Origin of the sequence: Micromonospora trifolii (assembly GCF_022229005.1) — a bacterium.
GTDB classification, from domain to species: Bacteria; Actinomycetota; Actinomycetes; order Mycobacteriales; family Micromonosporaceae; genus Micromonospora; species Micromonospora trifolii.
Map to the genome: position 1 here is coordinate 56905 of NZ_JAKKFD010000044.1, position 57671 is coordinate 114575.

Sequence of the window (57671 nt, forward strand, 5' to 3'; positions counted from 1 at the left end):
ACGGCAACGGCGACGATCCCGGCCACCATGAGTACGTGCGCGAGGAAAGCCTCCCGGATGAGGTGCGCGGGCTCGGCGGCGGCTCTGATGGCCTCGGGCAACAGTTGGCCCGCCCTGAAGATGTAGACGCGAAACAGCAGCACAGTGGTGATGAACGAGACCGCGAAGGCAGCCGCGGCTCCGCCGTGACGAAACGATGTGTCGCTGTAGGCCGAGCCGGTCGTCAGAATCAGTTCACCCAGAGCGATGATGAAGAATTGTCGGTAGCGCTCAGACAGATATTCGGCCAGAACGGGCCACTGCCGTTGGGTGGGGCGGGACCACGGCGCGGGATAGAACAGCAGCAGTGCCGCGCCGTCGATGGCGATCGCGATCGTCCACAGCAGGGTGCGGGCCAGATCCGTCACGATCGCGCCGGCGATCCACGGCACCGCCGACAACGTGAACCAGAAGAACACCCCGGCCGCCCGGCGCTGCGCTTCGTGGCCACGCAGCAGCGGCACGATGACCAGGCCGCGAATGATGTGGACGGCGACGTACGCGCCAGCGAAGGCCAGACTCCTGTCCCCGAACGCGTCCGGCACCGCGACTGCCATCACCAGCGCGCCGAGCATGGCCGTGTAGACCAGCACCTGAAGCTGGGGCCGCTGCGGGTCGTAAAGGTCGGTGACCCACGCCGTGACGAACCACAGCACGATGAAGGCCAGCAGCAACAGGAGCGTCTCGCCGACGTCGATGAGGACGACCCGCTGATCGGTCAGCTCCTCGACCAGCCGCTGTGAGACCCGATTCAGGGCAAAGATGAAGACCAGGTCGAAGAAGAGTTCCAGAAGGCTCGGTCGCTGGGGTTGCCCGGGTTTTCGAAGCAGCGCTGCTGCCCTTGTCGACATGGGCCGCCCATTCCTGCCGGCTTCGCCTATCCGGGTATTGGTACCACGCCGGGTGGGTCGTCGAGTCGATACCCGGAGAATGCCGCACCGGGTTGCATCTCCCTTTGTGGGGTACGCCCGTTGCGCCACGCGGGCGCCGTCGGATCAGCCGAGCGGGCCGGTGTGCGCCGCGTACACGCCGGGGGGCCGGTACCGGATGGATCAGCGAGACGCGGGCGGGCGCCCTGGACCTGACGGCTTCGTGGAACTGCGGGTGCACGGGGTGTCCGCCACCGGCCCGGATGACCTCCTGGATCGACCGCACGTACAGCAGGTGGCGGGTGACCACCGGGGCGGCTTCTACCGACCCCGGCCGGGAAACCACGAGGGCGGCAAGGCTGACGGAGTGACGCTGGAGGCCTATCGCTGGAACAATCTGCCCGCTGGCAACGCGGTGCGAACGCTGTCGATGGTGATCCTGTTGCCCTTCATGCTGATCAACCTCGCCATCTGGATGCGTCCGGCCGGAGCCGGCTCCGACCCGGTGATCAAGGCCCTGTGCCGGTTGTTGGCGCTCAGCCTGACCGGGATGTACGTGCTGAGCATGGTGGGGATCGCGCTGGATGTGATTGCGTGGAAGTGCATGTCCTCACCGGAGTGCCTGGCGGGACGCAGTTGGCTCTCCTGGCTCGGGGGGCGTCCGGCCGGACTGCGTCTGGCGGTACTCGCGCTGGTGCCAGCTGCGGCCATCGGCCTGGTGTGGGGGCTCAGCGCTCGCCCGGCACTCCCGTCTCACGTCTTCCGCGCGGCCAACCAGCCCCTTGCGGCGAACCGGCTCACCGCCGTCGGCCGGTGGGACAATGAGCCGCTGGTCGGTCGACTGCGCTCGATTCACGTCGCGGCGGCGTTTGCCACGCTGGACCTCAGCCTGCTCGGCGCCCGGGCCGCGCAGGGCCTGTCGATCGGCACCGTCGCGCTGGCGGCAACGTCCGGACTCTTGCTGATCATGTGTGCGGTTCTGCTCTGCACCCCACCTCTGACCACGCCCACGGAGTGGCGCCTCGACCGGTTGGTCAGCGTGCTGCGCACGATCGCCCTCGGTCTGACCGTGCTGGTCTGGATCCACGTCCTGACCAGTTCGGCCTCCTGGCCGGAGCGCAACGGGCTGCCCGGCTACAACCTGACCGTCGTCGGGCTGTTCATCGGTCAGGCGGTGCTGCTTGCTGCCCTGGGGGTGGCGCTCTTCTGGCACCGGCGTCGAGAGCCGGATGTCGCGCCCGCGCTCGGGTTCGGCGCCCTGGCGACCTCCGTAGCCGCGATCAGTCTGGCGCTCACGTTCTCCGCTGAATTGGTCTATCGGGTGTCCGACGTCCTGAACAGGGGCGCGCCGACCGCGGAGGCCTTGATCACCAGCCCACCGCGTGCCTGCATCTGGGCGATCCTCGGCTTTTCGCTGGCGGTGCTGGTGACGCTGGCCGTCGCCGGCGTGGTGTCGGTGGCGTCACGGCCGGGACGGATCCGGGCCGCGTCGGCGATCGTTGCTCGTGACTTCCCTGACGCGCCGACCGATGCCACGCCGCGGCTGCGGCAGGTGCGCAAGAGCATCGCCCATGCCGGGTTCACCGAGCGGCTGGTGCCGCTCGCGGTGCTCTACGCCTGCCTGGCCGGAATCGGGATGACGATGGTCGCGCTCGGCCTACTGCCGACGCCTCCCGGCGAACTGATCCAGCGGTACGTGGGGCTGCCGGTCGGCTTCGTCGACTTCAGCATCGGTGTCGGCAGCTATCTGATCGCCGCCCTCATCGTCGGCCTGATCGTCGGTGGAATCTTCGCCCATCGCACCCCCGGATTCCGCCGGTACGTCGGCGTGCTGTGGGACCTGGGCACCTTCTGGCCCAGAGCCGCGCACCCGTTCGCGCCGCCGTGCTACGCCGAGCGGGCCGTTCCCGAACTGACCTGCCGGATCACCCACCTCGTCGACTCCGGCAACACGGTGGTGCTCACCGGACACAGCCACGGCTCCGTCCTGCTCGCCGCGACAGTGCTCCAACTGCCGCCACGGGTCACCGACCGGGTCGCGCTGCTGACCCACGGTTCGCCGCTTCGACGGTTGTACGCCCGGCTCTTTCCCGCGTACGTCAGCGACGAGGTGATTCACGAGATCGCCAACCGGGTGGACTGGCGGTGGGTGAATCTGTGGCGAGACACCGATCCCCTCGGCGGCCGCGTCTTTCCGCCGCAATCACCCGACGAGGCACCCGCCGCATCCGACCGCGAGACGGTGGACCGACGGCTCCGCGACCCGTCCGCCGTCACAGCTCCGGCCGGCGACATCTTTCCGCCACCGATCAAGGGGCACCGGCCCTGCGAATCCGACGAGGCGTTCGATGAGGCGGTGCGTAACCTCGCCGACCACCTCCGCTGAGCTGCGGTCGCAGACTCGAGGCGCCCCCATGTGCGCCGTGCACCGCGCAGGAATTCGACCACGAGTAGCGGACAGCCGACACCGCAGCACGAGGTAGCCGACTGTGACCATGGAATCACTGCGCGCACACTCCTCTCCGACATGTTCCCGTCGACTGGAGGACAGATGCGTCTCCGATCGTTCGTCACCGCAACACTGGCCGCCGTCCTGGCCGCCGGCGCACTCGCGCCGCCGACGCCGGCCGCGGCGGCCACCGCCGATCGCTGGGGTTTCGCGTACGTCAAGGACCCCACAGTGCCGGTCTGGACCGTGCTGGAAACCAGCCGGCAGTGGGGTAGCTGGAAGACCGCGTTCCCCGCCGCCTGGGCCGACGGCATCAAGCTCGCACCCGGCCGGTTCCAGGTCCGCTTTCCGCAGATAGGTGCCGGCTCACGGGGTGTGCCGCACGTGACCCCGGTGAACCGGACCGGGCACTACTGCGAGGTGGTCCGCTGGTTCCAGTCCGGCGCCGACGAGATCGTCGACGTGCAGTGCCACAAGCCGGGTGGCACGCGCGATGACACCCCGTTCACAGTGCTCTGGACGACCAGCTCGGGCGTGCTGCCGGCCGGGACCTCCCATGCGTACGTGCAGTGGAGCAGCGGCCTGGTAGCGCAGTCGTACAACTCCACGGGCGCGGTGAACACGGTCGGGCCGCTGGGCGTCGGACAGTATCTGGTGCGGCTGCCCGGCGTGGGGCTGGCCGGGGTCCTCGCCGGCAACGTGCAGGTCACCGCCGTGCAGCCGAACGCCGGTCCGCGTCGCTGCAAGGTCTACACCTGGAGCGCGGTCGGCAGCGGCGTGCAGGTGTACGTCTTCTGCTACGACCAGGCCGGCGCGTTCATCAACACCGACTTCGTCCTCTCGTACCACCGTCGGCGGCCGGTGGTCGGCTCGCTCGGACCGCCGTCGCACTTCGGCTATCTGGGCACCGCTGTCGGCGGGCCGACCAATGACAACTCGGTGCTCGGTGTGGGTGTGAACACCGTGGCACCGCTGGCACCTGCCGGCCGCTACCTGGCGACCTTCCCGCAGGTCGGCCTGAAGGAGACGCACGCCCAGGTGGTGGCGCAGGGCACTGGCAGCAACTACTGCCACCTCACCCAGCCCTGGACGTACACCACCAACGCCGACGTCGACGTCATCTGCTTCGACAACACCGGCGCAGTCACCCCACACCGCTTCCTGGCCACCTTCACCTCCCGACTCTGACGCCGCGCCGCGCCGCGCCGGCGGTCTCCATCGCCGCCGGCCCGGTAGGGGCCTCTGACGTCATCGCAGGAGCGGGGCGAGGCCGTCGAGGAGGCGCTGGAGGCCGAACTCGAAGAGCGTGTCCAGGCTCCAGACCATGTCGTCGGCGGTGATGAAGCGGGCCATCAGCGGGTGCCGCCCGTCGGCCAGGACCGTGCCGATCCGTTCTCCGTGCGCCGCCATCCACTGGGTGTCGGTCAGGCCGCTGTCCTGCTCGGCCTGCGCCTCCTCGGCCAGGTTCACCGCCGTGCCGCGCACGTAGTTGGCCACCGTCACCGCCGCCGTGAACTGTGCGTTCAGGTCGAGCCCGCGCCCGTCCAGGGCCCGCATCGCCCACTCGGTGTGGGCCATGGCGTGCGGGGCCGGCAGTGGCCGGGTGAAGGAGAGTGCCTGGGCCAGCCAGGTGTGCCGACGGTACATCGCCCACTGCAACTGGGCGACGGCCTCCAGGCAGGCCCGCCAGCCGTCGTGGTCCGGGGTGAGGGCCGGGGGCGGGTTGTCGGCCATTACCGTGTCGATCATGAACAGCACCAGCTCTTCCCGGTCGGCCACGTACCGGTAGATCGCCATCGTCGGAATGCCGAGCTGGCCGGCGAGTCGGCGCATCGACAGACCGTGCAGCCCCTCGGAGTCGGCGATGGCCACGGCGGCGGCGACCACCTGCTCGCGGTCGGGGTCGGGTGCTCTACCCACGCCGGCCGTGGCGACCACTGTGCCGACGCCGCGCAGGGGCTCAACGAGACCCCGTTCGCGCAGGGTCGCCAGGACCTTCGTCGCGGTCGCCATCGCGATCCCGTACTCGGCAGTGAGCTGCCGGGTCGACGGGATCCTCGCCCCGCGTGCGAACTCGCCTGACGCGATCCGGTCCGCGAGATCGGCGGCGATCCGGCGGTACGGCGGTTCCTCCACAGCAGCCTCCCGTGCACTAGTGCAGTCACGGTACCGGTAGACGAATACGGGGGACAGCCTGACTATTGTCGGGCGCTAGTGCACTCATACGCTGTACGACATGACTGATTTCGTTCCGCTGAAGTCGCTTCGCAGGACCTACGACGGCCCGGTGCTCGACGCCTCTAGAGGAGCGATGTCATGAGCCTGCTCCGACCTGGCCAGCCGGGCCACGCACTGGATGGGGCCGCGGCGAACATCGACGGCGCCCGGATCAACGTTGTGGACGCGTTACGCGGGATTGCGCTGCTGCTCATCCTGCTGGTCAACGTGTGGTACTTCAGCTCCGGATACGCGTTCCAACTGATCAGCGATCCGGCCTACGGCGCGCTCGACCGGCTGGTCGCCGGTGCGGTTGAGCTGCTGTTCGCGATGAAGGCCTACCTGCTGTTCTCATTCCTGTTCGGCTACAGCTTCACCCTGCAACTCGACTCAGCGGCCCGGCGTGGGACGGCCTTCGGCCGAACATTCCTGCGCCGGCTGTCCGGGTTGTTCGTGCTCGGGGCGCTCCACGCGGTGCTGCTGTTCCACGGCGACATCCTCACCACGTACGCGTTGCTCGGTCTCGTGCTGCTCGCCGTTCGGCGGATCGAGCCGCGCTCCGCCCTGCGTACAGCGGCGATCATCGTGGGCGTCACCGCGTTCGTTGTCGGTCTGGCCGCGGTTCTCGGCGCCGCGGTGGTCCCGGACCAGGCCGCCGCGGTCACCGCCGGTGCGCGTTCGACGGAGGCTCTACGCGGCGGGTTCGGTGATGTCATCCTGGAGCACCTGCGCTCGTTGCCGGCGATGCTCGGCGCACTTGCCGTGCAGGGACCGTTGGCCTTCGCCGCGTTCCTCGTCGGTCTGGCCGCTGGCAAGCACCGGATGCTCGCCGCCGCGCACGCCCACGAGGACCTGCTGCGCCGATGCGAGCGGATCGGCTATCCGGTCGGCCTGGCCGGCGCCGCCGTGTTCGCGATCGGCGGCGGCACGGCGAACATGACCGGACTGATGGTCAGCATCGTCACCGCGCCGTTCCTCGCGGCGGCCTACGCCGCGACTCTGCTGCGTCTGTTCACGCGGCGTCCACGCGTCGCGGACGCGTTGGCGCCTGCGGGGCGCATGGCGCTGACGAACTATCTGGGCCAGTCGCTCATCTGCGTGCTCGTCTTCACCGGCGTCGGGCTGGGCCTGGCCGGCCACACCTCGCCGGCGCAGACGCTGCTCATCGCACTGACGATCTTTGTGGTCCAGGTGGCAGCCAGTTACTGGTGGATGCGGCGGTTCCGGTACGGCCCCCTGGAATGGGCGTTGCGCGCGTGGACCCACGGCAGACGACCCGCCATGCGCTGGTAGGCCCGACAACTCACTACCAGCCTTGCGCAGCCGGACGGCGACCATCATCGACCGGCCGGCTGCGCGGCGGCGTTCAGGGGTGCGGCTGTGCCCGGCCGGCGACCTGGCCTGCGTACCCGGACCATCCGAACCTGAATGGCGACCACCCGCGAGCCCCGGTCAGATCCCGCCACACACGGGCCCTAGTTACAGGCGAGGTTGTTCCTGGGGGCCTTACCTGCACCGCGGGACACCGAGAGGAGCCCACGGTAGACGACTTTTTGGGCGCCGATGACTTTGGACCGGACGTCGTCCACGACGATCCTGACCCAGCCTCCGGCCGACTCCGGTAGCACGAGCGACTGGCCGACCGTCGCGGCGCTGACCATGCAACTGCGCTCATCGGTCACCACCGAAAAGCCGATTCGTTGGTCGTTGGTGCTCACCGCATGGACGCCGATGCGGATCGACCCGTCGGGGGTGCTGCCCGTGACGGGCTTGTCGCGGTCGTCGGGGTCCTCCGACAAGACGATCACGACGGGCGGGCCACCCCGCGCGGGTGCGGGCGACACGGTGGCCGCCGACGGACCGGTGACAGGCGGTGTGGGGTCGGATGATGTGGGGCCGGACGGAGTGGTGCGGGACGGAGTGTTGGACGTGCCGGGGCGCTGGGTCGTACTCCGGCCCTCGGGGGAATTCGGTCCGCCCCCCAGCAGGTCCGCCTGCCAACCGATGATCGCGAGGAGCAACAGGAGTGAACCCAGGGCACCCGCCCACACCGACCGGTGACGCGTCCACCGGCGCCCCGGGCCGGAACCACGTCCGGGCGGCGCCACTTCCCCGACCCGCTCGTCGTCCGGCGCGCCGCCCGGCGGGGTCGCAGCGGCGCGGTTGCGGGCGATGGCGATGCGGTGCCCGTCGTTGCGGCTGCGACGCTGCGGCCGTGGGTGGTTCCGCGCGTGCAGGTGCTGGTCGACAGCGGTGAACAGGGTGTCCATGTCCAGCAGCCGGGGCCCGCCCAGTACGCCGTCTCGTAGCGTTTGCACCAGCGCACCGGTGAAGGCGGTGTACTCGGCGCCGACCGCGGCGATCGCCGGCATGTTCTCGGCGGTGGCGGTCATCAGGTAGGCGCCGTCGACGACAGCCTGGTCGGCCAGTTGACCCGGGCCCGACATGAACCCGGACATCGCCCGCCCGCTGTAGCAGCAGTCGAGCAGCACCACCTTCGCCCGGCAGCCCCGGGCGGCGGTGATCATCTCGCGGCGGACGTCGGCGAAGCGGACCGCGCCCCACAGCCGCTCCCGACTGGCCTCGGGCAGCGCGAGGTACAACTCGGCGATGTCGTCGAGCAGGCCGTGACCGGCGAAGTACACCACCAGCGCATCGGTCGCGGCCATGGACGCCTCGTGCACGGCCCTGAGCACCTCCTCGCTGGAGGTGGGGTCGATGACCACGCGGCAGTGCTCGGGCGGCAGGCCCCAGAGGGTCGGGTCGGTCAGCAGGGCGGCCAAGCCGCGCACATTGCGCTCGGCCGCCGGGATGCCGGGCATCGACCGGTACTCGGACACTCCGATCAGGACGGCCCGCGACGCCGCCGGATCGGGCAGGGCAGCTGTCATGGCGATGGCGGGTGGTCGCCCCCGTCGGGAGCGTCGCCGCTGGCCGTGTCGCTCGCCGCGAGAAACGCGCTGATCATCTCGGCGGTGAGCTGAGACGTGTCGTCGACGGTCAGGCGGCTGCCGTCGGCCCGGACGACGGTGATCGAGGGGGGCCTGGGCCGGCTCTGTCGCCAGGCCAGCACCGTCACCGCGAGGCTGGACATCGCTGTCACATGGGTCAGGACCACGTCCACCACGTCGAGGGCGCCCATGCTGCCTGCAGGCGGCGGGGCGGACCGCACGTCGGCCGTTCGTGCCAGTGCCGCGTCGGCCCGCAACCAGCCATACAGGGCGTTGAGCTCGCCGGGACCATCGGTGAGGATCCGTACCCGCAACATCACTCCCCTCAGCGCCCAGCGGCGGACATCGACCACGATATCGGAGAGCACGAAACGGCGGCCGTCAGCCGCCGGCGGGCCGGCGTACAGGCGGCGGTCGATGACGAGGGGCGGAGCCTGACCGTCAGCTCGTCGTTGAAACGGTCAGCCTTGGCGCCACTTCTGGTTGGCGGTGCCGGCGCAGTCCCAGATGATCAGACGCGCGCCGTCGTTGCCGTTCCAGCCGTCGATGTCGACGCACTTGTTGGCCTGCGGATTCACCAGGTCGCCGGCCGCCGACAGGACGAACTGCTGAGCACCGGTGCCGTTGCAGGACCAGAGCTGGACGACCGTCCCGTTGGCGGTGGACCCGCCGGAGACGTCCATGCACTTGTTGTTCTGCGACCGCAACGCCCCGCCGCTGAACGTCCAGGCCTGGGCGGCAGTGCCATTGCATACCCAGGTCTGCAGCGGTACGCCTTCGGAGAAGTTGGACGAGGGCACGTCCATGCACTTGTTGTTCCAGTTACTGATCAAGCGGGTGTTCCCGCCGCCGCCGGAGGTGATCAGACTGAGCCCATAGGTGCTGAGGATCTCGTTGACCGGCTGGAACCACATCGTGGCACCGGAACTGCAGTTACCGGACCCGCCCGAGGTCACACCCTGCGCCTGGTTCCCCGAGATCCACGAGCCGCCGGAGTCCCCGGGCTCGGCACAGGCGTTGCTGCGACTCAGGCCGGAGACGGCGCCCTGGGCATAGTTGATCGTCTCGTTGCGGCCCAGAATCGTGCCGCAGCGCCAACCGGTCGTACGGCCGGACCGGCACACCGAGCTGCCGATCGCGGCGTCCTGCGAACCCGCAACCGTCACGTTACCGCCGGAGTAGTTGTTGACCCACGGCTGAGGTGTCCAGGAACTGTTGGTACGGATCCACGAGTAGTCGTTGCCGGGGAAGGACGAGCCCGCGAAGCTGCCCTGTGCGACGTTGTTGTAGCCGAGGGTGGGGCTACCGACGCCGCCACAGTGTCCGGCGCTGACGAAGCCGCCGACGACAGCGAAGCCGACCGAGCAGAGTGTGTTGCCGTTGATGACGTACTGGTCGCCACCGCGGACGTCGTACAGGGGCCGGGGTGCTTCGGGGGCCTCGACGACGGCGATGGCGTCGACGGCGATGCCGCTCTCCCGGGCGAACGCTCTGGCGGCCGGCTCGCCGCCGGACTGCACCCGCACGACGACACGGTTGGCCTGGACGTCGACGTACCAGCCGTGGACGCTCCTGCCGGCCGCGGCGCCGTGCCGGTCGAGCGCCGCGAGCGTAGCGTCGAGCTGCTTCTCGCTGCGGGAGACGACGCTGACGTCCGCGCCCTGCGCGGTTACAACGGTGGTGGCGGAGGTGTCGGTGACCGCGACGGTCAGGCGATCGCCCCCCTGGGGGATCCAGGCGCCGGCGAACGACGAGCCGAGCCTCTCGCGCAGCCGCCGCTCGACAGCCGGCGCGACGGCCTCGACCCGTACCCGCTTGACGATCTGGGCGTCGGTGAGGCGCAGATCCCGCCGCATGGCGGCGACCATCGCGGGATCCACGTCCAGGGTCGGCGAAGCGGTCGGCGCGTCCGGAGCCGGGCCCCGGTTGGCGAAGCCCACGGTAGGCGTGAGTCCGATCGCGGCGAGCACCACGGCGGCGATGCCGAACATCCTCGGTAGACGGTTCATTGCGATTCCTTCCAGCTCCCGGCCGCGCGTCGACTGCGGACCGGCGGTGGCGGAGGAGGTATCGAACAACCAGAGAGCGCTCTCTCAGTGAAGTGTGACCGAGGCATAAATCTGTGTCAATGCGATGTGGCTACCGGGGCGCAGCCGGGGGGTTGGACCGTCGCGGTGTCGATTTAATGCTCGGCGGCCGCCTCGACGCGGACGGTCCGAGCAGCCCGGCTGTCGTCGAGGGGGTCAGCCCTCGTCGTTTTTCTTCTTGTCGCGGTCCATGGCCAGGTCGAGCGCGAGGACGCTGCCGATGATGAGCAGCGGATCGACGCCGGCAGCGACCTGCACGGCGTAGGTGTCCCGGATCGTCAGCCAGCGCTTGGAGACCGAGGCCACCTCGCTGCCGTCGCGTTCGATCACGTACTCGTGGTCGAGCAGGTCACCCTTCATCTCCAGGTCGCCGGGCCCCGGCACGTCGATGGTGAACTTGTCGCGGAACGGCGTGAGCAGCTTCTTGCGGACCTCTGCGGCCTTCTCGCCGCCGATCCGGATCTCGTAGGTGGGACGCAACGCCACCAGGTGCCGGTGCAGCGTGGCGACCTCCTGACCGGAAGCGTCCTCGATGACGACCTTGTTGCGGACGCTGAGAACCTTGCCGTCGACGTGGAAGACCTTGGTGCCGTGCTCGTCGAGCACGTCGAAGTCGTCGCCGATCGAGAAGAACCGCTCCTTGATGACAAACATGATTCGATTCTCCCCCACAGCAGACCGAAGTGCCGGCCGAGCACGACCGGCACGTACCGCAGCCCTCGTCAGCCGTCCAATGACGACCGAACGGCCCGGCGATCGTCCCTCCGCGGAGGGACGATCGCCGGGCCACCCCGGTGACGAGCCGCGCAGGGCGGCCCGCCGGTCAGCCGGTCAGAGGCCGGCGGCGTGCGCGGCGGCGGTGCCGCCGACCACAGGTAGGACGATGTTGCTGCTCTTCAGCGCGACCTGGAGGTTCGCGGCGGTGGTGTCCGCCTGGCTGGAGTACTGCGGGTAACTGGCCACGATGATCACACCGATCCGGTGGCCGGGCTTGAAGACATAGTCCTCGGGCAGGAGCGGGAAGCTGAAGTTGTACGACTCCCCCTGCACCAGCGGCACTGTGACGCGGATCGACTGCCGGTTCTGGGCGTCCATGATGCCCTTGGTGACCAGCTCGTAGTCGGCAGTGGCCACCCGCTTCGTCGTCTGCTTGTAGCAGCCGTCGTCCGTCGGGCTGCTCTGGCCCCAGCAGTCCTCGGTGGTCAGGGTGATGATGCCCTCGCCGGAGACCCGGTGCGCGACCCGCTCGTCGGTGCCGTAGTCGACCAGGATCGCCCCGAGGTTGGTGTCGGTCTGGTCGGCGGAGGCCCGCAGTTGCACTGTTGGTGTGCCGGAGATGTGCAGCGGCGCGGTGAGTGGCGCGGAGAGGAAGGCCAGCCGGTTGGGCTGCACCACGTCCGGGTTGAGGATCATGGTGTTCTGGCTCTGCGTGCGGTTGTCCTGGAACGCGCCGGTCGCCGGCTTCGCGGTGGGCACCAGCCCGAGACCGCCAGCGCCGGTGGTGCCGGGCTGGAGGAACACCTCCGTGTCGGCCTTGCCGGGGATCGGCCAGTCGGCGTGGGTCTCCCACACGTCGGCGGACCGCTCCAGGTCCACCCGCGGCTCATCCATGATGCCGTTGGCGACGTTCTGCAACCAGAAGTCGAACCACCGGTGCAGCGTCGACACCCACACCGCGCGGCGCGAGTCGAACGGGTCGACGTGGCCCTCCTGCGACAGCCACAGCTTGCGCGGCACGTTGTTCTCCGCCAGGGCGTACCAGAACTTGCTGAAGTGGTCCGGGCGGACGTTGTCGTCGTTGAGGCCGTGGTAGAGCAGCACGCTGGCGGTGACGTTGGGGACCTTCTTGACGTAGCTGCGCTCGTTCCAGAAGGCCGTGTAGTCGCCGTGCTCGTCGCCGTCGGCGGCGCCTATCGCGTCGCGAACCGGCTTGCAGTAATCCCGGCGCTCGGGGTTGGTGACCGTGTTGGCCAGCGAGGACACGTAGCTGTTGCCCCGGGTGACCACGCCGTTGCTGCGCACGTAGTCGTAGTACTCGGTCGGTCCGCTGATGGGCACGACTGTGGTCAGGCCCTTCACGCCGGTCACCGCCGTGGCCATGGCCAGTGACCCGTCGTACGACTTGCCGATCATCCCCGTCTTGCCGTTGTGCCAGTCCGCCTTGACGACCTCGCCGGCGGCGTTGCGGGCGGTGGCCCGGCCGTTGAGCCAGTTGATGGCCTGCTTGGCGCTCAGGTTGTCCTGGTTGGCGTTGGTGGTCGGGCAGCCGGTGGAGTTGTTGGTGCCGACCATGTCCAGCAGGATGACCGCGTAGCCGCGCGGCACGAAGTAGTTGTCGTAGAACAGCGGCCACTTGTCGAGCAGCCCGTCGCCGTCGAGGTCCGCCTTGCATTCGGACTCGTTGCCTCGGCAGACCGTCGAGTAGTAGGGGCTGGCGTCCATCACCACGGGGGCTTTGAGCCCCTGCGCGGTGGCCGCCGGCCGCATCAGGTCGAACGCGATGATGTCGCGCAGACCGTCGTTGTCGCTGTCGAAGGTGGAGTCGATGAACAGGCGTTCCCGGATGGCGTCGGCGTAGCCGAACACCGGCTGGGTGACGCCGTCCTGGACGACGATCGACGGCGGGCTGTCCGCTGCCAGCGCCTGCGGCGCCGCGCCGAGGGCGGCGAGCACAGCCGCGGACAGTACGGCCACGCCTGTGCGCCAGCGCGTTCCCACTGTAGGCATGCAATCTCCTTGATGTGTCCGAGGCTGCGTACGCTACGAGCCGGTGGCCTGTGCCACCACCTGCACGTGTAGGAACTTCACCGAATGTGGTTCGACTACGGCTGGTCGGCCAGCACCAACTCGCGCAGCCGCCGGTCGAGTGTCGGGGCGTCCAGCCCACCCGGCCAGCCGCGGAGCAGGGCGCCCCCCTTGGCCACCAGCACGACGGCCGGCGGCTCCCGCACCGCGTACGACCGCCAGATCGTCTGCTGCTCGTCCAGGACGACCGGGTACTCCACCCGGTGAGCGCGGAGGTAGTCCTGGACCTCGTCGGCCTGGTCCGCGCCGGCCACGCCGACGAAGACCACCCGGTCCCGATAGCTGCGGGCCAGCTCACTGAGGGCGGCCTGGTTGCTGGCGCAGGTGGTGCACCAGGAGCTGAAGAAGGTGAGCACGACGGGCCGCTGCGCCCACAGCTCGGCGGCGGCGAACGGTGTGCCGTCGGTCAACGCTCCGGTGAACGCCGGGGCGGCCGGGGCGGTGCCGGGCGCCGGGCGCAACGACAGGTCGGCGGGAACCGGCCCGGGCAGCGCCGCCGCCCCTCCGGCGGGCGCCGGCGAGGGCGCGGGCTCGGGCGTGCTGCATCCGCCCAACAGCGCCGCCGCCAGCAACAGCGGCAGGAGTGCCCGCCTCATGACGGAACCACCGCCACCAGCGCCGGGCCCTCGCTGGTGTCCGGCGTCAGGTCGAGCGCCGGGCGGCCGTCCACCTCCAGCCGGTAGGAGGTCCGCTGCGGCACGCGCACTCCGACGGCGAACTCGCAGTAGGTGGGCAGGCGCTCGACCCCCAGATCCTCGGCGAAGGCGGCCACCGCGGTCCCCGGCGGCAGCTGCCCGCTGGCCAGCGCCCGCCCGTCCGGGTCGAGCACGCGGAACGGCGCCCGGTTGTGGAAGTGCTGGTACGGACCGGTGCCGGCGCAGTCCACGCCCGCGGCCCGGATGTTGATGTCGCGAACCAGGACCCGGACGGTCATCGGATCGACCGCCTCCTGGGCGGCTCCGACGGCACCGCAGCCGGTCGCGCCGGCCAGCAGCAGGGGCAGCAGAGTCGTGATGCGTCGCCGCACGTCATCCTCCTTCCGTCCGCCTGCCGGGTCCGTGGCGGCCTGCCACCGCGGACCCGGCAGGAACGAGGTCAACCTCGGGCGTCGGTCAGGACTTCTCGACCCGGCACTGCTTGGTCACCGTCTTCGTCGGGTCGCTCTCCGAGGTCGCGGTGAGCTTCACGAAACCGGTGTCCACGGCGGCGGCGGTGGCACCCACCGACACCTTGACAGTGGTGGCCTTGCCGAACTGCGCGGTGGCGAGCTGGTTGGGCAGCCAGGTCCGCCAGCCCTTGCCGGCCACCTCCGCCGACAGGCGGTAGACGTCCGACTTCAGGTACGCGCTGACGTTCTCCGGGTGCTGCTGCCCGCCGGCCGAGTACGAACCGGTGTTGGTCAGCTCGAACGAGCAGGTCACCCCGCGGTTGGTCGGCTTGCCGCCGCCGCTCACCTCACCCTTGCCCAGCAGCACGTCGTGGTTGCTCGGCCCGCCGGTGCCGTCGAGCGAACGCACCGCCACTGTGTAGGAGAGCGAGCCGACCGAGTCCCGCTTGAGGTCGATGATGTAGAAGTGCAGCCGGTTGGCCTCGTCGACGTACTCGTACTGGCTGCCGGTGTCCGCTCCGGCGTGGAACAGCGCGTCGGAGAGCTGCCGGTAGTCACCCATGGTGATCTTCTGCGGGGTGCCGTCGGGCCGGTAGAAGTCGATCATGTCGATGTCCTGCGGGTTGGCGTCCACCACCCACTGGAACGGCGCGCTGTCGGCGTTCTTCGTCTTGCTGAGCAGCACGCCGCTGTCCGGGGTGAAGGAGTCCGCGCCCATCCGGTCGACGACCTCGACCGTGTAGTTGTTGAAGTTGCCACCGTCGCACAACGGGTCGGTGGTGACCCCGCACGTCGGCGACAGGTCCTTGTTCAGCGCGATGTTCACGCCGCTCAGGCCCTTCTGGCCGGCGTCGACCGCGCGGGCCGTGACCTGCGCGACCACCAGGCCCGATGAGGCCAGCGACTCCCGCGACAGCCGCAGCACGTGCTCCTCGCCGAGCAGGCCGATCTTGAGCTTGTCCCGCACCGTGTGCAGCGAGCCCATCGAGCCACCGTTGGTCGGCGGGATCTGCCAGCGGGTGTGCGGACCACCCGGGCCGTTGAACGACCCGCGCGACATCATGCTCCAGATCCCGGTGTACGCCCTGCGCAGCGGCTCGCCGTACGGGTTGTTGTAGTTGTCGCCGATGCCCAGCAGATGGGTCAACTCGTGGGCGTAGACGCCCATGCCGGAGCTCTCCCCCTGCGTCGAGGAGCCGCCGCCGGCGTTCGGCCACAGTGTCGCCGCCGCCTTCCACGAGGTCCAGTCCACGTAGCGGGTCTTCGCCCAGTTCGGCAGGTTGGGGTCCGGCGGGCCCCAGGCGTCCGGCACGTCCTCCTTGTTCTGGAAGATCATCTGCCCGAACTCCTGCCAGGTCGACGACTCGTCCTGGCCGGCGCTGAGGATGAACACCAGCTCGTACTGGTTGGCGACCTCCTCGCCGACGGCCGCCCGCCAGGCGCCCAGGCCATCGGTGCGGATGTTCTTGCTACACACGTCCCCGCTCGGGCAGGCGCCCGGGTTGAACCCGTTGTCCAGCCCGTACTGGTAGGACTTGGACGGCATCTGGTACGGCCCGAACCCGGTGAGGTCGACGCCGTAGCGGCCGTTGGAGTCCTGCATCCAGTACTCGTGCAGGGTGTGGCCCTTGTTGAGGGTGTTCGGGGTGTTCAGGAAGTCCTGGTAGAACTTCGGCACGTCAGCCCGGGGAATGTTGGTCGCGACGGACTGGGGATTGCCGAAGACCGTCGAGCGGGCCCGCTGGGAGACAGCGAACGTCTCGTCCGGATAGTCGAGCGCCACCAGGGCGATCTTGAAGTTGCGGACCGAGCCGGACACGCTCGGGTCGGCCCAGTTCTTGCCGGGCACGGCCTTGTAGTCGTTCCAGGTCATCGTGTCCGGGTTCTGCCAGGCCTGCGGGTCGAGGACCTGGAACGGCGCGGTGCCGCCGGCCGGGTTGGCCGGGGCCGCAGCGGCCTGCGCCGCCCCGGTCGCCACGAGCGTGGTCGCCACGGCTGCGGCCAGCACGGCCCGCCTCAGCCGTGTTCGGTGGGGGGTAGCACGGTGCACGGAACCACCTCTCGTCGGAGGAACGCGGCGCCGGCGTCCCGGTGGGGGTGTCGCGGAACGCCTGTCAGCAGGCCGCGCAGCGAATCTAGGAGTACGGGCCGGTGCCGGTCACTGTGCAGATGTCGGCAGGTGGGCCGGCGACTTCCGACACCTGAATGACCGACGCCCACCGGCGGATCAGCCAGGGCCGGCCCCGGAAGCCGGATCGGCCGTTGCCGCGAGGGCCCGCAGCACGTCGCGGCGCACCAGGTCGGCGGCGGCCCCGGACAGGGCTCCGCGCGGTGGGCGGCACCGCCCGCCGAACCGTCCGGCGCACTCCATGGCGAGCTTGACGGCCTGCACGGCTTCCGGGCGGGAGGCCCAGCCGAGGATCGGGTGCAGCTCGGCGTAGAGCGGCAGCGCCCGGCCCAGGTCGCGGGCGACGCCCAACTCGTACAGGCGCACGGCCTGGCGGGGCAGCGCGTTGGGCAGTGTGGCGACCCATCCGGTGGCGCCGCACAGCACCAGTTCGAGCACCACGTCGTCCGCGCCGACCAGCACGTCGATGTGCGGGCAGAGGTCCCGCAGGCGATGCAACCTGCGTACGTCGCCGGTGACCTCCTTGACCGCGACGATCCCGTCGATCTCGGCGACGGTCGCCAGCAGGTCCGGCGTGAGGTCCAACCGGGTGTCGTACGGGTCGTTGTGGGCGACCACCGGCAGGCCGACCGCCGCCACCTCCCGGTAGTGGGCGACGACGTCGGCGGCGCGGGCGGCGGGCCCGTCGGGTGGCCGCGCGAGCACGCCGTGGGCGCCGGCCTCGGCGGCCTGCTCCGCCCACCGGCGGGCCTGCCTGCTGCCGTAGCCGCCGACGCCGGGCACCACCGCGCAGCCGGACGGCGCGGCCTGCACCGTCGCCCTCACCACGGCGGCCCGCTCGTCGTCGGAGAGCGCCCGGTACTCCCCCATCGACGCGCACGGCGCGACCCCGTGACACCCCTCGGCGGCGAGCCAACGGACGTGTTCCTGGAGCTTGTCGAAGTCGACCGACAGGTCGGCGCGAAACGGCGTGGTGATGGCGACCAGCACGCCCCGCCAGGGCCTACCAGTTCCCACTCGGCAATCCCCTCCCCACCGGCGCCGCTCGTCATCCCACCGCGCGCGGCGGCGCTGGTGCGGTCCGTACCGGAACCCTAGGAACGTCTGTCGCTCCCGGTCTTCGGACAGATGCCGGAACCGTCGCGACGCCGCCCGTCTTTTTGTCGTGACTTCGACAGTGGACCTTGCGCGATGACCCACCGGCACCGGAGGGTAAGGACTGGCGGCCGCGCGATCCCTGTCACGCAGCGCAACCATGGGAGTTACATGCACGGTGAGCTCCAGCGAATCGTCGATGCCGTCGCCGCCCGGGTGGGGCGACCCGCCCTCATCGAGGACCGCCGACAGCGGGTGGTCGCCTACAGCGAGCACGACGGCCCGATGGACGACGTCCGCCGAACGTCGATCCTGCGCCGGCAGACGACGCCGGAGGTGATCGCCTGGTTCCGAGACAAGGGCGTGCTCACGGCGCACACGCCGATCCGGACCCCCGCGTGCGCCGAGCTGGACCTGCTGGCGAGGGTGTGCGTGCCGATCCGGCACGACGACCTGCTGCTCGGGTTCGTCTGGTTCATCGACGCGGACGGTTCGATGACGGACGCCGACATCGCCACCGCGACCGGTCCCTTCACCGACCTGTCGCTTGCCCTGTACCGGGAGAACCTGCTCGGTGAGCTCGCCTCACAGCGGGAGACCGAGGCCACCCGCACCCTGCTGGTGGAGAGCCGGCAGGCGCGCGAGCACGCGGCGCGGGCGCTGCTGGAGGAGGGCGTGGTGGTCGCCGACGGGGCGACCGTCGCGCTCGTCGCCCAGCTCGTGCCGGCCGCCGGGCGGCAGCCCGACGAGGTGGCCCGTATCGCCCTGGAACAGGCACTGGTCACCACCCGCCGGTGGATCGGCGTGCGGGAGACGCTGCACCTGGTCTGGCACGACCACGGGGTGCTGCTGGTCTGCGGTGACCGGGTCGCCGGCCGACCCTCGCCGGAAGCCTCCGCCGGGCACCTCAGCGACGCGCTGGCCACCGCGACCCGGGGCCTGGCCTCCGTCGACCGGACGGTGACCGGGATCGGTCAGCCTCGCGGCGGGCTGTCCAGCGCTGTGGAGTCCTACCAGGAGGCCGCGCAGGCCGCCCGGGTCGGCACGCAACTGCCCGCGCTGGGCGGGGTGGTCTCCTGGGCCGGCCTGGGCATCTACCGGGTTCTCTCGCAACTGGACAGCCAGCACCTCGACGTCGCGGGTGTCCATCCCGGGCTGGAGCGGCTGCTGCGCGACGATGCCCACCAGGTGCTGCTGGAGACCCTGGAGGCCTACCTCGACCTGGCGGGCAACGCGCACGCGACCGCCGAGAAGCTCCGACTGCACCGGACGACCCTCTACTACCGACTGCAACGGGTGGAACAGCTCGCCGGAACCGACCTCAAGGACGGCAACGAACGGCTGTGCCTGCACCTGGCCATGAAGCTCGGGCGGCTCAGCGGCGACTACCGCACGCCGTGACGCCGCCGCCCCGGCCGTGGGAACGGTCCCGCACTGTCCTCGTCACACGAGGCGCGTCATCCAGCCGTACGGGTCGGCGGCCCGGCCGTACTGGATGTCGAGCAGGTGGCGGCGCAGCCGCATGGTCACCGAGTCCTCGGCACCGGCCTTCGGGGCCGTCACCTCGCCGCCGTCCCAGACCAGACGCCCGACCGGCGTGACCACCGCGCCGGTGCCGCACGCGAAGACCTCGGTGATCGCGCCGGAGGCCACGCCCTCCTGCCATTCCCGGATCTCCACCGGACGCTCCTCGACCTCCAGGCCGAGATCCTTGGCGAGGATGAGGATCGATCCCCGGGTCACGCCCTCGAGGATCGTGCCGAGTTCCGGGGTGATGATCCGGCCGTCGGCCGTGATGAAGTAGACGTTCATACCGCCGAGCTCCTCCACGTAGCGGCCCTCGGCGGCGTCCAGGAAACAGACCTGCTCACAACCGTGCTCGGCGGCCTCGACCATCGGCGCCAGGCTGGAGGCGTAGTTGCCGCCACACTTCGCCTCACCCGTGCCGCCCCGCGCCGCCCGGGTGTACTCGGTGGAGAGCCAGATAGAGACCGGCTTGACGCCACCGGAGAAGTACGCGCCGACCGGGCAGGCGATCACCATGTAGGTGATCTCCTTCGCCGGGCGGACCCCCAGGAACGGCTCGGACGCGAACATGAACGGCCGCAGGTAGACGCTGTACTCGTCCTCGTCCGGCACCCACACCTGGTCGGCACGGACCAGCCCCTCGACCGAGGCCATGAAGTCCGGAACCGGCAGTTCGGGCAGTGCCAGCCGCCGGGCGGACCGGGCGAAGCGCTCGCCGTTGGCCTGCGGCCGGAACGACCAGATGGAGCCGTCGTGGTGCCGGTACGCCTTCATCCCCTCGAAGATCTCCTGGGCGTAGTGCAGCACTGCCGCCGCCGGGTGCATGAGGATCGGACCGAAGGGGACGATCTCGGAGTCCTGCCAGCCGCCGTCCGGCCTCCACACCGCCCGTGCCATGTGGTCGGTGAAGTACGTGCCGAACCCCGGATTCGCCATGATCTCGGCTCGCCGCTGCGCGCTCGCCGGGCTCGGATTCTGGTGCAACGGGAACGACAGGCTCATCGCCGGGTCCTCTCAATGGCCGCATCCCTGGGCGCTCAGGTCACCGAGAACGAACACGCCGGGGGGAAGGTTGTCGGATGACCGGTGCAGAATACCGAGCTGTTGTCGCCGGTCGTAGACCGCCGAGCCGCCGCCCCACATCGTCGAGATCACGCATCGCACCGGCATGCAGCTCGACCAGGAGGCCGCCGCCTAATTGAGGAATTCTGCGCCGCGGTGGTCGCACGGCGGGCCTGCGCACCACCACCACAAGGCTCGCCGACATCGACCTGACCCGGCTGCACTATTCGGCCGTGGCCGCCGGGAGTACTCTCACATCTGGTGCGCCGGGAAGTCTGGTCGGCAGTCATGTCGTGCTGCGGCTCTGGAGGCTCCGATGGGCGTTTCTGCCCTGCGCACCGAAAATCTTTCCAAGCGGTACGGGCGCCTACTCGCCCTCGATGGCCTCAGCCTCGACGTCGCGGCGGGCGAGGTGTTCGGTTTTCTCGGGCCCAACGGTGCCGGAAAGTCAACGACGATCCGGCTGCTGCTCGGCCTTGCCCGACCCACCTCCGGACGGGCCTGGATCTTCGACACCGACGCCGCCGACGTTGCCGCGGCCCACCGCAGGCTCGCCTACGTGCCGGCGGATGTGGCGCTGTGGCCACGGATGACCGGCGCCGAGGTGCTGGACCTACTTGCCCGCGTCGGCCCCGGCACGGACACCGCCTACCGGGACGAGCTCATCCAACGATTCGCGCTGGATGTGTCCAAACCGGCCGGCACCTACTCGACGGGCAACCGGCAGAAGGTTGCTCTGGTCGCGGCGTTCGCCACCCGGGCGCCCCTGCTGGTGCTGGACGAGCCGACCAGCGGCCTGGACCCGCTCATGGAACTGCAGTTCCGGCAGGCGGTCGGGGTTGCCCGCGACAACGGGCAGACGGTGTTCCTCAGCTCCCACCAGCTCGCCGAGGTCGAGGCCGTCTGCGATCGCGTCGGCATCCTGCGTGCAGGCGAACTGGTGGAGGTGGCATCTGTCGCGCAGCTGCGCCGACTGCACCACACCGACGTGGCCGCGACGTTCCCCGGCACGCCACCGGACCTCGCCGGCGTCCAGGGCGTCGACGGCCTGCACGAAGACGGTGCCACGTCTGTGCGGTTCACCCTGAGCGGCTCCCCCGCCGCGGCGCTGCGCGCCCTGGCCGATGCTGACGTGACGACGATCGTCGTCCGGGAGCAGAGTCTGGAGGAGATCTTCCTCGCCTACTACGGGCACAACGCCCGATGATCGTGACCACGACGGCAGCAGCCCGCCCGGAGCATGTGCTCAGGGGGCTCGCGGTGCGCCAGGTGCGCCGCGGTGGCCTGGTCGTGACCGCTGTGTGCGCGTGCATGTCCGCCCTGGTGGTGGTCGGCTACCGCAGCGAGGCGCTGGATCCGGCCGCTTTGGCGGCGCTGGCCCGCAACCCCGCGATCCGCACCCTGTTCGGCGAGCCGGTCGCGCTCGACCAGGCGGGCGGGTTCACGGTGTGGCGCACGAGCGTTGTCCTGGCCGTCCTGCTCGGTGTGTGGACGATGCTGACCGCTACTCGGATCACCCGTGGTGAGGAGGACGCTGGCCGGTGGAATCTGCTGCTGTCCGGCCGCATCACCCTTCCCGAGGCTGTCCGCCAACATCTCGGTGTGCTGGCCGTCGTTCCGGTCCTCGTGGGAGCGGCGACGGCGGTGGCGATGATCGCTGCGGGCGTGGACGCCACCGGTTCGTTGTTGCACGGCACCGGCCTCGCTGCCGTCGGGCTCTTCTTCGTCGCCGTCGGGGGCGTGACCGCGCAGTTGTTCGTCAGCCGGTCTGAGTCCAACGGTGTGGCGGCCGCCGTCCTGGTCGTCGGGCTCCTCATGCGGATGGTCGGTGATGGTGTACCCGCGCTGGCCTGGCTCCGGTGGCTGTCCCCGTTCGGGCTCATGGCGCTGACCCGCCCGTTCGACACCAATCGTGGGCTGCCGGTATCGGTGCTGGCGTTCGCCGCGGTGCTGCTGATGGCCCTCGCCGGCCGGCTCGCGGCGCGGCGTGACGTCGGCGCGGCGATTCTTGCTACTCCCGGCAGCCGGCCGGCGCGTACCACGTTGCTCGGGTCGGTACCCGCCTTCGCAGTGCGGCGCACAATGCGGCCGCTGGCCGCATGGTCGGCCGGAATCGGCGCGTATTTCCTGCTCCTGGGTCTGATCGCCCAGTCGATGACCGAATTCCTGGCCGGCAACCCCGAGTTCGCGAGCATGGCGGCCCAGGCCGGCTTCCCGGCGCTCGGCACTGTGGAGGGCTACGCGGCCACCCTGTACGCCCTGCTGGCCGTCCCCGTCGGGGTGTTCGTCGCCGTGCGGCTCGCCGCCACCGCCGCGGACGAGAACGCCCGGCGTCTCACCCTGCTGCTGGCCGCACCGGTGACCCGGGCAAGACTGTTGGGTGCCGAAGCGGCCGCCGCTGGGTGCGCTGCGCTGGTTCTGATCACGGTGGCGGGCATCGCCATGTGGGCCGGCACGGCCACTGTCCATGCCGGTCTTGCGCCCGGCGACGCGCTCGCCGGCGCCTGGAACGTCACGCCGGTCGTGCTGCTCTGTCTGGGAGCTGCTGTCCTGGCGCTCGGATGGGCCCCGCGCGCCGTCGCGGCGATCGGCGCTCTCCCGGCCGCTGGCGGGTTCCTGTGGCAGGTCGTCGCCGACAGCATCGACGCGCCCACGTGGACCCGCGCGCTGTCGCCGTTCACGCACCTGGCCGCGGTACCTTCCACCGCCCCGGCTTGGCCGGCAGCGTCGGTGATGGCCGGCATCGCCGCGGCAGGGGTGATCGTCGGCACGATCGGCTACCGCCGACGCGACCTGTCTGCCTGAGTTCAGGCAACAGCAGCCAGGACCGGGCCTGGAACAGCAGATGGGGCCGCAGCCGGACGTCGGTGAGCACAGCTACCGGGGCACCGGCCGGCTGACCGGGCGCAAGTCCGTGGTCACCGGTGCCGACAGTGGCATGGGCCGAGCCGTGGCCATCGCCTTCGCCGGGAGGGCGCCGACGTCGTCCTTTCCTACCTACCTGAGGAGGAACCGGACGCTCAGCAGGTGGTCCGGCTGATTGAGGCCGCCGGGCAGCGGGCTGTGACCATGCCGGGCGACGTCACCGACGAGGCGTACTGCACCGGGCCCCACCCTGCCAGCGGTCGGCCTGCCGGGTTCGGAAGACGGCGTGACGGGTAGTCCGCCACGTGGCCGCTTCCCGATCCGAGCCCGGTGATGACTCACCGCTGGTGGCGGTGGGTAGCCGCATCCGGACCCTGACGGCCGGTACCCGACGTCGGGGAAGTCGGGCGGGTCGGTTGCGGCGGCGCCAGATGGAGATCATCGGGCTGATCGCGGTGCAGGCCGGGCTCGCGGCGGCGCTCGCCTGGTGGCTGGCGCACGACCTGTTGGGTAATCCGAACCCCGTCTTCGCGCCGACAGCGGCGGTGGGCACCATCGCCGCGGCGATCGGCCAGCGGACACGGCGGACCGTCGAACTGCTGGTCGGCGTGGGGCTCGGCATCGCCATCGGCGACGGGCTGGTCCGCCTCATCGGCACCGGGGCATGGCAGACAGGCATCATCGTCACCCTCGCCATCGCCATCGCTCTCGGCCTCGTGGGCCGAGGCGGCACCGTGGTCAGTCAGGTGGGCGGTACGGCGGTGCTGATCGCCACGCTCTCCTCCAGCCAACGGAATCTGGAACTACCCCGGGTCGTCGACGCGGTCACCGGCAGCGTGGTTGGCTTGGTGGTGGTGGCGCTGCTGCTGCCCCTGCACCCGATGCGCGTCCTGCACCGGGCGGCCGCGCCGGTCTTCGACGCGCTCGCCGCGTATCTGCGTGACATCGAGACGGCGATGCGCACCAACGACTCGGACGGGGCGACGCGCGCACAGCACGGACTACGCGCCATGGGTCCAGACGTGGAGCGGCTCCGCGATGCCCTCAGCGGCGCCGAAGAGGTGGTGACTGTCGCACCAGCGCGCTGGCACTGGCGACGCCACGTCGAACGCTACGACCAAGGTGTCAACTACCTGGTTCGGGTCATCGACGACAGCAGAGCCCTGGCCCGACGGTCGGCCACGATGATCCAGTATCAGGAAAAGCTGCCCCACCACCTTCCCGACGCCGTCGCCGCCCTGGCCGAGGCCATTTGCCAGTTGCACCGGGAGACCCGGGCCGACAAGGCCCACGAGCCGACTCGGCACCACGCCCTGCGGGCCGCGGACGAGGCCGGGCGAGCCATGGCCACCGGTTTGCAGAACTTCGGTGTCACCACCGCGACGCAAGTCCGGGTGACCGCCAGCGACCTGCTCAGGGCAACCGGCTGCTCGCCGGACGAGGCGAACCGGCAGGTTCGACAGACAGCACGTCACGCGGAGCACGCGGCCTCCCCGGAGAGGTGACCATCGAGTTGCAGCCGCGCCCACCCGCCGGGAGCTCCCGGCCACTGTCCTGCAATGCGGCGGTGCCGGCACCCGAGAGGGTGCCGGCACCGCCGCTTTGGTCAACGCTTGGTGTCGTGCTTGGCCATCTGGGGCCGCTCGCCCTTGCCGACCTTGAGCAGCGATGCCGGCGCCGCACGAGGTGGTCGGTGGTTCAGGTGGTGAGAGCGACCTTCAGCCAGCCGGGGTCGCGGTCCTGGAACTGGCGGTACGCCTGCAGCACGTCGGTCATCGGTTCGTGCTCCGTCAGCAGCCGCGCCGGGTCGACGGTGCCGTTGGTCACCAGCCGCAGCAGCTCCGGGATGTACCTGCGGTGGTGGCAGTTACCGCTGCGGATGGTCAGGTTCTTCATCATCGCCTCACCGAACGGCCAGGTCGTGACGGTCTGCGGATAGACGCCGATCACGCCGAGCGCGCCGGCCTTCGCCACCGCCTGAACGGCCCACCGCGCAGCGAGGCTCGGCGCGTCGCCCGGCGCCCAGGCCGGATCGGTCTCCGGTGCGACCTGGTGGACCTCGCTGTCGTACTGCTGGGCCTGCTCGTCGGTCTGTTCGGTGGCGGGGCCCTCGGCGGGGCGTTCGGCGTCCACGCCCACGGCGTCGATGACCTTGTCGACACCGATGCCGCCGGTCATGTCGACGATGGTCTGCACCGGGTCCTCGGCGTTGAAGTTCACCACCTCGGCGTGCTGGCCGCGGGCCATGGCCAGGCGGTCCTCCAGACCGTCGACGGCGATGACCCGTCCGGCGCCCTGCAGGTAGGCCGACAGGACGGCGAGTTGGCCGACCGGTCCGGCGCCGAACACGGCGACCGTCTCGCCGGGGCGGACATCGGCGAGGCGGGCGCCGAACCAGGCGGTGGGCCAGATGTCCGAGAGCATGATCGCCTGGGCGTCGGTGACCTCGGCAGGAATCGGCACCAGGCCCACATTGGCGTAGGGCACCCGCGCGTACTCGGCCTGCAGTCCGTCGAACCCCCCGGCCGCCTCCGGTCCGCCGAAGAAGGCGGTGCCGGCGCGCTTGCCACCGGGGTTGGCGTTGTCGCACTGGGCGAAGTACCCGGCTCGGCAGTACGAGCAGTATCCGCAGGCGATGGTCGACGGCACGATCACTCGGTCACCGGCAGAGAGGTTACGTACGCCGGGCCCGACCTCGACGACCTCGCCGACGGCCTCGTGGCCGAGGACGACGCCGGGACGCAGGCCGGGCATGGTGCCCCGGACCATGTGCAGATCGGTGCCGCAGATCGCGCTGGTGGTGATCTTCACTATCGCGTCGGTGGGTTCCTGGATCTTCGGGTCGGGCAGGTCGGAGAACCGGATGTCCCCGACGCCGTGCCACGTGACGGCCTTCATCAGATGTCCCTTCGTCGGTTCGGTCTACACCGGTGACCTACCCGGTGCCGGCCGACGAAACCGTGCGAGCTAGACCCGCGCGCCTGTGGCGGACGCGATCTGCTGGATCGCTATCTGCTGGCGGGCAGGTGGATGACGAGGATGACGGTGTCGTCGTGAACGTGACCGGCGGTGAAGGTGGTGACGGCGTTGTCGATCGCGTCGACGAGCCGACCGGCGGAGGTGGCGCCGTTGCCAGCGAGGACGCGGTGTAGTCGCTCGATGCCGAACAGGTCGCTGCTGTCGGCGCGGCGGCCTTCGGTGACCCCGTCGGTGTAGAGGATGAGGCTGTCCCCGGGGTGTAACACGGTGCGTTTGTCCCGGAGGACGGGCTGGTCGATGAGGCCGATGGCCACGCCGTGATGGCCGAAGGATTCCACCCGGCCGTCGGCGCGGCGGATCAGGGCGGGCTCGTGTCCGGCGCAGCTGATCTGGGCGCTGACGCCCTTGGGGTGCAGGCGTAGGGCGGCATAGGCGGCGGTGAGGAAACGAGGATCCTTGGTTTGCCAGGCACGCAGTGTGGTGTTGAGGGTGGCGAGGTTGCGGCTCGGGGTGATGAAGCGACCCGCTGTAGCGCGCAGGGTGTAGCGGGCCAGTGCGGTGGTCTTGGCCGCTTGCGGACCCTTGCCGCACACGTCGCCCACGACGACGGCCCAGGTGTCGCGCGCCGATGGGAAGACGTCGTAGAAGTCGCCGAGGACTTCGGCGGTGCCGCCGGCGCCGCGCCGGTAGCGGACGGCGATCTCGACGCCGGGCACCTGTGGCAGGTGTGGGGGCAGCAGGCTTTCCTGCAGCGTGTCGGCCAGTTGTTGCGCCTGGTTGGCGGCGGCGCGCGCGTCGGCGGTCGCCTCGTTGGCCCGAGTCGTCGCGGCCTGCGCGTGGATGGTCGCCGTTTCGGCGTTCTCGACGGCTTCTCGCAGTGCGATCTCGCCGGCTGCCGCCAACGCGAGAGTTTTGAGGACCTCGATGTCGTGGGGGGTCCAGTGCCGTGTCGAGGTGTCGACGGCGCAGAAGGTGCCGAGCACGTGACCGTCCGGGGAGCGCACCGGGAAGCCCGCCCACGCGGCGACTCCCATCAGCTCGATGGAAGGGTTGTCAGCGGTCCGCGGATCCACGCGGGCGTCGTCGACGATGAGTTCGGCGTCGGCCTCGATGACGTATCGGCAGAACGACTGCTGCACGCTGTTCTGCCGGTCGGCGAGGTCGGTGCTGCTGACGCCGATGCAGCTCTTCCAGAATGATCGGGTCTCGTCGACCAATGTCACGAACGCGAATGGGGTACCCAGCAGGGTCGCCGCCAGACCTGTCAGCCGGTCGAACGCCACTTCCGGCCCGGTGTCCAGCAGCCTGGTGCGGTACACCGCGGAGATGCGGACCGGGTCGAGGACACGGGGGTGGTCCTGCGTCGAACGGGTCACCGGCCCGCCTCATTCACCACTGCGAACTGCGTGACCAACGGTGCGGGCAGCGGGCGGTCGCGGCGCTACCGGTGTCAGCATGATCAGCTTCCGGCATGGGGTCATTGTGACCACACCGCCGCCGCAGGTGGTAGCGGCCGATCGGCTCTGCCGGTGAGCGATCTGTCACCGGTGTCGCCGGAAGTTGCCTGATCCGTACCGGCGGCTCAGGCCGCGGGCCGTGTGGCGCACTGTTCGGTGTTCTCAGGCCGCTAGGTGAGGGTTGCTCGCCGGACCACGTCGGGCGCGGCACGTGCGTCTCGTCTCGCCAGTTCTCTGCGCGAGCTGATGCCGAGCTTGCGGAAAATCTTGCGCAGGTGATAATCCACAGTGCTCGGACTGATGAACAGTTGTGCCGCCACCTCGCGGTTGGAGGCGCCGTCCGAGACCCGCCTCGCGATGTCCCGCTCCTGGCTGGTCAGGCAGCAACTCTGGGCGAGATGGTTGGTCGTGTCGTGGACGGCCAGTCTGCTGCGCAGTTCACGGCGGGATGCGACACCCAACCGGTGAAACACTCCGCGTAGGTGATGTTTGACGGTATGGGTGCTGATGACCAGGTTCGTCGCGACCTCGACGTTCGTGGAGCCTGCCGCCACCAGCAGGGCGATCTGTTCCTGTCGTGGGGTCAGCACCGCACGGGGTAGGACTCGGGCAGGCTCGGCTACGGCGCAGCGCATGGTGCTCCTCGGGCGAGGGTTCGGGGTCTCGACGACCATCCGATCGCACCGTTGTGCACGACGAGTGCAGCCTGAGTGCTCGCCCTACCCGCTCACGACGTGCCCCTCATCAAGCTCAGCCGGGCCCGGACGTACGCGACCATCGTCCGGTACGTCTCGGCCTGCTCCATGCCGGAGAACTCGATGAGTTCCCGGAAGCCGTTGTCGGCGATCAGGCTTTCGAACTGCTGGCACCCCCGTTCCGCGCGCACCAGGTCGCCCCGATCGAATGCGGCCCGCGCGAGGATCGCCGCGACGGCACACCGGGGGCCGTCCGACTCACAGACGCCTTCCGTCAGTCCCCACTCGGACACCTCCACCGCTCGTTCGAGCCGGCCGAGCTTCCAGGAGGACCCGGCGATGAGCTGTGCGTAGTAGATCTTCAGGTGATCGAGGTGCTGCGCCACGGAAATGGCCAGCCCTTCGTCCGCGACCCGTGTGCCGGCCTCGATCCGATCGGACCCCAGGAGCGCTCGCGTGAGTGTCAGCAACGAGACGGCGAGCAGTTCCTGGTGCCCCGTCTGCCGGGCAAGGATCACCGAGCGCTCACCGTGCGCGTTGGCGGCGTCGTTGTCGCCGCGCGACGACGACAGCACGGCGAGGTTTCGCAGGACGTCTGCCTGCCCGGCGAGTTCTCCGGCGCCTTCGAAGATGGACAGGGCTCGACGGAGATAGTCGTCGGCCTGTGGCAGCGGGGCGAAGACCTCACCGACGGTACGGAGAAGCTCGGCCTCCATCAGCGGCTCGCCGAGCGCGCCGACCACGTCGAGGATCGCGAGGACGGTAGGTGTCCGGCCCGCGGGTATGGAGTTGCTGCCCGGTGCTGAGGCGGCGAGGACCATGGCCGCCGCGTCGTGCCCGAGGCCGTGTGCGAGGGCCAGGTCGATCGTCGCCCACAGCGCGGCCCGTTCCCGTGCATACCAGGCAGCGGCCTGTGGCACGCTGTCGAACGTTTCAGGCGTCACATCCGACGGCGGTTCGCTGACGGTGCCGGCTGGCTGCCGGTGGTGCCTCGCGTACGCGGCGCGCGCAGAGTGCAGGTAGTGCAGGACGAGACGCCGCTCATACTCCGGTCGCTCGTGATCTTCGTCGAGAAGCTCACCCGCGTAGGCCCGCAACAGGTCGTGCAGCACGTAGCGCCCGGGCTGGGACAGGTCGAGCAGGTTCGCGGTCACCAGTTCCATGAGCTGTACGCGCGCCTGTGCCCGACCGGCTCCGGCGACACTGGCCGCCGACTCCAGCGAGATCCCTGGACCCGGATGGACGGCGAGGGCACGGAACACCCGCGCCGTCGACGGATCGAGGGCCCGGTAGGACCACGAGAACACCGACCGGACGTCGTCGGACGAGTCCGCGCTGGACAGCGCGTCGAGCCTGGCGGATGGCGCCGAGACGTCGCTGGCGACAGCGCTCAACGGCAGGGCCGGGTTGAGGGCCACCCGGGCCGCGACGATCGCCAGTGCGAGCGGCAGCCCGGCACAGAGCGCGATGACCCTGTCCAACGCGTCCGGGTTCGCGGTGGCACGACGGGCGCCGAGGCGGTTGATCAGCAGCTGGCGGGACTCGGCCCCGGTCAGCCGATCGACGTGCAGGTAGCGTGCGCCCTCCCGGGTGACCAGGCTCGTCATCCGGTTGCGGCTCGTCACGATGACCAGACAGCCCCGGGAAGCTGGCAGCAACGGACGGACCTGGTCGGAGTCGCGCGCGTTGTCCAGGAGAATCAGCAGGCGACGACCGAAGAGACGACTGCGGTAACGAGCCGCCTGCGCGTCGACGGTCTCCTGCGGTGACGAGACCGCCTGCTCGCCCAGGGACGCGAGCAACGTGGCGAGCGCCTCCTCCGCTGACATGACGCGTCCGTCCGGATCAAGACCCCTCAGGTTCAGGAACAACTGGCCGTCGGGAAACTCGCTGGCGATCTGGTGGGCCCAGTGCACGGCGAGCGCGGTCTTGCCGATGCCACCCATGCCGCCGAGCACGGTGATCACGATGGTCGCATCGCTGAACGCGTCAGACAGTTGATCGTCGAGCACGGCGGCCACGTCGTTTCGGCGGACGAAGCCCGCGACCTGCGGCGGCAGCTGTGCGGGCCGGGGCGCCTCCGGCGGGCGCAGTTCCTCCTGGAGGGTCCAGCCGCCGGCGAGCAACTCCCGATACGCCTCCCGCAGCTCCGGCCCCGGGTCCACCCCCAGCTCCTCGACGAGATGTTGACGGGTCCGCTCGAAGACCCGCACCGCTTCCGCCCGGTGACCGGTGGCCACGTACGCGCGCATCAGGCACGCCTGCAGCGCCTCGTCCAGCGGCGCTGCGGCGGCAACGCTCAGCAGCGGGGTCAGCGCGGTACCGGCCATGCCGTGGGCGATCGCGGCTTCGCTGGCCGCGAGCGCCACCGCCACGCGCTCCCGTTCGATGGCGACGAACTCCGGCGAACCCAACGCACCGGCCGGAAGGTCGGTGAACGCGGGGCTGCGGCCCAGCTCCAGAGCGGTCAGGTACTCCCGTACGCCGGCCACGACGTCCCCGCCGTTCAGCGCCTCGCGGGCCCGCCGGACCAACTCGCGATACATGGCCAGATCGGAGGCCTCGGTGGCGAGAGTCAGTCGGTAGCCCGTGCCGGCCGGTAGGAGGTACCGACCGGTTTCGCGGACGTCCAGGTCCGGTTCGAGGATCCGCCGGAGGTTCCCGACGTGGCGGTGGATCTGGTTGGCGGCGCTGGCCGGCGGTTGTTCGTCCCACAGGCTGTCGATGATGTTGTCGAGGCTGACCGCGTCACCCCCGGCGGCGAGGAGCTTGGCCAGGATGATCCGCTGGCGGACCGGGCCAAGATCGACGTCCGAGCCGTCCCGGCGGCAGCCGAGACCGCCGAAGACCTTGAACTCGCAGTGGGACGGCGGCCCGTCCGGCAGCCTGCGGTCGGGCGTCGTCACGATTGACATCCTAGAGATGGAAGGGCAGCGGCTTCGCTTTTCGGCTCAGCCTGCGGTTTGTGCCGGGCCCCCGCATCGCCCACTTCTCGTTGTCTGTCGAGTCGTTCGCCACACACGGGACTACGTGGTTCGGGTGATTCGCGAAAGGGTGCCGTATCCGTACCTTCGGCAAGGTTCCCAGCGCGGAACGCAAGCCCAAGGAGTGCGCATGCCCCATGTCACAGTTGGCTCAGAGGGAGCCATCCCGATCGAGATCTATTACGAGGATCGCGGTGCCGGTACGCCGGTGGTACTCAGTCACGGCTACCCGTTGAGCGGGCAGGCCTGGGAAAAGCAGGTCGCCGCACTGCTCGCAGCCGGGTACCGGGTCATCACGTATGACCGGCGGGGTTGGGGCAATTCCAGCCAGCCCGCCAGTGGATACGACTACGACACGTTCGCCGACGACGTGAATGTGCTGCTCACGGAACTGGACGTGCGCGACGCCATCCTCGTGGGTCACTCGATGGGAACCGGCGACGTTGCCCGGTACCTGGGTCGTCACGGCACCGAGCGCGTCGCGAAGGCCGTCCTGATGTCGCCGATCCCGCCGTTTCTCCTGCGGGCTGACGACAATCCCGAAGGCGCACCGCAGTCGTTGTTCGATGGGTTCATCCAGGCCGCGCGGGCGGACCGGAACGCGTGGCTCAAGCAGTTCCTGGAGAACTTCTACAACCTCGACGTCTACGGCGGATCGCTCGTCAGCGACGAGGCGTTCCAGGCGAGTCTGAACGTGGCAGTGGGCGGTTCTCCCGTCGCCGCTGTGGCCTGTATCCCGACCTGGCTCACCGACTTCCGTGACGACCTGTCAAAGATTGACGTGCCGGTACTCGTGATCCAGGGCGATCAGGACCGGGTGCTACCCATCGGGGTGACCGGCCAGCGGGTGTCCTCCTTCGTCGGGGATTCGCGGTTGCTCGTCATCGAGGGCGGGCCGCATGCCATTGCCTGGACCCACAGCGATCAGGTCAACGCCGCCCTGCTCGACTTCTTTGCGAAGTGACGTGAAAGGAAACACAGTGAAATTGTCCTTCCGGCGGCGCCTCATCTCCGTAGGCGTGGTTATCGGTGCCCTCACCCTGGGTGGTGCCGGTATCGGCACCGCGCAGGCCTCGACGAGTCACACACTGCATCCGCGCCCCGCAACGGCCAAGCCGACAGTCGTGCTCGTGCACGGGGCGTGGGCGGACGGGTCGAGTTGGGACAAGGTGGCGACCAAGCTCCAGCACGACAGCTACCGGGTGGTCACGCCGCCGAACCTGCTGTCCGGCGTGGAGAACGACGCCGCGAACCTGCGCGCGTACCTGGACACCATCACCGGTCCGATCGTCCTCGTCGGGCACTCGTACGGCGGCATGGTCATCACGAACGCCGCTCTGGGTGACAAGCAGGTCAAGGCCCTGGTGTACGTCGACGCGTACATCCCGGAGCAGCACGACACAGTGCTGTCGCTGACCTCGGCGGTGCCGGGCTCGGTCTTCGCGGCCGAGGCGTCCACCGTCTTCGACCAGGTCGCGATCCCCGGGGACGACCCGCACAACGTCAACCTCTACGTGAAGCCGTCGATCTTCGGCACGGCGTTCGCCAACAAGAGCATTCCCGCCAAGGACGTGGCGGTGCTGGCGGCCCGGCAGCGTCCGCTGGCCTTCAACGCCCTGGTCGAGGAGTCCGGCGAGCCGGCCTGGCGCACCGTCCCCTCGTGGTCGGTGATCGGCAAGCAGGACGCCGTCATCCCCGCCGCTCAGCAGATCGCCATGTCCAAGAGGGCCAAGGCACACGCGATCGAGATCAACGCCCCGCACCTGTCCATGCTCACGGACGCGGGCGCGGTCACCAACCAGATCGAGGCCGCCGCCAAGGCGACCGACTGACACGACGACCGACTGACACGACGACCGGCCGTGGCATCGCTCACCGCGATGCCACGGCCGGCCTCGTCAGCCGTTGCTGCCGAGGGTCGTTGGACCGTCAGGCGGTCGTGCGGGCCGCCTCCAGGATGACCTCGGTGACCTCACCGGGATGCGAGATCAGGCCCAGGTGACCGGCGTCGATCCGGGTGATGTCGGCCCCTGCCCGCTTCATCATCTCCTCCTGGCGGGCCGGCGGGATGACCCGGTCCTCGGTGCCGATCACCGCCCAGACGGGGATCGTCTTCCACGCCGGCTCGGTGGCCGGCTCGCCCAGGGCGTTCGTGGCCAGCGCGCTCTGGGACACGGCGAGCACCTCCGCCTGCCGCCGAGGCAGACCGTTGGCGAAGCCGGTGATGAATATCTTCGGCAGGACGTACGCGTCGACAGCACCTTCCGGGGCGCCGGGGAACGGCACGAGCTTGAAGACGCTCGCGGGGTCGGTCAGGGCTGGCTCGAGCACCGAGCCGGAGCCGGCGGTGAGTTCCTCCACGGTCTCCCCCTTGTCCGGGGCGAAGGCGTCGACGAACACGAGTGCCTTGACATTCTTGTTGCCGGTCAAGGCGTCGCTCGCCACGAAACCGCCGTACGAATGGGCCGCGACCACGATGGGGCCTTCGATGGTGGACAGGAAGTCCTTCAGGTAGCCGCTGTCGATCGACGGCCCTCGGTTGGGTTGCGGCGCGACCTGGACATCGAAACCGCGCGCCTGGAGTCTGCGGACCTCCCCACTCCAGCTCGAACCGTCGGCCCAGGCGCCATGCACCAGGACGATTGTTGGTTTGGTGCGATGCCCCTCGTCCGGGGTTGGTCGCCCACCGCCGTCCGCGGACACGCCTGGGGCGGCTGAGCCGAGCACCGTCACCAGCGTTGCGGCGGCGAGCGTTGCGGCGATGGTCTTCGGCCGACGTAGCGAGATACCGAGCATGTCTCTTCTCCCTCGTTGGTCAGTGGTTTCCGAACGCGGGCAGATGTGCGTGTTGACGCGCCTGATCGCCCGACCTCACCGTATTCACATCCAGCGCGAATATCGGACAGAAGAGGAAAATAACTCAAGTTTCACCTTGGAGGAGGACGCGCCACCAAACGGGCCCAATCGCCGGACGGTGGGCGCTCCAGCCGGCCGCTCCCCCGACTTCCCGGTATCTGTAAACAACCCTTGATATTAAGTGTCACGAACGTCAATATGTGGAGGTCGCGGGTCGTCGAAGCCTGGGGAGTGAGCCATGAGAAGCCGTCGAATTTTCGCAGTGGTAGCCGGGGCGGCGATGACCGTCGCGGCCGCCGTCGCCTTCGTCCCCAGCAGCATGGCGGCCGTGCCGTCGGCCAATGCCGTCCCGATGGTCGCCTGCAGCGCCCCTACCTGGGCCGAGGGCCCTACCTACCAGGCGGGCGCCCAGGTCACCTACGGCGGCCGGCTCTACCAGGCGCTGGTCACCCACACCGCGCACCCCGGCGCCGGCTGGAACCCCGCCTCGACCCCGTCGCTCTGGCGTGACCTCGGCGCGTGCTCGGGAACCACGCCACCGCCCACCACGCCACCACCGACGACCCCGCCGCCCACCACGCCACCACCGACCACACCTCCCCCCACCACGCCACCACCAACCGGTGGGACCTGCGCGGTGAAGTCGCGGCCCACCGGCAAGGTGTTGCAGGGCTACTGGGAGAACTGGGACGGGGCCTCCAACGGCGTACACCCCGGCCTCGGCTGGATCCCGATCACCGACAGCCGGCTCAACCAGCACGGCTACAACGTGATCAACGCGGCGTTCCCGGTGATCCGCTCCGACGGCACTGTCCTCTGGGAGAACGGTATGGACGCCGGTGTGAAGGTGTCCACCCCGGCCGAGATGTGCCAGGCCAAAGCGGCAGGCGCCACCATCCTGATGTCGATCGGCGGAGCCGCCGCGGGCATCGACCTGAGCTCCACAGCGGTCGCCGACCGGTTCATCGCGACCATCGTGCCGATCCTGACGGCCTACCACTTCGACGGCATCGACATCGACATCGAGACCGGCCTGACCGGCAGCGGCAACATCAACACGCTGTCCACGTCGCAGGCCAACCTGATCCGGATCATCGACGGCGTGCTGGCCCGGATGCCGTCGAACTTCGGCCTGACCATGGCGCCGGAGACGGCGTACGTCACCGGCGGCAGCGTGGTCTACGGCTCGATCTGGGGCTCGTACCTGCCGATCATCAAGAAGTACGTGGACAACGGTCGGCTCTGGTGGCTGAACATGCAGTACTACAACGGCAGCATGTACGGCTGCGCCGGCGACTCGTACCCGGCGGGCACCGTGCAGGGCTTCACGGTGCAGACGCAGTGCCTGAACAACGGGCTCACGATCCAGGGCACCACCATCCGGGTGCCGTACGACAAGCAGGTCCCGGGTCTGCCGGCGCAGATCGGGGCGGGCGGCGGCTACCTGTCGACGTCGCTCGTCACGCAGGCCTGGAACTCCGTGCCCGGCCTCAAGGGCCTGATGACCTGGTCGGCGAACTGGGACGGGTCGAAGGGCTGGACCTTCGGCGACAACGTGAAGCGCCTGCAGGGCCGCTGACGGGTGACGGCGCCGGGCCTACCGCCAGCCGGTCTTTCCGGCGGGCGGTAGGCCCGGCGCTTCGCATGGCTGACACCGCGCTCGGTCGTCCGACGTGCCGACCAGGAACGAGAAGTCGTGCCACCATTGCGAACCAAAGTTCGGTCCCGCTGCGATAGGTAGGCATGACCGTCCAGGACGACGTCGGCCTCCTGGCCCTGATCGCAGGCGGCGACCGGAACGCGTTCGAGGCGTTCTACCGCCGGCACGCGCCGTGGCTGCGCCTACGCCTGTGCTACCGCTGCGCCGACGACGCCCTCATCGACGACGTCGTGCAGGAGACGTTCCTCGCCGTGTGGACCGGCGCCGCGGCCTCGTTCCGGCCTCGCGACACCGACGCCGCTGCCTGGCTGTGGCGGATCGGGTCGCGCCGGCTCATCGACGCGCTGCGTCGCCGCACGTCCCGCGACCGGCTCGGTCGGCTGCTGGCCCGCCTGCGCGGCCGCGACGAGTCGTCCGCCGAGGAGCAGGTACTGATCGGGCTCGAGCACGGCGACCTCGGCGGGGCTCTCGCCCGCCTCTCCCCGGAGCTGCGCGCTGTCATCCGCGCCACCGTCCTTGACGGCCTCTCCACCGCCGAGGCCGCGGTCCTGCTCGGCATCCCCGCCGGCACCGTCAAGACCCGGGCGATGCGCGCCCGCCGGCAGCTGCGAGAGGAGTTGACATGACCTGGCATCTGCTCGACGAGGACCTCCGCGCCTACGCCACCCGTACCCTCGCCGCCCCTGGTCTTTGGTCCACGGAGGCGCACCTGGCCGCGTGCGGTGAGTGCCGCGAACGCCTCGCCGCCGCCGCGACCATCGATTTCAAGTCGGCGATCGACGGAGGCTGGGCCCGCCTCGACGTCGCCCTGGACGCGCCTCGACCGGGACCTGTCGAACGGTTGATGATCACGGTGGGCGTTCCCGACCACACCGCGCGGCTGCTCGCGGCGACGCCGGCGCTGCGGCTGTCGTGGCTGGTGGCGATCGCGGTCACTGCCGCGTTGACGGCGACGGTCGCCGTGTTCACCGACCCGGTCGTGTTCCTCGCCGTGGCCCCGCTGTTGCCGCTGGTCGCGGTCGCCATGTCATTCGCGCCCGGCATCGACCCCACCTACGAGATCGCGGTGGTCGCCCCGATCCGCTCGTTCCGGTTACTGCTGTTGCGGTGCCTCGCGGTCCTGTCCGCGACCACCGCGCTGTCCGCCGTGGCCAGCCTCTTCATCGTCGAGTACGGGCTGCGCGCGACCGGTTGGTTCCTGCCGTCGCTCGCCCTGACAGTGCTGTCGGTGCTGCTCTCGCCTCGGCTCGGCGCGGGGCCGGCCGCAGTCGTCGTCGGCGTCGGCTGGGCGGCGCTGGTCGCCGCCACCGTCGGCGACCTGCTCGTCTTCACAGTGGCCGGGCAGGTCGGCGTCGGGATCGTCGGCGGGATCGCCGCGGTGGCGCTGTCCCGTCAGCGCGGCACCTACGACCGCTACCACGTCCCCAACCTGATGAGGAGAGCTTCATGACTGCCGTTCAGGCAACCGGTCTGGCGCTGCGGTACGGGCGCACCACAGCGCTGGAGGACGTGACGTTCACGTTGCGCACCGGGGTGACCGGGTTGCTCGGCCCGAACGGCGCGGGCAAGACGACGCTGCTGCGGATCGTCGCGACCGCCCTGCCGGCCGACGGCGGCACGCTGCGGGTCTTCGGCCACGACCCGAGCACACCACCCGGGCGGCTCGCGGTCCGGCGTCTGCTGGGCTACCTGCCGCAGGACCCGGGCTTCCACCCGTCGTTCACCGCGTTCGAGTTCGTCGACTACGTCGCGATCCTCAAGGAGCTCACCCACCGGGCTACGCGGCACACCGAGGTCGCCCGGGTGCTCTCCGCCGTCGGCCTCGACGACCGACGGCGATCCCGGATCCGGACCCTGTCCGGCGGCATGAAGCAACGGCTCGCGCTGGCGGCCGCCCTGGTCGGCGACCCGGACCTCGTCATCCTCGACGAACCGACGGTCGGCCTCGACCCGGAGCAGCGGCTGCGGTTCCGGGAGCTGATCGCGGACCTCGGCGAGCGCAAGACGGTGCTGCTCTCCACCCACCAGACCGAGGACGTCATGTCGCTGTGCCAGGAGGTCGTCGTCCTCGACCGGGGCCGGGTGCGGTTCGAGGGCACCCCGACGGAGCTGGCCGGGCTGGCCGCCGGCCGGGTGTGGACGAGCGCGGCGCGGGAGGCAGGGGCGCTGGCGTCGTGGCGGACGGGCACGGGGCTGCACCGCCACGTCGGCGACCCGCCATCCGGGGCCGCGCTGGTGGAGCCGTCGATCGAGGACGGCTACCTGACGCTGGTCGGCGCCGCCGCCGAGGCGTCGGCGATCGCGGGCGGCGCGCGATGACCGCGACAATGACGGTGGCCGCGCCGGCCCGTCCAACGCCGTCGTCCACGCAGGGGCGTCGGCGAGCGCTCCTCGCACTCGCCCGGTTCGAGTCGATCCGGATGCTGCGACACCCGCTCACCGTCGCGGCCGCGCTGTTGTTCCTCGCCCCGTGGCTGTGGGGCTGGCTGTCCGGCTCGGCCAACCGATATCCGGTGCTCCCCGACGAACTGATCACCATCCAGCTGCTCGCGTTGCCGATCCTCGGCGGGTCGGCGCTGATCGTGGCGAACCTCGTCACGCTACGGGCGCACCGGCACAAGGTCGACGCGTCCTACGACGTGCTGGTCCTGCCGCCAGCATGGCGGGTCGGCGGGTTCCTGCTGGCACTGCTACCGCTGGCCGGCCTCAGCCTCCTGCTCGCCGGGGTCCCGGTCGGGGACTCCGCGGCGCTGCCGGGCGCTGCCGGGTCGGTCGACATCGCCACGTTGCTGACCCCGTCGGCGCTGACGCTGCTCCTCGGCGCCGTCGGGGTGCTCGCCGGGGTCTTGATCCGCTCCGTGCTGATCGCCCCGTTGGTCGTCCTGCTCGTCCTCGTGCTGGAGTTCCTGGTGATCACCCCATTGATCATCGAGACCGGCTGGCGCTTCCTGCTGCCGGTCTACGTCAGCGAGTTCACGGTCCCGGTGCCCGCTGGTGTCTCCGACCGGCCCGCGGCCCGGCACCTCGCCTACCTGATCGGGATCACCGTCCTGCTCGCCGCGGCCGTTTTGGCCCGGGCCAACGCACGGCGGCAGGTCGTCGCGGCCGGGCTCGTCGTCGGGCTGATCCTCGCTGTCGGCGGCGGGCTGACCCAGTCGCGGCCCGACCCGGGCCTGGCGGCGGCCCGCGTGACGGTGGAGGAGCGGGCGGCAAGCATCCAGTCGTGCGAGATCCGCGGCGATGTCACGTACTGCTTCTTCGAGGGGTTCGGCGGTTTCGTTCCCGGGTGGGACGCGGTGGTGACCTCGGTACGCGCTGTCGTGCCGGCCAGCGCGGCCTCGTCCGGGCCGCCGCTCGCGGTGCGGCAGCGGGCATCCCTCGATGCGATCACCGCTGCGGGCTGGACCGGGTCCATCGCCGAAGACCGGCGGGTGGTGGCCGGTTGGAAGGTCGAGGACGCGGCGGCGGGCACCCCGGAGGCGGTCCGGGTCGACACCTCGTGGGGCGACGATCGGGCCGCCGCCGCCCTGGCCGCCGAGGTTGCCTACCGGCTGATGGCCGCGAAGGCGTACGACGGGGGGAACTTCCTCTGTGGGGCGCCGGCGGCACTCCTGGTGTGGCTGGTCGGGCAGGCGTCGCCGACCACCCTGGCCGGGATGCGTTCGCTGGACGAGACGAGCTTCGGTGCGCTCAGCTTCAGCGACATCTCCTCCAGGTACGGCATCCTGGTACCCGACCGGGCGGCGGCACCGGCGTTGGAGCTGCTGCGGCGGGCCGACGAGGTGGCACCACTCGTCGAGCGGCACTGGGTCGAGCTGACCGCGCCCGAGACACCGTTGGAGCGTTTCGGCGCCATCTTCGGGGTGCCGATCCAGCCGCTCGCTCCGGACGACGAAGCGCTGCCGTGCGTCGCGTGAGCGGGTTACCCGCCGTCGGCGCGTCGGGGCAGGCGGCCGGCCGGCTCGTGCCGGGGCGGGGTGAGCGACTGCGGACGGTGGCGGCGCTGGTCTGGCCGACGCTGCGGGCAACGCGGATCTCGCCGCTGTTGGCGGCCGGGGTCGTCGGCGCGGCGATCGTGACCCCACCGGCCGTGACCGGGTCAATCCTGCCTCCCGACGAGCACATCACGTTGCTGCGGTTGGTGATGGCCTGCGTCGGCCTCGGCGTCACGTTCACGCTCGACGATCCGGCGAAGCCGACCGCGGAGACCCTGCCGGTTGCGGCCTGGCTCGGCGCGCTACTCCGAGCGGTCCTCGCCGCGGTCGTCGGCGGGGCGTGCTGGGCGGCAGCGCTGCTGGTGACTCGCTCCGGGCCGGAAACCACGTCGCTGCCGTACCCGGACCTGACCCGTGAGGCCGCGACCGTCGCGGTGGTCGCGTTCCTCGCGTCCGCGGTCGGCTGGCGACGGTCGCCGCGCGGCATCGGCAGCCCGCTCGCCGCCCCGATGCTGCTGCTCGGCATGGCGGTGGTGGCGCTGCTGCCGGCTCCGGTGGCGCTCCTCGTCGGCACGGGCGACGGCTGGGACGCGGCCCACGACCGCTGGACGTTCCTCCTGGCGGGGACACTGTTGGTGACCGCAGGGGTGCTCACCGCCCGCCGGTGACCTGGGCGCGGCTGGCGGGATCCGCCGGCGCAGCACGCCCCATCGTGAGCCTCCAGTCGAGGCCGCCGACAAAGTGACAGCACGGTTTGGGCGTGCATTCCCCTGTGGTCAGTTTGAGTTCACCGCGTCGCTCTACGGTGCCATCGGACCGAGAACGCCCTGCTCGTACGTGCAGAGATGAGGATTGATGGCAGTAAGCAAGCGGGTGGGCCTGACCGCTGCGGTGGTCGCCCTGACCCTGACGCTGCCGGGCGCAGCGACCGCGACCGCGGCCGAGCGGAGCACGTGGGGCCAGGCTGAGTTGTTGAGGTTCGCCGCGCTGCGGGCGGCGACCTTCGTTCCGGGCAGCGAACCGTCCGGCTCGTCGCTCGGCAGTGCCCCCATCAACGGGTTCACCCCGCCGTTCGCCGACCAACCGATCCAGGGGTTCAGCGGCGTCCTGCGCAACACGGACGGCACCTTCGACGTGCTGTCCGACAACGGCTTCGGCAACAAGGCCAACAGTGCCGACTTCGTGCTGCGTGTTCAGCGGGTCGCGCCCGATTTTGGCAGCGGGGCGGTGGACGTGGTTGGTGGCATCAACCTGACCGACCCGTATGGCAAGGTGCCGTTCCGGCTCACTCGTGCCGACCGCGTGCTCACCGGAGCCGACTTCGACGTCGAGTCGATCACCCGGACGGCGGATGGCACGTACTGGCTCGGTGACGAATTCGGTCCGTACCTGCTGCACTTCGACCGGGCGGGCCGCTTGCTTCAGGCGCCGGTGCCGCTGCCGGGGGTGTTCGCCCCCGAGAACCCGGGCCGCGGTGCCACCCCGGCCAATCTCGCCAGCAGCAAGGGCTTCGAGGGTATGGCACAGTCTCCGGACGGTCGCATGCTCTACCCGCTGCTTGAGGGCACGACCACTGGCGACCCGGCGGGCACTCTCCGGCTCAACGAGTTCGACACCCGGGCCAACGCCTACACCGGCCGGCGCTGGGCCTACGCGCTCGACTCTCCTGCTCACGCGATCGGTGACGCCATCATGGTCGACCGCGACCGCTTCCTGATCATCGAGCGGGACAACGGCCAGGGCGACACGGCAAAGGTCAAGAAGATCTATCTCGCCGACAGGCGCGACCGGAACCGCGACGGACTGCTCGACAAGACGCTGGTCGCCGACCTGATGGCAATCGCCAACCCCCGGCACGTCGGCGGCTTCGGTGACCCGTTCACGTTCCCGTTCCAGACGATCGAGGACGTGGTGATCCTCGACGACCGCACGCTCGCCGTCCTCAACGACAACAACTTCCCGTCATCGGCGGGCCGAACGGCCGGCCAGGCGGACAACAACGAGTTCATCGTGATCAAACTCGACCGCCACCTGGACGCGGACAAGCGCGTCCTGCGTCGCTACTGACCCGATGTCAGGGGGGTGGGCAGACCAACCGGCTGCCCACCCCTCATCCCTCGGCAGTGGGTCGGCTGTGCACCACCAACTCGTCGATCTCCAACCGGCCGACGCGCAACTCCCGTACGACCGCCCGGCGGATCGCCAGCCGTCCGATGGTCAGCGCCCCGACGGCCACGGCCCCCACGGCCAGCGCCCCCACAGCGAGGGCGCCGATCGAGGCCGCCCCCGCAGCCCGCGCCCCGGTGGCCGCCGCGCCCGTCGCCACCGCGCCGTTGGCGCGCGTCCCGGTCAACCGCATCAGGCTTACGTCTCGCTTCATCCCGCCATTGTCCGCGTACCGCCGGCTGGGCGCCGATCAGGCGCGAAACGCCTCGATCGTCAGTGCGGCGAAGCGTCGAGAGGCGGCAACGCGGGCGTTCGTCGAGGTGGCGTACAGGCCACCGTTGGCCATCAGCATGAGGACGAGGTCGTCCAGGACCACGTCAGGCCGCAGATGGCCGGTGTCCTTGGCCCGGCGCATCAGTTCGGCGAGCGAGGCGAGGGCGGCCTCGCGCTTCGCGGCGAGATCCATGGCATGGGGAAATGCCGAGGTGAACGCCGCGGTGAAGCCTCGGCTTCGGGCTTGCAGCACACAGAGTTGCTCGATCACGAGGCACAGGCCGTGCCAGGGATCCGGGTCGGTGAGCCCTTCGTCGACGACGGCGACGCACGCGTTCATCTGATCCGCGAAGGCCTCCGTTGCCAACGCCTGCTTTGTGGGGAATCGGCGGTAGAGGGTGGCGGGGCCGACTCCTGCGCGCCGGGCTATCTCACGCATCGGCACGTCCATGCCTTCGGCGGCGAAGACCGCCCGGGCGGTGTCGAGGATCCGCTCACGGTTGTCCAACGCGTCCGAGCGCAGGTTCCGAGTCAAAGGGCCGCCCACTGTCTCACTCTAGCTAAACGGACGCATGCGTCCACTACCGTTCGGGCGTCCGCAGGGCCGGCTTGGGAAGGGTGACGAGCAGTGAAGGCAGTAATGATCAGGGAGTTCGGCGATCCCCGCGGGCTGGCGGTCGTCGACCTTCCTGTACCGGTGCCCGCTCCGGGAGAGGCGTTGATCACCACCGAGGCGGTGGGCGTGGCTGGCGCCGACGTCCTGATCCGGAGCGGTGCTCTCGCCGCGTACGGCTTCCGCGAGGGTCACATCCCGGGCGGTGAGATTGCCGGCACGGTCACGGCCGTGGGCGACGGCGTCGACCCGGCGTGGGTCGGGCAACGCGTCTGGGCCTTCACCGGTACGGGCGGTGGCTACGCCGAGCAGGCGGTGGCCCCGATCGGGGAGGTCCTGTCCCTGCCTGCGGGCCTCTCCGCAGTCGACGCCGTAACGCTCGGCAGCTCCGGGGTCGTGGCTCACTTCGGCCTCGCTCACGCCCACTTCTCGCCAGGCGAAACGGTCCTGGTCCGTGGCGCGGCCGGCAGTATCGGGATCATGGCGGTGCAGCTTGCGATCAGCGGTGGTGCCAGCGCCGTCGCGGTCACGACCTCGTCGACTGAGCGCGGCCGGCGGCTCCGCAGCCTTGGTGCGACCCACGTGCTGGACCGCTCCGGGGCAGGGGGTCCGGACGATCCCACCGGCTACGACGTCATCATCGACGTCGTCGCGGGCCCGGACATGCCCGCGTTTCTCGACCGACTCAACCCCAACGGCCGGCTCGTGGCCGTCGGCGCGGTCGGCGGCCAACCGCCCGCGGACTTCGGGACGAGGTTGATGGCCGCGTTCCAGAAGTCGATGTCGTTCGCCACCTTCAGCGCAGCGACGGTGACGGCGGCCGCTCAACAAGCCGTGCGAACGGAGCAGTTCGCCGCCGTCGATCGTGGGGAACTCCACACCGTGGTGCACGAGGTCCTGCCGCTCGAGCAGGCGGTGGTGGCGCACCAGAAGATGGACGGTGGCGAGGTCTTCGGACGGATCGTCCTGCTCAACAGCCCCTTCCATTGAATCCGCTACACCGATCGGGGTGGTCTCTTAGGCTGCGTGGGCGGGGCACCCGGTTCGACGAGTGTGGTTCGCGGTGGCGCTGTAGGGGCTGGTCGGGGTGCTTCTCTCGGGGGCCTGGCAGTACCGCTACCTCAATCGGCAGGGGGATCTGCCGCGACGGCGCCTGAGGCCCCGGTTTGTTCGCCGTCAGCGGTCGAGCCTGGCTACCGGTGAGGAGCACCGATGACGCAGAGTGAACGGGACCGCCCGGAGATCGTCGTCGGACTGGTGGCAACTCCGCCGGACCACCCGGCCCGGGTGGCCGCGCGGCTCACCGCCGAGCTGAACAGCGGCCTCGCCGAGCGGGTGAACGCGGACGTGCGGTGGATCGTCCGGGAAGGTTGGGGCGAAGTGGCGCCGCGCCGCGACGGCGGCGTTGAGGCGCTACTCGATGATCTCGCCCAACGGCGTGCCGACGACCAGTGGGACGTCGCCGTCTGCCTGACCGATCTGCCGCTGCATGCCGATCGGGTGCCGCTGGTCGCGCAGACCTCCGCTCGGCGTCGAGTCGCTGTGCTGTCCCTGCCCGCGCTGGGACTGCACCAGCTACGTGCGGCCCGCGCAGCCGTTCCGGACCTGGTGAGCCGGCTGCTGACCGAGGCTTCCGACCAGCGGTTGCCGCCGGCCGGCCGGGCATCGGCCGAGATGGCAAGCCGGGTGCCCGCCGTCCACCGGGTGGTCGGCGAGGCCGACGCCGGTGAGCGGCGCTACGTCGCCTCGCGGCTCATCGGCCGGTTACGGCTGTTGATCGGCATGGTTCGCGCCAACCGTCCGGGGCGTGCCCTGCTGGGCCTGTCGAAGCTGTTGGTCGGCGCGTTCGGCACTGCCGCGTTCGCACTGACCACGGACACCATCTGGCAGATGGGCGCTGCGCTCGGCGGACTGCGGCTCGCCGTGATCATGCTGCTCGGGCTGACAGCATTGGTGGCCTGGTTGATCGTCGCGCACGACCTGTGGGAGAAACCGAGCCGCGAGACGCCGACCGAGCTGGCACGGCTCTTCAACCTGGGTACGACCCTCACCCTCACTCTGGCCACGGTGCTGTCCTACGTTGTGTTGTTCGTGGGAACGGCGCTCGTCGCGGCGCTGCTGATCGACACATCCGTGCTGGAGCAGACCTTGCAGCGGCCGGTCGACGTCACCGACTACCTGACGCTCGCTTGGATCACCAGCTCGCTGGCCACCGTCGGCGGCGCGATCGGTTCCGGGCTGGAAAACGAGGAAACGGTACGGGCTGCCGCTTACGGCTATCATCCCCACCCCGATGGCTGGCGGGACGAGAAGAGCGGACAGTCCCACAGCGGGAGGTAAGTGGGAGTAGTCCCTGGTCGCGACGGTCAGCTGGTTGGCTGGAAGACGGCACGTACACATCCGTCGAGTTTCTGTTTGAACATCTCGTAGCCGCGCGGCGCTTCGTCCAACGGCATGGTGTGCGTCGCGAGATGCTCCGTGACCAACTCGCCGCGGGCCATTCGCTCCAGCAGCATGGGGATGTAGCGCTGCCCGTGCTGCTGTGCGCCGCGCAGCGTCAGCCCCTTGTTCATGACCGCCCCCAGCGGAAACTTGTCCACCAGCCCGGCGAACACGCCCAGCACGAACACACTGCCACCCTTGCGGCAGTTGTAGATCGCCTCCCGCGCCGCGATCGGACGGTCGGACTCGATCCGCAACTGCTGCTTGACCTGGTCGTACCAGAATTGCGGGCCGCTGCTGTGCGACTCCATACCGACCGCCTCGATGCATACGTCCGGGCCTCGGCCGCCACTGCGCTCAAGCAACTCGCCGCTGACGTCCTGCCGCTCGTAGTTCAGCGTCTCGACGCCAAGATGCGTCCGGGCCATCTCGAGCCGGTTGTCGAGTCGGTCGATCACGATCACCCGATCGGCACCGAGCAGCACGGACGCCCGGGCGGCCATCTGCCCCACCCCACCGGCGCCCCAGACCGCCACGACATCACCCGGTTTGACTCCGGCGAGGTCGGCGCCCATCCAGCCGGTCGGCGCGGCGTCGGAGGCGAACAGCGCGCGCTCGTCGCTCACCCCGTCCGGGACGGTGAAGGCGCCCTGGTCGGCGTACGGGACGCGGATGTACTCGGCGTGGCTGCCGGCGAAGCCCCCGAGCGCGTGCGAGTAGCCGTAGCAGCCGCCGGGCGCGGAACCCCAGACGTTCTCGGTGATCATCGGGTTCGTGTTGCCGTTGTCGCACAACGAGAACTGTTGTTGCTGGCAGTACCAGCACTTGCCGCAGGAGACGAACGAACAGACGACGACCCGGTCGCCTACCTTGTGCTTGCGTACCTGCGAACCGACCTCGACGATCTCGCCAAGGAACTCGTGCCCGAGGACATCGCCGTGTTCCATGAACGGGATGTACCCGCCGAGCAGGTGCAGGTCCGAACCGCAGGTCACCGTCCGACGGACCCGGACGATGGCGTCCTGCTCGTTGCGGAGTTGCGGGTCCGGAACCTGCCGCACCGCGAGCTCGTTGGCTCCTTCCCAGACCAAGGCCTTCACAGTCGTCCCTCCCGCCGACCCTGTTGGGTGGCCATCCGCAGTGGCTTGTTCATCGGAGTCGGCTCGGTGGTGGGTGGATAGTCGGGGTGGAGGACCTCACTGGTCTCGAGCAGTTGCTTCGACTCTCGCAGCGCAGCCCGGATCGCCTGCTCCGGATCCCGGCCGGTGGCTCGTCGAGCGGCGGCGGCAACAGGTAGTCGGGAGCCATCGCGCAGCCGTACGGCGATCTCCGTCCCCTGGTCGCCGGGGGCGGGCCGGAGCTGGACCTCGACGGCGTCCCCAAGCCCGGCCAGCGGTTCGGGGAGCTGCCCGCCCGGGGCGACGTCGCCCGCTGGCCGGTTCACCGTCGCCACGTGCCACCGCGGCCCGCGCCGCCGTGCCTGACCCCGTTGCCGGTGGCCGTCACCCTGGTCGGTCCCGCCGAGCAGACGCCGCGCGACCATCCCGCCGGCAACCACGACCGCTCCGCCGATCAGCCACCTCATGTCCACCCCTGTCGCGTAGTCTGCTCGTGCGGGTGCCGTCGATTATTGGCAACCTTCACAGCAAACCCTTTCATAAAGGGCGACCGCGTCGCGGTGGTTCTGGCACAGAATGAGCTCCTGCCGGTCCGGTGTCTCCCGCCGGAACGGCCGCTGGCCCTACAACATCTCCAGCGGTTGCGGGCCTTCCGGCGGCGGGAACGCCGTGTCGAGTGCCGCCACGTCCTCCTCGGTCAGCTGCACGTCGCGCGCTTCGGCGTTCTCCCGGGTGTGTTCCGGTTTGGATGATCGGGGGATGGCCGCGACCATCTCCTGCCGTAGCAGCCAGGCCAGCGCGACCTGAGCGGGCGTGGCCTCGTGCCGGGCGGCGGCCTCCGCAACCTGGGGGTGGCCGAGCAGTCGACCCTGCTCGATCGGCGAGTACGCCATCACCGGAATCCGCTGCTCACGTAGCCACGGTAGGAGGTCGTACTCGGGACCACGGCGGGTGAGGTTGTACAGAATCTGATTCGTCGCGCAGGCGCTTCCGCCGGCCCCAAGGAGGTCGGTCATGTCCGAAAGATCAAAGTTGCTCACGCCCCACTGTCCGATGTCGCCGGCGTCGACAAGTTCGGCGAACGCCTCGATCGTCTCCGCGAGTGGATGCGTGCCGCGCCAGTGCAGCAGGTAGAGGTCGATATGGTCGACGCCGAGTCGTTGCAGGCTGCGGCGGCAGGCCTGCAGGGTTCCCTGCCGGCTGGCGTTCGACGGCAGCACCTTGTCGACCAGAAAGACGTCGGCGCGTCGCCCGACGATCGCCTCGCCGACGAGTTCCTCGGAAGCGCCGTCACCGTACATCTCCGCAGTGTCGATCATGGTCATGCCCAGGTCGAGTCCGGTACGCAGGGCGGCCAGCTCGTCCTGCCGCCTCGCAGGGTGCTCGCCGAGGTACCACGTTCCCTGCCCGAGCACGGGCATGGTCTGACCGGACGGCATCTCGATCGAATCGCTGGCGAGGGTCATGTCGGCCTTTCCGGGTACCAGTTGGGTTGTCTGCCTTACCCGTTGCGACAGGCAGCACACGCGCGCGACGCGCCCGCTCCCGCCGGCACTGGTTGCGCTGCACGCAGGTGGGGAGAACTGTCCGCCATCGGGCGGGCTTCGCTGGCCTGTTTGCCCGTCCCCCGCACCGGGAAGGCGACCGCGATCCAGCGACGCGCCGCCGACGGGGTGGCGCCGCGAAGGGGAGGCCGCAGAGATGGCGCAGAGCCAGCAGCCACTGAAAGGCAAGCGAGTCGCTTGCCTCGCCGCCGACGGAGTGGAGGACGTGGAATACACCCAGTCCCGAGCCGCCGCGGAGCAGGCCGGGGCCGAGGTTCACCTGATCTCGTTGCAGTCCGGCGAGATTCAGTCGATGAACCAGGACATCAACCCTGCCAACCGCTACCGGGTGGATCGGACCGTGAACGACGTCGATGCGGCTGACTACGACGCCCTGTTGCTGCCAGGCGGGACGGTCAACCCCGACCGGCTCCGGATGAACGCGCAGGCGATGGACTTCGTCCGGGCGTTCTTCCAACAGCACAAGCCGGTGGCGGCGATCTGCCACGGCCCGTGGTCGTTGGTCGAGACCGGCATGGTCAACGGTCGGACTCTCACCTCGTTTCCCAGCCTGCGCACCGACATCCGCAACGCGGGCGGGACCTGGGTCGACCAACAGGTGCAGGTCGACAGCGGCCTCGTCACCAGCCGCAGCCCCAGCGACCTTCCGGCCTTCTGCGCCACAATGGTCGAGGAGTTCGCTCAGGGAGAAGACGTCCGCCAGATGGCGACGGCCTGACCGACGGGGGCTCAGGGCCGGGAGCAGCAGGCCGGTCCTGAGCCGTGGCCGCGGCTGTCCCGCCGCCCCGAAACGCCGCCGGTCCCGCGGAACAGCGGCTGTCGTGACGGCGGGCTGAGCAGCGAGACAGGGATCACCTCCCTACCGCGACCGATGGGCGGGTTGAGGTGGTATCCGGGGGGTATCCGGGCCCTACGGGTCGCGCCCCGGACCGTCGTGAACCGATAAGCGCGGCCGGGTGCGACCGGATACGGAGGCTACCCGTGACTCAACTAGCAACCCGAGAGGCAGCGAAGGCAAGGCAGGACGACGTGCAGCGGCGAGGACGCCGGCTCGGCTGGGTGAGTCTCGGCCTGGGCGTGGCACAGCTGGCGGCACCGGACACGGTGCGCCGGATCAGCGGAGTGGACGACTCCCCGACGACCCGGGCGGTGGTGCCGCTGGTCGGGGCGCGGGAGTTGGTACACGCGGCCGGGCTCCTGACGAGCCGGCGAAAGAGCGTGTGGGCGTGGACCCGGGTCGTGGGCGACGCGATGGACCTGGCCTCCCTCGGGGTGGCCATCGCCCACCGCAGCGGGCGCCGCCGGCGTCGCCTCGTCGCTGTCACTGGCGCCGTCGTCGGAATCACGGTGGTGGATCTGCTGACCGCCGTGCGGGCCACCCGGGCACAGAAGATCGGGTCAGCGCCGACGGTACGAGGCTCACGCGAAGGAGGACCCATGGAGCTGACAGCCACGACAACCATCCGCAAACCCCCGCCCAAGGTCTACGCGTTCTGGCGCGACCTGGGCAACCTCCCGACGTTCATGGCCCACCTTGAGGAGATCCGCACCACCGGCGACCGTACGAGCCACTGGTCTGCCAGCGCTCCGTTCGGCACGAACGTCGAGTGGGACGCGGAGATTGTCGACGAGGCACCCGGCGAGAAGATCGCCTGGCGGTCGACCGGGAACGCTGACGTGCCGAACGCCGGTACGGTCCGGTTCGTTCCCGCCCCGGACGGGCTGAGCACCGAGGTGCACGTCGTTCTGTCGTACGACATCCCGGGCGGCGCGGTGGGCAAGGCGGTCGCCAAGTACTTCGGCGAGGAACCGCACCAGCAGCTCGACGACGATCTGCGCCGGCTCAAGCAGGTGCTGGAGACCGGCCAGGTGGTCCGGTCCGACGGCGCCCCGTGGGGCAAGCGGGCCCGCAAGGAGTTCCCGCAGCGTCCGGCGCAACCGCTGTCGGATTCCGAGCTCGCGAAGGGGGCCGACGCGTGAGGGCGAACACCTGGGCGGGCCGCAACAAGGTCAAGGTCCGTGACGTGCCGGACCCGAAGATCCTGAACGAGCGCGATGCCATCGTACGGATCACCTCCACCGCGATCTGCGGCTCGGACCTGCACCTGCTCGACGGGTATGTGCCCACGATGCAGGACGGCGACGTCATGGGCCACGAGTTCATGGGCGAGGTGATCGAGGTCGGTCCGGGCGTCGATCCGGGCCGGCTGCGCATCGGGGACCGGGTCGTCGTCCCGTTCCCGATCGCGTGCGGTGCGTGCGGCGCCTGCGCCGCCGAGTTGTACTCCTGCTGCGAGAACTCCAACCCCAACGCCGGCATCGCCGAGAAGATGTTCGGCCACCCGGTCGCCGGGATCTTCGGCTATTCGCACCTGACCGGCGGCTTCGCCGGCGGCCAGGCCCAGTACGCACGGGTGCCGTTCGCCGACGTCGGTCCGCTGAAGATCGAGTCGGACCTGACCGATGAGCAGGTGCTGTTCCTCTCCGACATCCTGCCCACCGGCTACATGGGTGCCGAAATGTGCGACATCCAGTCCACCGACGTGGTGGCGGTGTGGGGGGCGGGACCGGTCGGTCAGTTCGCGATGGACAGTGCCCGGGCGCTCGGCGCCGCGAAGGTCATCGCCATCGACAAGGAGCCGTACCGCCTGCAGATGGCCGAACGGGCTGGCCACACGCCGGTGAACTTCGAGGAGGTCGATGTGCGGTCGCGGCTGCTGGAACTGACCGGTGGGCGGGGACCGGACAAGTGCATCGACGCCGTCGGCATGGAGTCCAGCCACGGCAGCGCGCACGTGCACGCGTATGACCGGATCAAGCAGGCCGTCCGCTCGGAGACCGAGCGACCGCACGCGCTCCGGCAGGCGATCCTGTCGTGCCGCAGCGGCGGCATCGTGTCGGTGATCGGCGTGTACGGAGGCTTCCTCGACAAGTTCCCGGCCGGGGCATGGATGAACCGGGCGCTGACCCTGCGTACGGGTCAATGCCACGTGCAGCGCTACATGAAGCCGCTGCTGCAGCGCATCGAACGTGGGGAGATCGATCCGACCCGAGTCATCACCCACACCCTGCCGCTCGACCAGGCAGAACGCGGCTTCGAGATCTTCAAGAACAAGCAGGACAACTGCGAGAAGGTCGTCCTCAAACCCTGACCACCACCCACGCATCCGGCCACCGCGGCACGCCCGGTGGTCGGATGCGTTGTCTGTCCGCAGGCGAGGATCTGCGGGCGGCCCCGCATTCGCCACCGAGCTGCCGGCTGTTTGCCGCAGACGACCCTGGGTAGCCGAGATCGGTGAGCGGGCCAGAAACAGACCTAGGCACCCGATCGGACACCAGCCGCGCCGTGGCGTTCAGCGATGCGATCTTCGCCATCATCATCACGCTGCTCGTCCTGGACCTCGGGATACCGGACGTCCCGCCTGGTCGTCTCCTGTCCGGTCTGCTCAGTCAGTGGCCGTCGTACGTCGCCTATCTCGCGTCCTACTCGTACGTGGCAGTCGTCTGGCTCAACCACAAGGCGGCGTTCAACCGCATTCGGCAGGTCGATCGTGGGCTGCACTGGATGAATCTGCTCGTACTGTTCAGCACGGCGCTGCTGCCGTTTCCGACGATTGTCGTGTCGCACGCGCTGCAGGAGCACAACAACGCGGACCAGCGTGTGGCCATCGCCTTCTACGCGCTCATCGGCGCGTTTCTGTGCGCGACGTGGCTGGCGTTCTACCACTACCTGGCCAGGCACCCTGATCTGCTGAAGGACCAGGTCAAGGGCAGCTTCTTTCACGTCGAGCGGTTCCGTGCCCTTGCCGGGGTCGTCCTGTACCTCCTCGCAGGGCTGATCGGCTACCTGGTGGCACCCTTGATCGGCCTGGTCATCTTTCCCTTCCTACCCGTCTTCTATGCCCTCACCAGCGCCGGCCTGTACCAGTTGCGGGTGACCCGGCATATCACCCACCGCCCTCCGCCACCATCCTGAGGGCAGGCGAACCGCCGTTTCACCCGGGCGGGGGCGGGAACCCGCCGCAATCCGTTTCGAGAGGGGATCCGAGGTGAACTACAACGAGTTCATTCAGTCTGTGGCGGCACGACCGAAGGTTTCACCGGGGCAGGCGGAACCGATCACCCGTGCCACGCTCGAGACTGTGGCAAAACGGATCACTGGTGGCCAGGCAAGGGACCTCGCCTCCCAGCTCCCCGAGGAGCTACGAGGCCTGGTGTCCCGGCCCACCGAAGACCCGGAACGGTTCGGTCTCACCGAATTCCTGGAACGGGTGCAGTCCCGGGCAGGGGTCGATCGAGAGATGGCCACCGACGGAGCGCGGGCCGTGATGGATACCCTGCGTGAGGCTGCCAGCGCGAAGGAGTACGGAGACTTCGTCGACCAGTTGCCGCAGGAGTTCTGGCAGTTGACCGGGCCCGGGTCCGGACAGCTCCAGCCTCGCCGGATCGGCACCTAGGCCCGCCGAGGATCGGAGCCACATTCCGATGGTGGGTTCCATTCGGTCCGGACGTTGGGCGAGGAGTGCGGGATGACCGAACCGGAGAGCCGGGACACGGGCGCACGGGAGTTGCCCGGCGAACGCTCCGTCGGCCCGACGAGTGGTGAGCACGGCCTTCCCCAGCCGACTGGCGGGCACAGCAGCAAGACCATGTCAGACCCGGACGTCGTCCTCCAGATTCCGCAGGTCAAGGTCGAACAGATCTACGTCGAGGTCGACGATCTGGACGCCTCTGTTTCCCTGCGAGCCCGGCTGGGTAGCCTGCTCCAGCTCGACGTGGGCGTTCAGGCGCATCTCGGCACGGTGAAGATCGATATCAAGGGCGTCGAGGCCGAGGCGATGCTCGAGGTTCGGCTCGACGAGCTACGGGGAATTCTCGACAGCGCCCTCCGCATGATCGAGCGCAACCCTCAGATCATCGAGTCGGTGGTGAAGACGGTGGACAAGACCGTGGACCAGGTGGGGCAGACAGCGCAGGAGGCGCTGGGGCCCAATGGTCCGCTGTCGCAGACGCTGCAGCAGGCCACCCAGCAGGTCGGTCAGCAACTCGGCCAGGCCGCCCAGCAGCTCGGGCAGTCCACCCAGCAAGTGGCTCAGACCAGCGGGACGACGGCTGGCAGCGCTGTGGAGGGTCTCGGCGGCGTGTTGGGCGGGTCTCCGGCCCGAGCGGCGTGGCGACGAATGAAGAAGACCATCCACGGTAGTCAGCCACTGAGGCAGGTCACGACGCGGCTAGCAGGACCGCAGGAGCAACCACCGCAGGGCTGATCGGCGTCCACCGTCGTGGTGGCATTGCAGTTGACCAGGTCACGCCACTGCATGCCCCACGGGGGTCATGATTGGCCCAGGTTGGTGACCAGGTTGACGGCGACGGCCAGGATGCCGGTTCCGAAGGTGTAGGAGAGCAGGGCATGCCCGAGCGCGATCCGGCGCATGCGGTTGCTTGTGGGCTCGTTCTCGCCCGGGGCGTAGGACATGCCGACGGTAAAGGCGACGTACGCGAAGTCGGAGTAGGCCGGTGGGTCTTCCCGCTTGAAGTCGATGCCGCCATCGTGGCGGTAGTACAGCCGGGCGTACTTGAGTGCGAAGACCGTGTTCACCAGCGCCCACGCCAGGACCACCGCGATGACGCTGAGGATCACCAGCGTGACAGCCACCACGTCCTGCTGGTTCGAGGCGCGGATGAGCGCCTCGGCCACGGCGACGAGGCTGATGGCGGACGCGATCAGGACCGCCACATCGGTGGAACGGGACTGCTGCTCCGCCTCGGCAAGCCGCTCGGTGCGCCCTGGGCTCGCCGACCAGCAGGCCCGCCACACCCAGAAGAGGACGGTGCCCGCCGCGATCGTCCAGATCACCAGCGGCGTCAACTCCGGCGCCCCGACCAGCGCGATGACGGTCCCTGCCACGACACCGACGGCCAACGACCACAGGGCACGCCTGACCGACAGGAGCCGTCCCCACGCCGGTCGTCCCGATTGCTGCTCCACCTGCTCAGCGTTCCAGCTGGAGCGGATCACGTAGGGAATACCCGAGGCGATTACCGGATCAGGTTGTGAATATCCGTGGAGGGCTCGCGGGAGGCTTCAGGCGGGGTCAGCGGGCCCTGAGCCGGACGGGCTCGGTTACGTCAGATCTGGCACCGACCCCGGCGAGGAATTGTCGGTAGACCGCCTCGTAGCTGTAGGCCATCCGGGTGGTCGAGAAGTTCTCCGCCACGTGCGCCACGCAGTCCGCCGGGTCAAGCCGCTCCACGGCGTGCAACGCGTCCGGCAGCTCCTCGGACCGCTCGCACACCAGACCGGTCACCCCGGATCGGACCAACTCCGGCACCGCGCCTCGGGCGAGCGCGACCACTGGCGTTCCGGTTGCCATCGCCTCCACCATCACCATGCCGAACGGCTCCTCCCACCGAATGGGCATGATCAGGCATCGGGCCTCTACCAGCATCCGCAGGGTGGCCTCCCGATCGGCGTTGACAACGACTGTGACGTCCTCGCCGAGCATCGGCTCGATCACCTCGTCGTAGTACTGGCGTTCAGCCGGCTCGTTGCACTTGCCGGCGAGCAGCAGCGGCAACCCGGCTGCCCGGCACGCGCGAATCGCCACGTCCGGGCCTTTGTCAGGACTGAACCGGGCCAGCCACAGCACCGGTCCGGCAGCGGGTTCGTCCTTGTACGGGATGCTTCGGGGGTCCAACGCATTGTGTACCGTGCCGGCCCACGGCAACCCCGGATTCAGCCGACGCTGCCCGTGCGAGATGGCGACCAGGCCCACTCCCCGGTCGGTGTCGGTGAGCACGTCGCCGTGCTCGCCCACCGGATTGCCGTGCACCGTGGCCACCGTGGGCACGGCGCGGCGCCCGGCGACCAGCGGACCAACCACTGTGTGGTCGTGGATCAGGTCGAAGTCCGCTGCCTTGATCAGGTGATTCACCCGGGCCAGATGAGCCAGCTCCGGCAGCGACTCGCCGAGCCGCGCGAATTGCACGTCGGGCGCGGTGGAGACGAAACTGCGGGCCGCGGTGCCGTGCTGGTCGCCCACCCCGAACAGGGTCACCGCGTGACCGTGCAGCACCAGGGCGTCCACCAATCCGGCGACGACCTGCTCCACCCCGCCGTAGCCCGGCGGCGGCACAGGCAGCCAGGGTGGAACGACCATCGCGATGCGCAGTGGACGATCACGGGTGACGGCACCTGCTTGGTCAACGGCCACGAGTCCTCCGATCGGTCACCGTACGCGTGGTCGACTGCTGGCTTCCCGCCAGACAGCATCACTAACGCGCAGCATCACAGTGACTGACTAATCAGTCACTCAGGGTGACGACTGGGTTCATTGACCGGGCGCTCGACGCGCTCTGGGCCTGTCCGTCGCCGCAGGTGCCGTGACACTCACCGACCACAGTGGATGGTCGTCCGCACGTCGGAACTCCGCCGGCGCCCGCCGTCGTCGCGTCGCGGCCCGACGCCGTCACCCCTGACTGACCGGGGACTCCGGGCGAGGTGCCCGACCCGTGCGCGAATCCGACGTCACCACACCCGCCCAGCGAGGATGGACCCCCGAGCCGGTGCAATTACCGGATAAGAGCCTTTTGTTGTGGTTCAGCCCGTTTACGATCGTCGAGCGTCCTACGGATCCAGGTCTCGGAGTGAGCCATGCCAAAGCCGGCGAGTACCAAGCCTGGTCAAGATCGCCAGGTGGCGATCCTGGCTCCGGCGGAGTTCGGTGGTTATCCCGGGCCACTACGTCGAGCAGTGCCCGGCAACACCCTGCTCAGGCTGCTCGCCACGACCGACGCGAAGCAGATCGGCCTGCTCTACCTGATCTCGTCGTTCTTCTTCTTCATCGCCGCAGGCATCGAGGCGCTGCTCATGCGCGGCGAGTTGGCTCGCCCGGGGATGCAGTTCCTCTCTCAGGAGCAGTACAACCAGCTGTTCACCTCACACGGCACGATCATGATGTTCCTGTTCGCCACCCCGCTCGCCTTCGCGTTCGGGAACTACCTCGTGCCCTTGCAGATCGGCGCACCGGACGTCGCCTTCCCCAGGCTGAACGCGTTGGCCTACTGGTTGTACCTGTTCGGCGGCCTGATGGTGCTCGGCTCCTTCATCAGCCCGGCCGGCGCCGCAGACTTCGGATGGACGGCCTATCCGCCGCTGAGCCAGGTGGAACACACACCAGGGATCGGCGGCAACCTCTGGGCGATCGGGCTGGTGCTCTCGGGCGTCGGCACCATCCTCGGGTCGGTCAACCTGATCACCACCACCCTGACCCTGCGCGCCCCGGGGATGACGATGTGGCGAATGCCGCTGTTCACCTGGGCCATGTTCATCACCGCGTTGATGGCGATCGTGGTGTTCCCGCTGCTGTCGGCGACGCTTCTCGCCCTGCTGTCCGACCGCGTTCTCGACAGCCACATCTACGACGCCGCCAACGGTGGTCCGCTGCTCTACCAGCACCTGTTCTGGTACTTCGGCCATCCCGAGGTCTACATCGTGGCGCTGCCGTTCTTCGGCATCATCAGCGAAGTGCTGCCGGTTTTCTCGCGAAAACCACTGTTCGGCTACAAGGGCATGGTCCTGGCGCTATGGGTGATCTTTTTCTACTCCCTGAACGTGTGGGCGCACCACATGTTCGCCACCGGCCAGGTTCTCCTGCCCTTCTTCTCGGCGACCACCTTCATCATCGCCGTGCCCACCGGAGTGAAGTTCTTCAACTGGATCGGCACCATGTGGAAGGGACAACTGACCTTCGAGACCCCGATGCTGTTCGCCATCGGATTCCTCGTCACGTTCCTCTTCGGCGGCCTCACCGGCGTGCTGCTGGCCAGCCCTCCCGTCGACTTCCACGTCCACGACAGCTACTTCGTCGTCGGGCACTTCCACTACGTCCTGTTCGGCACCATCGTCTTCGCCGCGTTCTCCGGCGTGTACTTCTGGTTCCCGAAGATGACCGGCCGGCTGCTCGACGAACGAATCGGCAAGGTCCACTTCTGGACCATGTTCGTCGGTTTCCACACCACCTTCCTGGTCCACCACTGGCTGGGCAACCGAGGAATGCCCCGCCGCTACGCCGACTACCTACCGCAGGACGGCTTCACCACCCTGCACACGATCTCCACCATCGGATCCTTCCTGCTCGGTGCGTCCACCCTGTTCTTCATCTACAACATCTGGAAATCCTGGCGCTTCGGTGCCGCCGTCACCGTCGACGACCCCTGGGGGTACGGCAACTCCCTGGAATGGGCGACAACCTGCCCGCCGCCGCTGCGCAACTTCGACCGCATACCCCGGATCCGCTCCGAACGCCCCGCCTTCGACGCCAAGTACGGCATCCGTGTCGCCGACCTCGGCCGAGACCTACCGCAACGCGCCGCCAAACCTCCACAGAGCGTCAGCGACGAGCTGCACCGCGAGAAACGCGCACCGGAGTCGACCAGTGTCGAAGGCGCCCACGGCGGTGGGGTCGCAACCGGCGACCAGCAGATCCCACGGTCCGGCGCCCGCCCCATCGAGGTACCCGAGCCCGAGCAGACCCGTCGCCCGAGCTTCGAGCGGACCACGGAGGCCGACGAGAACCCGCTGGACTCCCAACGGGGAGAGGAAGCTCCGCCGCAGTGGCGCCATCCCGGCGACGAGGGCGACGAGGGCGACGAGAGAAGGTGAAACTCGGGTCGCCCGACGCGCTGAACGGGATCGTCATCGAGCGAATGTGAGCTCAGGCCCCG

General features: G+C 69.5%; 50 protein-coding genes (1 of these 50 running past the window's edge). 26 read left to right on the forward strand and 24 right to left on the reverse strand.

Annotated features, from left to right (window positions below; all coding sequences use genetic code 11):
- Positions 1-1019 carry the 5' portion of a low temperature requirement protein A gene (locus tag NIE79_RS24845; RefSeq protein ID WP_238680868.1) on the reverse strand. 313 nt of this gene lie to the left of the window's left edge, so the window shows 1019 of its 1332 coding nt (coding positions 1-1019); it begins with the start codon at positions 1017-1019; its stop codon lies beyond the left edge, outside the window.
- A 67-nt stretch (positions 1020-1086) separates the two neighbouring features.
- Between NIE79_RS24845 and NIE79_RS24850 the strand changes: the two genes are divergently transcribed.
- Both NIE79_RS24850 and NIE79_RS24855 read left to right on the forward strand, forming a co-directional pair.
- Positions 1087-3294, forward strand: a complete 2208-nt coding sequence (locus NIE79_RS24850; protein WP_238680869.1) for a hypothetical protein — start codon at positions 1087-1089, stop codon at positions 3292-3294.
- Between the two features lie 165 nt (positions 3295-3459).
- Complete coding sequence (locus tag NIE79_RS24855) at positions 3460-4545, forward strand: hypothetical protein (protein WP_238680870.1); 1086 nt, start codon at positions 3460-3462, stop codon at positions 4543-4545.
- A 60-nt stretch (positions 4546-4605) separates the two neighbouring features.
- On the opposite strand, the gene NIE79_RS24860 is transcribed toward NIE79_RS24855, so the two are convergent.
- Positions 4606-5493: a TetR/AcrR family transcriptional regulator C-terminal domain-containing protein gene (locus tag NIE79_RS24860; protein ID WP_238680871.1), complete on the reverse strand. Its 888-nt coding sequence runs from the start codon at positions 5491-5493 to the stop codon at positions 4606-4608.
- A gap of 180 nt (positions 5494-5673) precedes the next feature.
- On the opposite strand from NIE79_RS24860, the gene NIE79_RS24865 reads away from it, so the two are divergent.
- On the forward strand, positions 5674-6867 hold the full coding sequence (locus NIE79_RS24865) for a DUF418 domain-containing protein (RefSeq protein ID WP_238680872.1): 1194 nt from the start codon (positions 5674-5676) through the stop codon (positions 6865-6867).
- Between the two features lie 182 nt (positions 6868-7049).
- Here NIE79_RS24865 and NIE79_RS24870 read toward each other — a convergent pair whose 3' ends face one another.
- The 9 genes from NIE79_RS24870 to NIE79_RS24910 all read right to left on the reverse strand — a co-directional run bounded on the left by NIE79_RS24870 (position 7050) and on the right by NIE79_RS24910 (position 17670).
- On the reverse strand, positions 7050-8465 hold the full coding sequence (locus tag NIE79_RS24870) for a caspase family protein (RefSeq protein ID WP_238680873.1): 1416 nt from the start codon (positions 8463-8465) through the stop codon (positions 7050-7052).
- Entirely contained in the window at positions 8462-8893 is a 432-nt protein-coding gene (locus NIE79_RS24875; RefSeq protein WP_238680874.1) for an effector-associated constant component EACC1, read from the reverse strand. The genes NIE79_RS24870 and NIE79_RS24875 overlap by 4 nt, the downstream gene beginning before the upstream one ends.
- Before the next feature lie 93 nt (positions 8894-8986).
- Positions 8987-10534 (reverse strand): ricin-type beta-trefoil lectin domain protein, encoded by a 1548-nt coding sequence (locus tag NIE79_RS24880; protein ID WP_238680875.1) that lies wholly within the window; start codon positions 10532-10534, stop codon positions 8987-8989.
- Between the two features lie 234 nt (positions 10535-10768).
- Entirely contained in the window at positions 10769-11266 is a 498-nt protein-coding gene (locus tag NIE79_RS24885) for an LURP-one-related/scramblase family protein (RefSeq protein ID WP_238680876.1), read from the reverse strand.
- A 177-nt stretch (positions 11267-11443) separates the two neighbouring features.
- On the reverse strand, positions 11444-13339 hold the full coding sequence (locus NIE79_RS24890) for a CocE/NonD family hydrolase (RefSeq protein WP_238680877.1): 1896 nt from the start codon (positions 13337-13339) through the stop codon (positions 11444-11446).
- Between the two features lie 95 nt (positions 13340-13434).
- Positions 13435-14013, reverse strand: coding sequence for a TlpA family protein disulfide reductase (locus NIE79_RS24895; RefSeq protein ID WP_238680878.1), 579 nt, complete (start codon positions 14011-14013; stop codon positions 13435-13437).
- Positions 14010-14444, reverse strand: a complete 435-nt coding sequence (locus NIE79_RS24900) for a hypothetical protein (protein ID WP_238680879.1) — start codon at positions 14442-14444, stop codon at positions 14010-14012. Before NIE79_RS24900 ends, NIE79_RS24895 begins: the two co-directional genes overlap by 4 nt.
- A gap of 85 nt (positions 14445-14529) precedes the next feature.
- A complete protein-coding gene (locus tag NIE79_RS24905; protein WP_238680880.1) occupies positions 14530-16533 on the reverse strand; it encodes a M6 family metalloprotease domain-containing protein in 2004 nt (667 codons plus the stop codon).
- Positions 16534-16752: 219 nt separating this feature from the next.
- Complete coding sequence (locus tag NIE79_RS24910; RefSeq protein WP_238680881.1) at positions 16753-17670, reverse strand: dihydrodipicolinate synthase family protein; 918 nt, start codon at positions 17668-17670, stop codon at positions 16753-16755.
- Positions 17671-17919: 249 nt separating this feature from the next.
- Here NIE79_RS24910 and NIE79_RS24915 point away from each other — a divergent pair, with 249 nt between their 5' ends.
- Positions 17920-19149, forward strand: a complete 1230-nt coding sequence (locus NIE79_RS24915) for a PucR family transcriptional regulator (protein ID WP_238680882.1) — start codon at positions 17920-17922, stop codon at positions 19147-19149.
- A 42-nt stretch (positions 19150-19191) separates the two neighbouring features.
- On the opposite strand, the gene NIE79_RS24920 is transcribed toward NIE79_RS24915, so the two are convergent.
- On the reverse strand, positions 19192-20277 hold the full coding sequence (locus NIE79_RS24920) for a branched-chain amino acid aminotransferase (RefSeq protein WP_238680883.1): 1086 nt from the start codon (positions 20275-20277) through the stop codon (positions 19192-19194).
- Positions 20278-20653: 376 nt separating this feature from the next.
- On the opposite strand from NIE79_RS24920, the gene NIE79_RS24925 reads away from it, so the two are divergent.
- From NIE79_RS24925 to NIE79_RS24940, 4 genes are all read left to right on the forward strand, one after another.
- Positions 20654-21544, forward strand: a complete 891-nt coding sequence (locus NIE79_RS24925) for an ABC transporter ATP-binding protein (protein ID WP_238680884.1) — start codon at positions 20654-20656, stop codon at positions 21542-21544.
- Positions 21545-21597: 53 nt separating this feature from the next.
- Complete coding sequence (locus tag NIE79_RS24930; RefSeq protein ID WP_238680885.1) at positions 21598-23142, forward strand: ABC transporter permease; 1545 nt, start codon at positions 21598-21600, stop codon at positions 23140-23142.
- Positions 23143-23182: 40 nt separating this feature from the next.
- Positions 23183-23377, forward strand: a complete 195-nt coding sequence (locus tag NIE79_RS24935) for a hypothetical protein (protein ID WP_308193224.1) — start codon at positions 23183-23185, stop codon at positions 23375-23377.
- Positions 23378-23633: 256 nt separating this feature from the next.
- Entirely contained in the window at positions 23634-24707 is a 1074-nt protein-coding gene (locus tag NIE79_RS24940) for an FUSC family protein (RefSeq protein WP_238680886.1), read from the forward strand.
- A gap of 193 nt (positions 24708-24900) precedes the next feature.
- Here NIE79_RS24940 and NIE79_RS24945 read toward each other — a convergent pair whose 3' ends face one another.
- The 4 genes from NIE79_RS24945 to NIE79_RS24960 form a co-directional block, all read right to left on the reverse strand.
- Complete coding sequence (locus NIE79_RS24945) at positions 24901-26100, reverse strand: zinc-dependent alcohol dehydrogenase (RefSeq protein WP_238680887.1); 1200 nt, start codon at positions 26098-26100, stop codon at positions 24901-24903.
- Positions 26101-26210: 110 nt separating this feature from the next.
- Positions 26211-27557, reverse strand: a complete 1347-nt coding sequence (locus NIE79_RS24950; protein WP_238680888.1) for a PP2C family protein-serine/threonine phosphatase — start codon at positions 27555-27557, stop codon at positions 26211-26213.
- Positions 27558-27808: 251 nt separating this feature from the next.
- Entirely contained in the window at positions 27809-28312 is a 504-nt protein-coding gene (locus NIE79_RS24955) for a response regulator transcription factor (RefSeq protein WP_238680889.1), read from the reverse strand.
- A gap of 53 nt (positions 28313-28365) precedes the next feature.
- A complete protein-coding gene (locus NIE79_RS24960; protein ID WP_238680890.1) occupies positions 28366-31239 on the reverse strand; it encodes an AfsR/SARP family transcriptional regulator in 2874 nt (957 codons plus the stop codon).
- Positions 31240-31447: 208 nt separating this feature from the next.
- On the opposite strand from NIE79_RS24960, the gene NIE79_RS24965 reads away from it, so the two are divergent.
- Entirely contained in the window at positions 31448-32281 is an 834-nt protein-coding gene (locus tag NIE79_RS24965; protein WP_238680891.1) for an alpha/beta fold hydrolase, read from the forward strand.
- 16 nt (positions 32282-32297) lie between these two features.
- The gene (locus tag NIE79_RS24970; RefSeq protein WP_238680892.1) at positions 32298-33149 is read left to right on the forward strand and encodes an alpha/beta fold hydrolase; all 852 of its coding nucleotides are present in this window, start codon (positions 32298-32300) and stop codon (positions 33147-33149) included.
- Between the two features lie 97 nt (positions 33150-33246).
- Here NIE79_RS24970 and NIE79_RS24975 read toward each other — a convergent pair whose 3' ends face one another.
- Entirely contained in the window at positions 33247-34113 is an 867-nt protein-coding gene (locus tag NIE79_RS24975; protein ID WP_238680893.1) for an alpha/beta fold hydrolase, read from the reverse strand.
- A 298-nt stretch (positions 34114-34411) separates the two neighbouring features.
- Here NIE79_RS24975 and NIE79_RS24980 point away from each other — a divergent pair, with 298 nt between their 5' ends.
- The 7 genes from NIE79_RS24980 (at position 34412) to NIE79_RS25010 (ending at position 41835) form a co-directional block, all read left to right on the forward strand.
- Positions 34412-35752 (forward strand): carbohydrate-binding protein, encoded by a 1341-nt coding sequence (locus NIE79_RS24980; RefSeq protein ID WP_238680894.1) that lies wholly within the window; start codon positions 34412-34414, stop codon positions 35750-35752.
- A 164-nt stretch (positions 35753-35916) separates the two neighbouring features.
- Positions 35917-36459, forward strand: coding sequence for an RNA polymerase sigma factor (locus NIE79_RS24985; protein WP_238680895.1), 543 nt, complete (start codon positions 35917-35919; stop codon positions 36457-36459).
- A complete protein-coding gene (locus NIE79_RS24990; protein ID WP_238680896.1) occupies positions 36456-37283 on the forward strand; it encodes a cupin domain-containing protein in 828 nt (275 codons plus the stop codon). Before NIE79_RS24985 ends, NIE79_RS24990 begins: the two co-directional genes overlap by 4 nt.
- Complete coding sequence (locus NIE79_RS24995) at positions 37280-38152, forward strand: ATP-binding cassette domain-containing protein (protein WP_238680897.1); 873 nt, start codon at positions 37280-37282, stop codon at positions 38150-38152. The genes NIE79_RS24990 and NIE79_RS24995 overlap by 4 nt, the downstream gene beginning before the upstream one ends.
- Positions 38149-39750, forward strand: a complete 1602-nt coding sequence (locus tag NIE79_RS25000; protein WP_238680898.1) for a hypothetical protein — start codon at positions 38149-38151, stop codon at positions 39748-39750. Before NIE79_RS24995 ends, NIE79_RS25000 begins: the two co-directional genes overlap by 4 nt.
- The gene (locus NIE79_RS25005; protein ID WP_238680899.1) at positions 39747-40436 is read left to right on the forward strand and encodes a hypothetical protein; all 690 of its coding nucleotides are present in this window, start codon (positions 39747-39749) and stop codon (positions 40434-40436) included. Before NIE79_RS25000 ends, NIE79_RS25005 begins: the two co-directional genes overlap by 4 nt.
- 187 nt (positions 40437-40623) lie before the next feature.
- The gene (locus NIE79_RS25010) at positions 40624-41835 is read left to right on the forward strand and encodes an esterase-like activity of phytase family protein (RefSeq protein ID WP_238680900.1); all 1212 of its coding nucleotides are present in this window, start codon (positions 40624-40626) and stop codon (positions 41833-41835) included.
- Between the two features lie 43 nt (positions 41836-41878).
- Here the strand turns inward: NIE79_RS25010 and NIE79_RS25015 are convergent, their stop codons facing one another.
- Entirely contained in the window at positions 41879-42148 is a 270-nt protein-coding gene (locus NIE79_RS25015; protein ID WP_238680901.1) for a hypothetical protein, read from the reverse strand.
- Between the two features lie 36 nt (positions 42149-42184).
- Positions 42185-42754 carry a TetR/AcrR family transcriptional regulator gene (locus NIE79_RS25020; RefSeq protein WP_238680902.1) on the reverse strand — a complete coding sequence of 190 codons (570 nt, stop codon included), beginning with the start codon at positions 42752-42754 and terminating at the stop codon, positions 42185-42187.
- A gap of 81 nt (positions 42755-42835) precedes the next feature.
- Here NIE79_RS25020 and NIE79_RS25025 point away from each other — a divergent pair, with 81 nt between their 5' ends.
- Positions 42836-43810: a zinc-dependent alcohol dehydrogenase family protein gene (locus NIE79_RS25025; protein ID WP_238680903.1), complete on the forward strand. Its 975-nt coding sequence runs from the start codon at positions 42836-42838 to the stop codon at positions 43808-43810.
- A gap of 222 nt (positions 43811-44032) precedes the next feature.
- A complete protein-coding gene (locus NIE79_RS25030; protein ID WP_238680904.1) occupies positions 44033-45160 on the forward strand; it encodes a hypothetical protein in 1128 nt (375 codons plus the stop codon).
- Positions 45161-45186: 26 nt separating this feature from the next.
- Here NIE79_RS25030 and NIE79_RS25035 read toward each other — a convergent pair whose 3' ends face one another.
- From NIE79_RS25035 to NIE79_RS25045, 3 genes are all read right to left on the reverse strand, one after another.
- Positions 45187-46362 (reverse strand): zinc-dependent alcohol dehydrogenase, encoded by a 1176-nt coding sequence (locus NIE79_RS25035; RefSeq protein ID WP_238680905.1) that lies wholly within the window; start codon positions 46360-46362, stop codon positions 45187-45189.
- Positions 46359-46847, reverse strand: a complete 489-nt coding sequence (locus tag NIE79_RS25040) for a hypothetical protein (protein WP_238680906.1) — start codon at positions 46845-46847, stop codon at positions 46359-46361. Before NIE79_RS25040 ends, NIE79_RS25035 begins: the two co-directional genes overlap by 4 nt.
- Before the next feature lie 156 nt (positions 46848-47003).
- Positions 47004-48113 (reverse strand): aldo/keto reductase, encoded by a 1110-nt coding sequence (locus NIE79_RS25045; RefSeq protein WP_238680907.1) that lies wholly within the window; start codon positions 48111-48113, stop codon positions 47004-47006.
- On the opposite strand from NIE79_RS25045, the gene NIE79_RS25050 reads away from it, so the two are divergent.
- The 6 genes from NIE79_RS25050 (at position 48082) to NIE79_RS25075 (ending at position 53212) form a co-directional block, all read left to right on the forward strand.
- Positions 48082-48663: a type 1 glutamine amidotransferase domain-containing protein gene (locus NIE79_RS25050; protein ID WP_238680908.1), complete on the forward strand. Its 582-nt coding sequence runs from the start codon at positions 48082-48084 to the stop codon at positions 48661-48663. The two genes, NIE79_RS25045 and NIE79_RS25050, sit on opposite strands and share 32 nt — an antisense overlap.
- Before the next feature lie 311 nt (positions 48664-48974).
- On the forward strand, positions 48975-49925 hold the full coding sequence (locus NIE79_RS25055) for an SRPBCC family protein (protein WP_238680909.1): 951 nt from the start codon (positions 48975-48977) through the stop codon (positions 49923-49925).
- The gene (locus NIE79_RS25060; RefSeq protein WP_238680910.1) at positions 49922-51097 is read left to right on the forward strand and encodes a zinc-dependent alcohol dehydrogenase; all 1176 of its coding nucleotides are present in this window, start codon (positions 49922-49924) and stop codon (positions 51095-51097) included. The genes NIE79_RS25055 and NIE79_RS25060 overlap by 4 nt, the downstream gene beginning before the upstream one ends.
- Positions 51098-51291: 194 nt before the next feature.
- A complete protein-coding gene (locus NIE79_RS25065; protein WP_238680911.1) occupies positions 51292-51921 on the forward strand; it encodes a TMEM175 family protein in 630 nt (209 codons plus the stop codon).
- 100 nt (positions 51922-52021) lie between these two features.
- Positions 52022-52402 (forward strand): DUF2267 domain-containing protein, encoded by a 381-nt coding sequence (locus NIE79_RS25070; protein WP_238681167.1) that lies wholly within the window; start codon positions 52022-52024, stop codon positions 52400-52402.
- A 72-nt stretch (positions 52403-52474) separates the two neighbouring features.
- On the forward strand, positions 52475-53212 hold the full coding sequence (locus NIE79_RS25075) for a hypothetical protein (RefSeq protein ID WP_238680912.1): 738 nt from the start codon (positions 52475-52477) through the stop codon (positions 53210-53212).
- A gap of 65 nt (positions 53213-53277) precedes the next feature.
- Here NIE79_RS25075 and NIE79_RS25080 read toward each other — a convergent pair whose 3' ends face one another.
- Together NIE79_RS25080 and NIE79_RS25085 are read right to left on the reverse strand one after the other, a co-directional pair.
- Positions 53278-53853 carry a DUF1345 domain-containing protein gene (locus tag NIE79_RS25080; protein WP_238680913.1) on the reverse strand — a complete coding sequence of 192 codons (576 nt, stop codon included), beginning with the start codon at positions 53851-53853 and terminating at the stop codon, positions 53278-53280.
- A gap of 187 nt (positions 53854-54040) precedes the next feature.
- A complete protein-coding gene (locus NIE79_RS25085; RefSeq protein ID WP_372471797.1) occupies positions 54041-55159 on the reverse strand; it encodes a glycosyltransferase family 4 protein in 1119 nt (372 codons plus the stop codon).
- Positions 55160-55599: 440 nt separating this feature from the next.
- Here NIE79_RS25085 and ctaD point away from each other — a divergent pair, with 440 nt between their 5' ends.
- Positions 55600-57609: an aa3-type cytochrome oxidase subunit I gene (ctaD, locus tag NIE79_RS25090; RefSeq protein WP_238680914.1), complete on the forward strand. Its 2010-nt coding sequence runs from the start codon at positions 55600-55602 to the stop codon at positions 57607-57609.
- The last annotated feature ends 62 nt before the right edge of the window (positions 57610-57671 follow it).

Bases quoted from the DNA above. Each gene is read 5' to 3' on its own strand.
- NIE79_RS24890 (WP_238680877.1), bottom strand. From the start codon at position 13,339: ATGCCTACAGTGGGAACGCGCTGGCGCACAGGCGTGGCCGTACTGTCC.
- NIE79_RS25015 (WP_238680901.1), bottom strand. From the start codon at position 42,148: ATGAAGCGAGACGTAAGCCTGATGCGGTTGACCGGGACGCGCGCCAAC.
- NIE79_RS24955 (WP_238680889.1), bottom strand. From the start codon at position 28,312: ATGGTCGTCGAGACCCCGAACCCTCGCCCGAGGAGCACCATGCGCTGC.
- NIE79_RS24880 (WP_238680875.1), bottom strand. From the start codon at position 10,534: ATGAACCGTCTACCGAGGATGTTCGGCATCGCCGCCGTGGTGCTCGCC.
- NIE79_RS25030 (WP_238680904.1), top strand. From the start codon at position 44,033: ATGACGCAGAGTGAACGGGACCGCCCGGAGATCGTCGTCGGACTGGTG.
- NIE79_RS24855 (WP_238680870.1), top strand. From the start codon at position 3,460: ATGCGTCTCCGATCGTTCGTCACCGCAACACTGGCCGCCGTCCTGGCC.
- NIE79_RS25040 (WP_238680906.1), bottom strand. From the start codon at position 46,847: ATGAGGTGGCTGATCGGCGGAGCGGTCGTGGTTGCCGGCGGGATGGTC.
- NIE79_RS24975 (WP_238680893.1), bottom strand. From the start codon at position 34,113: ATGCTCGGTATCTCGCTACGTCGGCCGAAGACCATCGCCGCAACGCTC.
- NIE79_RS25000 (WP_238680898.1), top strand. From the start codon at position 38,149: ATGACCGCGACAATGACGGTGGCCGCGCCGGCCCGTCCAACGCCGTCG.
- NIE79_RS24965 (WP_238680891.1), top strand. From the start codon at position 31,448: ATGCCCCATGTCACAGTTGGCTCAGAGGGAGCCATCCCGATCGAGATC.
- NIE79_RS24980 (WP_238680894.1), top strand. From the start codon at position 34,412: ATGAGAAGCCGTCGAATTTTCGCAGTGGTAGCCGGGGCGGCGATGACC.
- NIE79_RS24870 (WP_238680873.1), bottom strand. From the start codon at position 8,465: ATGACAGCTGCCCTGCCCGATCCGGCGGCGTCGCGGGCCGTCCTGATC.
- ctaD (WP_238680914.1), top strand. From the start codon at position 55,600: ATGCCAAAGCCGGCGAGTACCAAGCCTGGTCAAGATCGCCAGGTGGCG.
- NIE79_RS24940 (WP_238680886.1), top strand. From the start codon at position 23,634: ATGGAGATCATCGGGCTGATCGCGGTGCAGGCCGGGCTCGCGGCGGCG.
- NIE79_RS24995 (WP_238680897.1), top strand. From the start codon at position 37,280: ATGACTGCCGTTCAGGCAACCGGTCTGGCGCTGCGGTACGGGCGCACC.
- NIE79_RS24990 (WP_238680896.1), top strand. From the start codon at position 36,456: ATGACCTGGCATCTGCTCGACGAGGACCTCCGCGCCTACGCCACCCGT.
- NIE79_RS24885 (WP_238680876.1), bottom strand. From the start codon at position 11,266: ATGTTTGTCATCAAGGAGCGGTTCTTCTCGATCGGCGACGACTTCGAC.
- NIE79_RS24895 (WP_238680878.1), bottom strand. From the start codon at position 14,013: ATGAGGCGGGCACTCCTGCCGCTGTTGCTGGCGGCGGCGCTGTTGGGC.
- NIE79_RS24935 (WP_308193224.1), top strand. From the start codon at position 23,183: ATGGGGCCGCAGCCGGACGTCGGTGAGCACAGCTACCGGGGCACCGGC.
- NIE79_RS24865 (WP_238680872.1), top strand. From the start codon at position 5,674: ATGAGCCTGCTCCGACCTGGCCAGCCGGGCCACGCACTGGATGGGGCC.
- NIE79_RS24915 (WP_238680882.1), top strand. From the start codon at position 17,920: ATGCACGGTGAGCTCCAGCGAATCGTCGATGCCGTCGCCGCCCGGGTG.
- NIE79_RS24920 (WP_238680883.1), bottom strand. From the start codon at position 20,277: ATGAGCCTGTCGTTCCCGTTGCACCAGAATCCGAGCCCGGCGAGCGCG.
- NIE79_RS25050 (WP_238680908.1), top strand. From the start codon at position 48,082: ATGGCGCAGAGCCAGCAGCCACTGAAAGGCAAGCGAGTCGCTTGCCTC.
- NIE79_RS24925 (WP_238680884.1), top strand. From the start codon at position 20,654: ATGGGCGTTTCTGCCCTGCGCACCGAAAATCTTTCCAAGCGGTACGGG.
- NIE79_RS24985 (WP_238680895.1), top strand. From the start codon at position 35,917: ATGACCGTCCAGGACGACGTCGGCCTCCTGGCCCTGATCGCAGGCGGC.
- NIE79_RS24850 (WP_238680869.1), top strand. From the start codon at position 1,087: ATGGATCAGCGAGACGCGGGCGGGCGCCCTGGACCTGACGGCTTCGTG.
- NIE79_RS25010 (WP_238680900.1), top strand. From the start codon at position 40,624: ATGGCAGTAAGCAAGCGGGTGGGCCTGACCGCTGCGGTGGTCGCCCTG.
- NIE79_RS24945 (WP_238680887.1), bottom strand. From the start codon at position 26,100: ATGAAGGCCGTCACGTGGCACGGCGTCGGGGACATCCGGTTCTCCGAC.
- NIE79_RS25075 (WP_238680912.1), top strand. From the start codon at position 52,475: ATGACCGAACCGGAGAGCCGGGACACGGGCGCACGGGAGTTGCCCGGC.